This window comes from Paraburkholderia piptadeniae, assembly GCF_900007165.1.
Lineage (GTDB): Bacteria > Pseudomonadota > Gammaproteobacteria > Burkholderiales > Burkholderiaceae > Paraburkholderia > Paraburkholderia piptadeniae.
Genome location: NZ_CYGY02000001.1, coordinates 1 through 57,551, shown reverse-complemented (window position 1 = coordinate 57,551; position 57,551 = coordinate 1). Strand labels below are relative to the sequence as shown.

Below are 57,551 nucleotides of genomic sequence, written 5' to 3'. Positions count from 1 at the left end.
GGCGTACCGTCCGCTGCGGATTTCATTGATGAGCGTCTGCGCCAGTTGCAGATAACGAGGCTGCTGATTCAGCAAAGGTGTCATACGGGAAAGCGGCGGAGCCCGCGGCGAAAGCGATGCTGTCATTGCACCACAGCCTGCCGGCGCAGCCAAGCGATCGTGTCGTCCGCGAATCCGGCCTCGCGCAGCACCTCGTCGGTGTGCTCACCCATGCGCGGCGCGGCACGCGTCGGCAAGGCCGCGTCGATGCGCACGGGCGAGGCCACGCCCTTGATCGACCCGTGCTCGGGGTGCTCGAACTCCACCACGCGCGCCTGCTCGGCCACGAACGGATTGTCGAGCGCCTGCGCAACGTCGTAGACGGGCGCAGCCGGCACCTTGCCTGCGAAGCGCTCCATCCACGTCGAAGTGTCGGCCGTCATCAGCACGTCGTCCAGTTCACGGCGCACGCGGTTGCGATGTTTCAGGCGCGCCGCGTAGTTGCACAGTTCCGGGTCATCGATCCATTCGGGCTTGCCGACCACGTTCGCGAGCACGCCCCAGAATTTCTCCTTGTTGCACATGAGGAAGATCCAGCCGTCGCGCGTGCGGTACAGCTCGCTCGGCGTGAGCGACGGGTGGCTCGAACGCGGCTCGCGTTTCGTCGTATGGCCGCCGTTGAGATACCACGTCGCCACGTAAGCAAGGTTGTGGAGCGCGACATCGAAGAGGCTCACGTCCACGTCGCGGCCGCGCCCGCTCTGGCGCGCCTCGACGATGCCCGCAAGCAGCGCCATCGCCGCCGTCGTGCCCGTCATCAGGTCGATGATCGAGAGGCCGAAGCGCGCGGGCGGCCCGTCCGGCTCGCCGGTCAGCGAGAGATAACCCGCTTCGGCCTGCATCAGATAGTCGTAACCCGGCCACGCCTTGCGCGAACCCGTGCGCCCGTATGCCGAGAGATGCGCGCAGACGATGGCCGGGTTGGCTCGCGAAAGCGCCGCGTAATCGAGCCCGAGACTTGCGGGCAGATCGCCGCGCAGATTGTCGAACACCGCATCGGCCTTCTCCACCAGTTTGAGCAACACCTCCTTGCCTTCGCTGCTCTTGAGGTCCAGTGCGATGCTGCGCTTGTTGCGGTTGAAGGCCTCATAAAAGTGGCTGTCTGCCGGGCCGAAATAATGCGGCCCGACCGCGCGGCCCACGTCGCCGCCGTCCTTCGCGTTCTCGATCTTGATCACGTCCGCGCCGAGATCCGCGAGATGCTGTGTGGCGAACGGGCCCGCACCGTACTGCTCCACCGCGACGATTCGCACTCCCTCAAGCGGCAGGCTCATACGGGGCTCCTTGCAATCAGTTGCTTCGCGATGATGATGCGCTGCAGCTCGTTGGTGCCTTCGCCGATCACGAGCAGCGGCGCGTCGCGATACAGCCGCTCGATCTCGAACTCCTTCGAATAGCCGTACGCGCCGTGTATCCGCATCGCTTCCGTGCTGTTCTCGACACCCGCCTCCGTGGCGAAGTATTTCGCCATGCCGGCTTCCATGTCACAGCGTTCGCCGCGATCGTAGGCCTGCGCCGCAGCGTCGACGAGCAGGCGCGCCGCATGAACGCGTGTAGCCATTTCGCCGAGCTTCAACTGAATGGCCTGATGCTCGCAGATCGGCTTGCCGAAGGTCTTGCGCATCTGGCTGTACGCGACGGAAGCATCGAGCGCCGCGACCGCGATGCCGAGCCCGCGCGCCGCCACGTTGATGCGGCCCAGTTCGAGCCCGCCAAGAATCTGCTGCAGGCCACGGCCTTCCACACCTCCGATCAAACGGTCGGCCGGCACACGGTAGCCGTCGAAATTGAGCTCGCAGGTGTCAATGCCCTTGTAGCCGAGCTTCTCCAGCTTGCGACTCACGTCGAAGCCCGGCCCCTTCTCCGCGATCAGCAGGCTCATGCCCTTGTGCCTCGGCTGTGCGGCAGGATCAGTCTTCACGAGCAGCACGAGGCAGTTGCCGTAGAGGCTGTTGGTGATCCAGGTCTTCGCGCCGTTCACAACATAGTGATCGCCTTCGCGCCGGGCCGTCGTGCGGATTGCCTGCAGGTCGGTGCCGCAATCGGGCTCGGTCAGGCCGATGCCGCCGCGCAGTTCGCCCGTGGCGAAACGCGGCAGGAATTGCGCCTTCTGTTCTTCCGTGCCGTTGCGCTGCACGATCATCGCCATGATCAGATGCGAATTGACGATGCCGCTCAGTGACATCCACACCGCCGACATGCGCTCGACGATGCGCGCATAAGTTCGCGCCGAGAGGCCGAGGCCGCCGTATTCAGGAGCGATCAGGCAACCGAACAAGCCCATTTCCTTCATCTGCTCGACGATCTCGGCCGGATATTCGTCGGCCTTTTCGAGTGCGTGCACATAGGGTTTGACCTCGGTCTTGAGGAAGCGGTCCAGCATATCGAGAATCAGCGCATCGTCCTCGGCCTGTTCCACTATGTTGTCGTCCACTTGAGACATGTAACTTTCTCCGAACTGCGAATTGAATGGATTTCTACGCGACGATTCAGACGGCCTCGCCAAGCACTGCATGCCAGGCGCCGGCCGGCAACCTGTCGAGCGCGAGCACGGCTTCACGGATCTTCTCAACGCGATGCTCTGGCAAGGCACGGCATGCATTCGCACGATACTTCGCGACGATCTCCTCGTTGCTGAGCGGCCGGTCGGCGCTGCCACGATGAATCGCCTCGCGGTGCGAAAGAGTTTCGCCGCTCGCCAGTTCCAGGCACACTTCGCCGGTGTAGTGGCGCGGGAACGTGCTGTCGGGATCGATTTCGTATTCGACCTTGGCGGCCAGTGCGAGCACGGCGTCGTCGCGCAGCGCTGCGGCCTCCAGTTCGTCGAGCGTGAAGCGCCCTTTCACCAGCGCGCTCGCCGTGACATACGGCACGCTGAATTGAGCGTCGTACGCGTTGGCTGGGCGGCGCTTGTTCGCCACCGGCTCGCACACCACCTTCACGACGCCCTCGGGCACTTTCACACGAATACGCCCAATGCGGTCGACCAGTTCAGCGAACTTATAGCCGCGCCGCTGCCATTCGTGATGCAGCGCGGTCCCAGCATCGGCGAACGCGTGCGTGAAATGGCAGGCCGGCACGGGCTTGATGGCGACTTCCTCGATCTCCCACTTCTCGCCGAGCCCGGCCGTCGCGAGTGAGAGGTCGGCGTTGCCGCGCTGCTCACCAAGGTAGCTGGAGAACAGCCCGAAGCGCCCTTCATAAGGCGCCGATGCGCCGACATAGCCACGCGACGCAAGCGCCGCCGCCGTATAGGCCGATTGGGCCGCCCAGCCAGGATGCATGCGCTTGGTCCACGCGCCATCCTGCAGGAATTCAAGGCTTCCGCTCGCCATCGAAAGCGCAATGCCCTGGGCCATCTGCGCCTGTTGGCGCGTCAGGCCAAGCAGGCGCGAAGCCGCCAGCGCACAGCCGAAAATGCCGACCACGCCGGTCGGATGGAAGCCGACCTGATGAAAGCCGCTTTTCGCCACCGAGCCGATGCGCGTGGCGGCTTCCATGCCGGCGATATAGGCGGCGAGCGCTTGCGCGCCGTCGAGCGGCCGGCCATCGGTCACGCCGAATACGCACGGCAGGAGGCTCGCGGTCGCATGAATCACGCCGCGCGAATGCGTGTCGTCGAAGTCGAGGCCGTGTGCGAGCACGCCGTTCATCACCATCGCGTCGCGTGCGGTGAGCACGCGGCCGTAGCCGATCACGGTGGCATCGCCCTTGCCGAGCACCGAAAGTCCGTCCAGCGTCACGCCCGCGAAATCGGTGGCGTGTGCGGCATACGCGAGACCGATCGCATCGAGCAGCAAATGCTTGGCGCGCTCGCGCACGGCGACGGGTGCGGCTTCGAGCTTCAGTTCGAGCGCGAATTGCGCAAGCTCGCCCGAGATACCACCTGCCGCCGTGCTCGCTTCCCGATCGTCCTTGCGTAGAGCCTGAGTGCTCATATCGTCTCCAATGGTTGCGCCGGCCGCCGTCGCGGCACCGGCTGGGTGAGTTCAACGATCCGCGTGCGCCGCGGTCATGCCCGTGACGTCCTCTTCGACCACCGTGCCGATCTCCTCGAGCGACTGGCCGCTCGTCTCCACGCGCAGCACCAGCAGCGCGACGATCAAGAGGCTCAGAATGCCAATCACCATGGTGAGCACGCCCGTGACGCCGAAGTTCTGGAACAGAGCGACCGCCACATACGGCGTGCACATCGAAGCAGCGCGGCCGCACACGCCCGCGAAACCCGTGCCGCGCAGCCGGAACGCCGTAGGGAACAACTCGGGGATATAGCCGTAGAGACCGAGCGTCACAAAGGTATAGATCGACGTGACTAGCGCGAAACCTGTGACCGAGATCGCGACGGGATCGCGCATCTGCGGATAGAGAAAGCCGAGGACGATGGTCGCCAGCGAAAACACGATCAAGCCGCGCTGCCGCCCAAGCCGGTCACCGACCAGATAGCCGACTACCGCACCGCCGGGCGCGCCGAACGCCATCAGCGTGACAAAGCCGAGCGACTGCACTACCGTCAGCCCCTGCTTGACGAAGAACGTGGGCAGCCAGGCAACGAAGCCATACACCGAGACATTGACCGCCACGCACACCAGCGCCGCCACCAGCGTGCGGCCTACCACTGGCCGCGAGAACAGCACCGAGAGCGGCAGATGGCGCGGCGTGACGGCTTGCGTGCCGAGCACGGGCGGCAGCTTGCCGGTTTCGCGCTCGATCTGCGCCTCGATTTCAGCGAGCGTAGCTTCCGCTTCGGCAACGCGCCCCACCGACTCCAGCCAGCGTGGCGATTCCGGCATGCGTTTGCGCATGATCCAGATTGCGATCGCACCTGCGCCGGCAATCGCAAACATCCAGCGCCAGCCGAGGTTCGGAATCACCAGATAGCCGACGCTCGTGGCGATCAGAAGACCTGAGTTGATCAGGAGGCCCATGAGCGAGATCCAGCGTCCGCGATACGCGGGTGGCACGAATTCGCAAAGTGTGCCTGCGGCAACCACAAGCTCGGCGCCAAGTCCGATGCCCATCAGAAAGCGCAATACGATCAGCGTTTCGATGTTCGGCGCAAAGCACGCGAGCAGCGACGCAATGCCGAACACCGCGAGATTAATCTGATACGAATAGCGGCGGCCGAAGCGGTCGCCCACCCAGCCGGCCAGGGCCGAACCGATCAGCATGCCGAAGAACGTGGCCGAGATGAATGCGGCATTGCTCGCGAGCGTCGAGAAGCCCGACTTCACCGTTGCAGCGAGCACGCCCGCCGCGAGGTACACGTCGAAGGCATCGAGCAGCGCGCCGCCGCTGATCAGGCCGAGAATCCTCCAGTGAAAGCGCGCTAGCGGCAGCCGGTCTAGCCGGGCCCCTGCGTTGACAGACGAAACGTTCATGCGGTTGTCTCCTGAACGATGCGGCATCCGCCAGACTGCGCTAGCGTGATTCGATGCCGAATGTCACTATAAAATTAGTTATCCTGCATGTTGCTTTTAATGAAAAATTATCGTCCTGCTTCAGACGGCTCGTGGGTGAGAAAGTATGGAAGGCAAGTGCCAGCCGGTACGCCGCTGCAACTGGTGGGCGAGGCGCAACAACACGTCCTCGCTCCACGCGCGCCCGATGAGCTGTACGCCAACCGGCATGCCATTGCCGCTCTTGCCGGCGGGCACACTCATACCAGGCAAGCCGAGATAGTTGATGCCGCGCGTCCAGTATGAGAAGTCGCCGAAACGTCGCTCGATTTCGCCGGCGTCGCCTTCGAGCGTCTCCTCGATCGTCGGCACTGCATAGGGCAGCGCCGGCAGCAGCAAGGCATGGGCACCGCCGAGGTGGCGCTCGACGAACTGCGCCATAGAGCGCGCGCGCAACCGCAATGCGTCGACATAGCGCGTGGCGGGATACAGTAGGCCGCGTTCGAGACGGCGAAGCACCTGCTCGCCATAGCCGCCTCGGCACTCGCGCAGCCATTTGGCGTGAATGGAGGCCGCTTCCGCGCCGAGCACCAGCGTCGCGAGCGCGCCCGCTTCGCGCAGGTCAGGCATTTCCACCTTGCGGATCGTCGCGCCGCAAGACGCAAGCGCATCGGCAACGCGCAATACCGCCGCGCGCACTTCGTCCGAGACGGGTGCACCGTCGTCGAAAGCGGGCACGGCGATGATGTCGTCGCGCGTCAATGGCCGCTCTATCGAGCGTTCAAAATCCCGTGTGCCGGTCGCGAGGCAGTGCGGGTCTGTGGCATCGGCATCCCAGATCGCCTGGAGCATCGAGGCGGCGTCCTGCGCCGTGCGTGCGAGGACGCCTACACAATCGAGACTCGGCGAAAGCGGCATCACACCTTGCATCGAGATCGCGTGCTGCGTTGGCTTCATCCCCGTAACGCCGTTCACAGCCGCAGGAATGCGCACCGAGCCGCCCGTATCGGAAGCTAGCGCGCCCGCCACCAGGCCGAGCGCTACCGCAATGCCGCTACCACTCGACGATCCGCCGCTCACATGCGCGTCGGACCATGCATTGCGGCCATGACCCAGATGCGCATTGAAGCCGGTGGGGCTCATCGCGAACTCGGCCATGTGCAAGGCGCCGAGATCGATTGCGCCCGCCGCGTCGAGTCGCCGTAGCACCGTGGCCGTATGTGAGGCGCGATGGCCCGCGAGAATACGGCTGCCGCATTCGCTCAATTCGCCGGCGCGGAAGAACATGTCCTTGTGCGCGAGCGGCGCGCCCTGCAAACGGCGGGCATGCACGCCCTCGGCGCGTTGCCGGTCGACTGCGCGCGCTTGCGATAATGCGGCCTCTTCGCGCAGCCGCACGAAACCACCTCGCTGACCCGCTCGTTCCGCTTCGCGCAGCGCGGCTGCCGTGCGGTGCTCGCATGTTTGCGTCGACAGCGGGAATGTCTCAGCGCTCATGACCCGGCTCCAGGTTTTGCAAAGTGTGCGTGAACGCGTCGGCTTCGAGCCAGTCGAGCGATTGCGCCGCATCGGCAACCGCCCGCACGGTTGCGCGCGCTGCCTCGACCAGCGAACCGGCAGGGCCGGAACTCAGCGCCGCGGAGCCAAACTGCTCCACCCACGCGTGAGCCCCGACATTGAAATCCGCGCGACTTTCATTCGACATGCCCATCTCCCCCTGCAATCAATGCCGTCCGGCGAGAAAAGCCGCAGCGCCCTGGCGCTGCGCACAAGGTGATTCGAGTACGGCGCGCCGCGCACCGTGAAGGCCGCGCAAATCAGTCGCCGACGCCGTGACCACGCTTCGGAATCAACGCACTGCGCACGAAATCCATCACCTGCACGCCGTTCTGGTTGAACGCGCGTGTATGCACGGTGACGATCCCCTGAGTTGGACGCGAACGCGACTCGCGTTTCTCTAGCACTTCGGACTCCGCATAGAGCGTATCGCCGCAAAACACAGGAGCCGTGAGATTGATCTCCTTCCAGCCAAGATTGGCAATCGCCTTGCCGCTCACGTCGTTGACCGTCATGCCGAGCACGATGGCCACGGTCAGACCACTATTGACGAGCAGTTGGCCGAACTCGCTCTTCGCGGCATGGGCGGCATCGCAATGCATTGGATGGAAGTTCATCGTCAGCAGCGAAAAATGAATGTTGTCGGCCTCGGTGATCGTGCGTCCGGGCCGGTGTTCGTAGATGTCGCCGATTTCGAAGTCTTCCAGATAGCGCCCGTAGCTGGCGCGGATGCGGCGAGTTTCGCCAACCTGCTCTCGTTTCACGTCCATTGCCTGCGTCTCCAGTTTCGATCGACTTTGTTCGGTGATTGTCACTTTGTACGGACAAAGTATTGAGCGAAGAGAATTTGCTGTCAAGGTACAGATTCGGGGATCTCGGCCAGGGTTTATGCCAAGGTGCGGCGGGAACGGAAGTTGGGAGAGGCACCGCTGAGAAGGCAAACCGCGCGATACGCTACGTTACTACCGTAATCCGGGTTGTGATGCAATTCGGATGCGTCGGTCTGTTGCGCTCGAGTTTTTGACGAGTGCGAGCCGATGCGTAGGCTGAAAGACATTGACGGATTGTTCAACGGCCGCCACTTTGATCGCGAAGGGCGTTGTCACGTTGAGGTGTTCGCGACGCAATGACTCAGAGGTAGCCCGCGCTTTCAGAAAGCGGACGTAGCTTGGGTAAGCTCTGTGAAATGACGCCACGCGACAAGCGCGCCGTGAGCTGTTTGCGATAGAGCGACACGCGTAGCAAGTGTCCCTTGAGCGCGCAGTGCTGACGGATCGGACCATTTTTCATCACGCGATCTTACTCGACCATCTCGGCAACGTCAGCGCCCACATACGGGATGCAAGATCCTATTCGGTCAACTTCGCTGAAGGAGTAAATCCGGCGGCCCGTAGTTCCGTGACAACCGTCCGGGTAACCCACATCTTGCGCTCATAGTTCATCTTGCTCGACAAGGCAGCGACCGAGATCGCCGCGTATCCGTCCTCTCCGACGTCAAAGCTTACGCCCACACCTGACACGCCTTCGTGCACGAGCCCGTCTGTGGCCGAGAATCCCTGTTTCCGCGTCTTTTCGACAAGATCGCGTAGTCGGGGCAGCGTCAGTCCGGAGGGCCTGAATTCCTCTTCATGCCTCCTGTATATGGCTTCGATCGAAGCATCGTCCTCCCGCGACAGGAGCGTAACGCCGGCAGATCCCACGCCTAGCACACGCATGCCGCCCACCTGAAGCACCAGGGTTCGCACTGGCGAACGCCCTTCCTCATAGTGCAGGCAATGTGCGTAGTCGCCATTGCGCACAACCAGAAACACCGTGTCCTCGGTGATATGGGCCAGTCGTTTCATCATGGGTCGGCACGCTTCGAGCAGCGGCGCCCGCTTCATGGATGCCAATCCGATCTGCATGGCTTGCATGCCAAGCCGATACCTCTTGCTGCCATCACCTCGCTCGACAAACCCCGAGAGTTCCAGCGTTTTCAATAATCGATTGGCGGTGATGCGGTCGATCTCTGCGGCCTTGGCTAGATCCGTCACCGTGGCGCCGTCCGGATGCAGGCCTGCCACACGGCGAAGCAAATCCAGTGCACGCGAAACAGATTGCGTTCCCTGTACCGCAGATGGTTTATCAGTTGGTGCATCCGTCATGGTTTCCCCTAGTCACGTTCACAGTACGAACGTTTGCGATGGTTCTCATTGTGAACGTTTTCTGTTCGCGATGGAATAGTTTTTCTTACTCAACCACCCCACGACTTTCACATGGCACACAATCCCCATCAAGTAGCTACGCTTTCGGATCAAGAGTGGACGGAAGGTCTTCGCCAAGCTCTGCCGGCGGCAAATCTCCCGACGCTCCTGATGGTCCTGATCCATCTGACGGGCGACCGCAAGTGGCTCGACGAACGCTATCAGTGTTCGCGCATTCGCGGGTTGGACGAAAACGACTCGGGCGGCCTGCCGGAAGAACTTCAAGCCGAAATTCGCGAAGCTGCGTGGAACGCGTTGCTGAAGTGGAAGGTTGATGGTCAGGTCAAGCTCGCGGGTCCCGATTGGGACACGCTGGTGCAGATGCTGCAACTCGGCGTCGGCGAAGCGATTCCGGCATCGTACGGCCCGATGATCAGCGCGTGGCTCGGCCTCGACGAAGACATGGTCATCGACCAGAAAGGCCGCTTCAACGTGCCTGAAGACTTCAAGGTCGTCATCATCGGCGCGGGTGTCGCCGGTCTGTGCGCAGCGATCCGTCTCCAGGGCGCCGGCATTCCGTTCACCGTGATCGAAAAGAACAACGAAGTAGGCGGCACGTGGTACGAAAACCATTATCCGGGTTGCGGCGTCGATACACCGAATCACATCTATTCGTACTCTTTCGCCAAGGGCGACTGGTCGAAGTACTTCGCGTTGCAGCAAGAAATCCAGACGTACTTCGAAGGCGTTGCTGACCGCTTCAACCTGCGTCAGCACATCCGTTTCGAATCGCGCGTCGAAGCAGCACGCTACGACGAAAAGTCGATGCGTTGGACCGTTGATGTTTCGAGCAAGGGCGAAAACCACAGCCTCGAAGCGGACGTCCTGATCAGCGCAGTCGGCCTGCTGAATGTGCCGAAGATGCCAATCATCCCGGGCTTGGACAAGTTCGAAGGTCTGGCCTTCCACACGACGCAATGGCCGGAAAACATCAAACTGGAAGGCAAGCGTGTTGCCGTGATCGGCACCGGCGCGACCTCGATGCAGATCGTGCCGGAAATCGCTCCCCGCTGCGGCCATCTGACCGTATTCCAGCGTTCCAGGCAGTGGGCCGCACCGTTCGAGCAATTCCGTAAAGCTGTCCCGCAAGACAAGCGTTTCATGTTGGCGCATGTTCCGTTCTATCAGGAATGGTATCGCCAGCGTCTGGCCTACATCTTCAACGACCGTATCCACGGTTCGTTGCAGATCGACCCGCAATGGCCGCATCCGGAGCGTTCGATCAACAAGACGAACGAGCGTCATCGCACCTACTTCATCGACTACATCAAGGAACAGCTCGGCGACCGTCAAGACCTTCTCGACGCTTGCGTGCCCGACTACCCGCCGTTCGGCAAGCGCATGCTGATGGACAACGGCTGGTACCGCACCATGACGTGTCCGAACGTCTCGCTGGTCCAGGGCGGCGTCGTCGAAGTGCAAGGCAACAAGGTGATCGACAGCAACGGTAATGCACATGAAGTCGATATCCTCATCGTCGCAACTGGCTTCGATGCAGTCAACATGCTCGCGTCGTTCAACCTCGTCGGCCGTGGCGGCCGCAGCATCCGGGAAGTGTGGGCTGACAAGGGTGCCGAAGCCTATCTGGGCGTTGCAGCACCGGGCTTCCCGAACTTCTTCATGCTGGCAGGCCCGAACACGGCGCTCGGCCACGGCGGTTCGGTTGTCGCCCTGCTGGAAACGCAAGTCAGCTATGTCCTGAACATCATGCGTCAGGCAATGGAACGTGCAGGCAAGGATCTGCGTTTCGAATTCGAAGTGGACAAGCAACGCCACGATGAATTCAACGTTCGCGTTCAGGAAGCTCACAGCCGCATGATCTGGTCGCACACCGGCATGACCAATTGGTATCGCAATGTCCAAGGCCGCATCATCGCCACTACGCCGTTCCGTAACGACGACTACTGGCACATGACGCGCCGTGCGGATTTCTCCGACTACGCGTTCAAGACCGCGGTCGCCGAAACGGAGGAAGCGTAAATGACCGCGACGACTCAACGTCAGCCCGGTCCATACATGCTGAGCGGCCTTCGTATCCTCGACCTGGGTACGATGGTCGCGGGCCCGGTCGCGTGCACGCTGTTCGGCGACTTCGGTGCCGACGTCATCAAGGTCGAGGTCCCGGAGCGGGGTGACACGGTTCGCGATCTCGGCCCTTTCGTCGAAGGCGAATGCCTGTATTGGGAAGTCGAGAACCGCAACAAGCGTTCGATCACGCTCAACCTGCGCGAAAAAGAAGGCCAGGAAATCCTGTATCGCCTCGTCAAGGAAGCCGACGCGGTGGTTGAGAACTTCCGCCCCGGCACGCTCGAAAAGTGGAACTGCGATCTCGAGACGCTGAAGAAGCACAACCCGAAGCTAATCATGCTGCGTGTCTCGGGCTTCGGTCAGACGGGCCCATACTCGGAACGCGCAGGTTACGACCGCATTGCTCTGGCATTCGGCGGCCTGATGGGCATCACCGGTTATCCGGACCGCCCGCCGGTCCGTATCGGCACCTCGACGGCGGACTATCAGACCGCGATCCTGGGCGCGTTTAGCCTGATGATGGCGCTCTACAATCGCGACGTACTAGGTGGCCCGGGCCAGGAAATCGACCTGGCAATGTACGAATCCGTTATTCGCTTCACCGAAGTGCTGGTGCCCGAATACGATCGATTGGGCGTCGTGCGTAAGCCGCGTGGTAACAAGCACTTCGCTGCGGCTCCAGGCGAACACTTCGAGACCAGTGACGGTCGCTTCGTGATTCTCACCTGCTCCGCTGAGGCTGGTTTCCAGCGTCTGTGCGTGGCGATGGAACGTCTGGACATGCTCGAAGATCCGCGTTTCAAAACTCACCCGTTGCGTTGGCAGCATATCGACGAACTGAACAATCTCGTCGGTGACTGGATCAAGTCGCTGCCGGTGCCGGAACTGACCGCAAAACTCGATGAAGCGAAGTGCGCCTACGCGTTCATTCTCAGCATCGACGACATCATGAAGGACCCGCACTACCAGGCTCGCGAGACCATCGTGCCGGTCGAGAATCCGCGAATCGGGCCGGTACGTATGGCAGGCGTTGTTCCGCGTATTCCGGGTGCTCCGCAGAAGCCGATCGATCCGGCACCGACTATCGGCCAGCACAATGCGGACGTGTACGGCGATCTTCTGGGCATGCGCGAGAGCGAGCGCGAGCAACTCAAGCAGACGGGCATCATCTGATGAACAGCACTCTTGACAGAGCGGCTGTCTTCGGTGGTGGGGGCGTCGTTGGTATCGCGTGGTCCGCCGGCATCGTCTATGGTCTCGAAAAGACCGGTGCCCGGATATCGAATGCTGACGTGCTGGTCGGAACCTCGGCAGGTTCCGTCATCGCGACGCAAATCGCGTGTGGCGCCAAAGCTTTCGATATGTTCATGCAGCAGCGGCATCCGACGCCCGATTCCGGGGAGCAGTTTAGGCCGTATTCGCAGGAAGAAGCTGATGCTGCCAACTGCAAGCTGATGGAAAAGGTGAACGGTGATCTGGTTGCCGCTCGCAAACGCATTGGCGCGTTCGCACGACGAAGTGAAACACCCACAGTGGAAGCCCGTCGCGCGATCATTGCCTCCCGCCTGTCAAGCACTGAGTGGCCGGATCGAACGCTGCGTCTGATCGCTGTCGATACCGACAGCGGCGTGCCGCGTGTGTTCGATTCAGCAAGTGGTTGCGCACTCATCGATGCAGTGGCAGCGAGTTGCGCAGTGCCCGGAGTATGGCCTCCCGTTCCGATCGAAGACGCGTATTACATGGACGGCGGTATTGCTTCGATGACGAATGCCTGGGTGGCGGAAGCATCGAGCCGGGTTCTGGTGCTTGCACCTCTCGGCTACTCCGATAGCAATCCCGTCAGCGGCCATTTGCGTGCAGAAGTCGCTGCAATCGAAGCACGTGGTGCAAGTGCGCGAGTTATTGTGCCTGACACTGCATCGCTTCTGGCATTCGGCAACAACGTGCTCGATCCTGCACGTCGTGGACCTGCGGCTGAAGCAGGGTATGAACAGGGCACTGCGCTCGCGAAAGATATCGCGACGTGGTGGTCGGAATAACGGGATTCATGGAAGGAGACAAATAGAAATGTCGCAAAACGAAGCCTTTTCCCCGGCCCGCGTCGTTGACCGGATGATCATCCAGCACGTGATGGCTCAGTGGTGTCACGCGGTGGACCGACTCGACCGCCAGGGCATGCTCGCCGTCTTCCACGACGGGGCAACGGACAGCCACGGTCCGTATATCGGCCCGGTCGAAGGCCTCGTTGATTGGGTGCTCGAACGTCACAAGGCCATTCCCTTCAGCAGCCACTTCATCGGCAACATGCTGATCGATTTCGCCAGCGAAGACGTGGCGATCGTCGAAACGTATGTGCGAACGATCCAGCAATATCCACCGGAAGCGAAGGCTCAGATCGCACAGTTCACCGGCGGTGCATCGGGCGCCGAAGGTTCGTACGTCGATGTGTTCACGTCGTCGCGCTATCTCGACCGCTTCGAGCGTCGTGACGGCCAGTGGAGGATCGCGGAGCGTACGCTGATCCAGGACTGGAAGCGTCTCGATGAAGTGAAGGTCATGGCGCTACAACCGAAGAAAGGCTGGATCTTGGGCAAGCGTGATGGCAACGACGAATCGCAGATTGTTCGTCGTCAGTTCGGTCTCGATGCAGCGGTATAGCGCGATAACTTGGGCCACGGTGATTACCGTGGCCCAATATCTTATAAAAAGGAGACGTTTTTTATGAAAATGAACCGCAGACAATTTTCAGCAGCGGTGGCCCTGTGTGGTCTCGCCATGACCGCCCCGAAGTTCGCTCAAGCGAATGACGATAAGTGGCCCTCGCAACCGATTCAAGTGATGGTGCCCTTCCCTGCCGGCGGTACGACCGATATTCTCGGTCGCATGGTTGCGCAGCAGCTGACCCAACGCCTCGGTGCCCAGGCAATCGTCAATAACGTGCCCGGCGCCACCGGCATCATCGGCATGGGGCAAGTAGCGAGGGCCAAGCCTGACGGCTACAACCTGCTGATCGCATCCATTGGCACGGTCGTGACTAACCAGTTCACGTATCCGAACCTGCCGTACGATCCGAAGAACCTCATTCCCGTTATCAAGTTGGCAGATATTCCGAATGTCGTGATGGTGCGACCGGATCTGCCGGTCAACACGGTGCAAGACCTGGCCGAATTGCTGCGCAAAAATCCGGGCAAGATGAAGTTCGGTAGCCCTGGCTTGGGTGCCAGCGGGCACATCTCGGGCGAACTGTTCGTTCAACAGGCGCATGCCAAGGCAATCCACGTGCCGTACCGTGGTGCGGCCCCGATGCTGGTCGATCTGATGGGCGGCCGGGTCGATTTCGTAATCGACCAGATCTCGGGCGGTATCGAGTTCATCAAGAGCGGGAAGCTCAAGGCGTTGGCGGTTACCTCGCGTAACCGCTCGCCCCTGCTGCCGAATCTGCCGACGATGATGGAGTCGGGTTTCCCGAACTACGAAATGGCACCGTGGTACTGCGTGTACACGACGAAGGGCACGCCCCGCCCGGTCGTCGAGAAGATAAACGAGACGCTCAACGCCATGCTTCATGATCCCGACGTCATCGCAAAGCTGTCTGCCCTCGGGGTTGCCCCGGCCGGTGGCACTCCGGAAGATCTCGGACGACAGGCCGACCGTGATTACGCAGTTATCGAGCGACTGTCGAAGACGATCAACCTGCGTGCGACGAATTAAAATCATCTAAATAAAAGAACGTAGGCCGTGTGCGCGTTCTTTTCCATGATCTTTTTCCTGGCTTGATAAAACAGGCCGGGCAAAACCTGAAATAAACCAGGAGCAAAACTAATGTACCCCCTCGCCAAAACAGCAGCCGTGGTTCTTGGCGCTCTCGTCGCCTTTTCGACGGGTGCCCGTGCAGAAGACTATCCGTCACACCCGGTCCATGTGATCGTCGGTTATACGCCGGGCGGCGCATCGGATATTGTCGGCCGTCTGATCGCCAGTGGCCTCAGCCAACTCGATAAACAGAACTTCATCGTCGAAAACAAACCGGGAGCCGGCGGCATGCTCGGGATGGCATACGTCGCGAATGCGACTCCCGATGGCTACGTGATCGGCGTATCGGTCTCGGGCACGATGGTTACCGGCCCGCACCTGCAAAAGAACGTCCCGTATGATCCGCTCAACTCGTTTGCCCCGATCGGCATGATTGCGAAAGCCCCGATGGTCATGCTGTCGTCGCCGGAGTTCAAGGACCCCACCGTCAAGAACATCATCTCGCAAGCGAAGGCACAACCCGGCCGGATCAAGTCGGGTCAAGGTGCAAAGGCGTTCGAACTGGCACAGCGTCTCTTCAACGCGAAAGCCGGTGTCGATATCGGCGTCGTTTCCTATCGCGGCGGTGCCCCCGCGGCTATTGACGTGATGGCAGGCCGCGTGACTCTGATGGTTGACACGATCGGCGCACAACTCGGCAGCATCCAGGGCGGCAAGCTGGTACCGGTCGCCGTGCTGGACAGCAAGCGCTCCTCCCTGCTCCCGAACGTTCCAACCGTTGCCGAAGCTGGCGTGCCCGGTTACGAAGCGGCTGGTTGGCTCGGCCTCGTCGCCCCGAAGGGCACGCCCCCGCAAATCGTGGCTGCTCTGAACAAGCAACTCGCGCAGGTTCTCGCACAACCGGACGTCGCGAAGAAACTCCAGTCCCTGGGCTATGAGCCGAATCCGAGTGCGACCCCGCAGGCCTTCGACCAGGCTATCCACACCGAATACGCGAAGTGGGGCAAGGTCGTGACGGACGCGGGCATTCAGCCCGAGTAGGCGATCGACTGCTGTACAGAGGCGCATATTCCTGGCGGGGTGTGCCCTTCTTCCTAAAAGTCTTTGTCTTCCCGAAGCACAATAATTATGAATATTCCCAATAGCGTTTTTGTCATCACGGGCGGTGCCTCGGGCTTGGGTGCCGCAGTGGCACGTACGGTAGTCGCCAGGGGCGGCAAGGTAATGCTCCTGGATATCCGTGAAGAGCCGCTCACCGCATTTGCGAACGAATTGGGTGCCAATGCTGCTTTCGCCGTTGTCGATGTCACCAATGACGTCCAATGCCAAACAGCAATCGCTGCCACAAGTTCGACGTTCGGTCGCATCGATGCACTGGTGAACTGTGCCGGTATCGAACTCGGTGCCCGCGTCGTGGGTCGCGAAGGTCCGCATGATCTCGAAAAGTTCTCGCGCACGATCGCTGTCAATCTGATCGGCTCGTTCAACATGATCCGTCTTGCCGCTGACGCAATGTCGAAGCAGAAACCGCTGGAAGGTGGCGAGCGTGGCGTGATCATCAACACGGCCTCTATCGCGGCATTTGACGGCCAGATCGGACAGGCAGCTTACGCAGCATCCAAGAGCGGCATCGTCGGTATGACGCTCCCGATCGCACGTGAGCTTGCCCGCTTTGGCATCCGCGTGATGACGATCGCCCCCGGCATCTTCAAAACGCCGATGGTCTCCGGAATGAGCGCCGAAGTGCAGGCCTCTCTGGCGTCAAACGTTCCGTTCCCTCCGCGATTCGGTGAACCGGAGGAATTCGCTTCGCTCGTTTGTCATGTCGTCGAAAACATGATGCTGAATGGCGAAGTGATCCGTCTCGACGGTGCCGTTCGTATGGCAGCACGCTAATCCAAACAAGGAATCCAAGATGATGAATGCGGACCCGGTTGTAATCGTCAGTGCGGCCCGTACCCCCATGGGCGGCTTCCAGGGTGTCTTCGCATCCGTGACGACGACGGAACTCGGCGGCGCCGCGATTCGTGCAGCGGTTGAACGCGCTGGACTGGCCGCAGATCAGGTCGATGAAGTGTTCATGGGCTGTGTGCTTCCGGCAGGCCTGGGTCAGGCTCCCGCCCGTCAAGCTACCCTGACGGCAGGCCTTCCCGTCTCGACGGGTGCCACGACCGTCAACAAGATGTGTGGCTCCGGCATGAAGGCTGTCATGCTGGCCCACGATCTGCTTCTTGCAGGCCAGGGCAACGTCATGGTTGCCGGCGGCATGGAAAGCATGAGCAACGCGCCCTACCTGCTCCCGAAGGCCCGGCCGGGCATGCGCATGGGCCATGGCCAGGTGCTCGATCACATGTTCCTCGATGGCCTTGAAGACGCGTACGACAAGGGCCGTCTGATGGGCACGTTCGCCGAAGACTGTGCGTCGGCATTCGGGTTCACCCGCGAAGCCCAAGACGCGTTCGCAATCGAATCGCTGACCCGTGCACAGCAGGCCATCGCCAATGGCAAGTTTGAAGCAGAAATCACTCCCCTCGAGGTCAACGTTGGTAAGGCACAGAAGGTCGTCTCGATCGATGAGCAGCCTGGCAAAGCACGCCTGGACAAGATCCCGGGGCTCAAACCGGCGTTTCGTGCCGATGGTACGGTTACGGCAGCGAATTCGTCGTCGATTTCCGATGGCGCGGCAGCACTGCTGCTGATGCGTCGTTCTGAGGCCGGGATACGCGGCCTCCAGCCGCTCGCGACGATCGTGAGCCACACGACACACTCGCACCAGCCGCATCTGTTCCCGACCGCTCCTACGGGCGCTCTGCGCCTCCTGTCGGAAAAGACCGGCTGGAACCTGGCCGACGTCGATCTGTTCGAGATCAACGAAGCCTTCGCAGTCGTGGCCATGGCAACGATGAAGAGCCTCGATCTTCCGCACCACGAGGTCAACGTGAACGGCGGTGCCTGCGCCCTGGGCCATCCGATCGGCGCCTCCGGCGCACGTATTCTGGTCACATTGCTGCATGCACTGCGTGAACGCCAACTGAAACGCGGTATCGCCAGCATCTGCCTGGCGGGCGGCGAGGCCACGGCGGTCGCGCTCCAGATCGACTGATCTGCCAGGAGCGCCTCCAAAAGCAAAGCCCGGTAGACATAAATCTACCGGGCTTTTTCCATGTAGGGTTGACTTGTAAGAGCAACGAGCGGATGGCCTCGATCAACGCCAGCGGTTGATCCGTCATGATGTGGTGCTCGGAGTCAGGAATCGCGATTACCCCACGGCAGGCCGGTGAGGTTTTTGACCCTGCTTGCCCTTTCCGCCGTTAAAACAATGTTGTTTCGTGCCCGTAATCGGAAAGAAGCCCGATGCCGTCAGAGGGCCAGGAGCGAGAACCAACCGATATCAGCGGCCTGCGCCCATGCCTGACGGTCAATCTCCGTACCGTTGGGATATTGCCTGAGCGACAACATCCCCTTCGAATAACGCTGGAATCAAATGCTCACGAATTGCTGTTTATGCAGCAGCGGCAGCAGATTGACGATTCCGAATCTTCCCGCGAGCCCAAAAATAGAGTTGCAAGACGATCAACAACGCGGATATGGCCATGAACACCGCACTGATTGGGGTTGCCACGAAAATCGACAAACTACCATCCGAGATCAGCATTGCCCGGCGGAAATTCTCTTCGATCATCGGTCCTAAAACGTAACCCAACAGAATTGGACTAACGGGAAACTTCAAGGCAATCAGAATTGCCCCCATGATCCCGAATACGGCGACTTCACCGACTTGGAACAGGCTGTTATGGGTCGTATAGACGCCGACGCAAATGAAGAACATCGCCAATGGGAACAGATATTTGTACGGCACCCGCAGCAGCTTCACCCATACGCCGATCATCGGTACGTTCAGGAGAATCAGGAGGACGTTACCGATCCAGAACGACGCAATGAGACCCCAAAACAGATCAGGGTGCTCGGTAATCAGTTGAGGGCCCGGCTGAATACCTTGAATCAGCAGAGCGCCCAAGATCAGAGCCATCACCGCGTCACCCGGAATACCCAACGACATCGTCGGAATAAAATCGACCTGGGTCTTCGAGTGCGAGGAAGCTTCCGGGCTTGCCACCCCTGCAATATTGCCGTGACCGAACGATTCAGGATTTTTCGATATTTTCTTTTCCAGTACGTAGGAAAGGAAAGTCGTAATCGTTGGGCCCGTGCCCGGCATTGCCCCGAAAACCGTCCCTACCAGCGTGCCACGAACCATCGGCCAGAATGCCTGCTTCAACTCAGCCCTGGTCGGTCGCATTTCCTTCATGGAGACTTCCATGTTGGAACCGACAGCGTCCATCTTGTTCACGTTGAGCATGAATTCAGCCACGCCGAACAGACCAAGCGCCAAGGCGACCAGTTCGATGTTGTCGGCGAGATCCGGCAGACCGAAGGTAAAGCGCTGCACACCGGAGTTGACGTCTGTGCCCACCAGGCCAAAGATCAGGCCCAGGACGGTCATTGCCACTCCCTTCAACGGTGCCCCACGGGACATCGTGCCACCGGCGATCAGGCCCACCAGCATGATCGCAAACAGTTCGGCGGGACCGAACTTGAACGCGATCTTGACCAGCACCGGCGAGGCGAAAATCATCACCAGGATACCGAACGAGGCGGCGAAGAACGACGAAATCATCGTAATGCCGAGCGCTGTTCCGCCCCTGCCTTTCTTTGTCAGTGGATACCCATCCAGACAGGTCACCGCGTGCGGCGGATGGCACGGCAGGTTGAGCAGAATGGCACCGATTGCACCGCCATATTGTGAACCGTAGAAGATGCCGGAAAGCATGAGAATTGCCGAGACCGGCGACATGACGTAAGTAAGCGGCAGCAACATCGATATGGCCGACAGCGCACCCATACCGGGAAGCACACCGATAAGGTTACCGACCAAAACACCGAAGAATGACCAAATCAGGTTGTGCCATTCGAAGGCGACCCCGAAGCCGTGCCACAAATCCATTACTGATTGTTCGATCATTTTCTTAGTGGCCCCACGTAAAAAGCGGCAGTTGAATCTTCAAGAGCCACCAGAACACGATGACACCAAATATCGTCGTCCCCAACGACAGCAGAAGCACGCGTCCGATTGTATTTTCCCGATCACCCAAGGCAGAGATAAAAACGACTGCGAAGACTGCTGGGATAAAACCAAAGAATTCACCGAGCACCACGAAAGCAACAACGCTCAGGATGATGCAAATCCAACCGCGCCATTCTGCGGTGAATTCGGGATGCGATTCGGCTTCATTAGTCTCAGCCGATTCACGTTTTGCCCCCGCGGCAATAGAAATGCCAAGAATGGCTAAAATGGCCCCCAATGAAACTGGGACAAACCCGGGACCCATCGATCTCATGCTTCCGATTTCGTAAGTGCGGCCGATCATGACGACGATCAGGCCAAGCAGGAGCATCAAACCGCCACCGTAGTAGTCCCGATTGAATGCTGTTTTCAACTTTTTCAAATCTCCTCCAGTTATCCAAAGATATCCATCGAGATCAACAGCAGCGAAATGCCTTTCTGCAGATTTGCATCGGAATCCGTATGAATCAAGCAGAAGATCCAGTTCGCCCACTGTGCAAATGACGTCCAGGTTTTCTGGCCGTTGACGATGTACTTGTCGCCCTTGCAATACCCTGTATATCGAATATGGGGCACCGATCTCAGCGTCTACTACTGCGCACAATTCAATCAGCGTTCGGATTGCTTGATGTCCCAATCTGCCCGCACAGATAGCGTTCATCTGGTGAACGTCTTATGAGTAACATCTGGCGAACGATTATAAGATAGCGGGGCAAGCCTTGACGCTCAGTAATAACCCCACTGGGCGCTGTCACGTTGCCGAGATGGTCGAGTGAGATCGCGTGATGAAAAATGCAAAATCGCTTTACCACGGTCTCGCTTCCGGCGGCGGTCATCGGTTCCGCGGTACGTCGGTATTTCAGGTTTCGGTTGAGCCTGCGCGATATCGAGGAACTGTTGTTCGAGCGCGGGGTTATCGTCGGTTACAAAACGGTTCGACGCTGGTGCGGGTTCGCGCGCCGTGTGAAAGCGACAAGGCCAGCGCCCGGGTGAACAACCGGGCCGAAAACAGTCATCAGCCCACACGGGAACGCAAGCGTCGGATACGCGGTTTCCGGGTTCCTCAACGCACCCAAGCATTCCTGTCGAGCTTCGGTCCGATCCGTCAGCACTTCGCGCTCAAGCGACACCTGCTACGCGCCTCGCTCTATCGCAAACAGCTCGCCGCTCCGTTGTCGCGTTCGAACTCAGTCGGCCCACGCACGTTCACGTCCTGAAGACGGCGACGGCCTCGCGCAGTGCCCGCGCCTGTTCGGCCATCGCTTGCGCAGCCGCCGACGCCTCTTCAACGAGCGCCGCGTTCTGCTGCGTGACTTCGTCCATCTGCGTGACAGCGATATTGACCTGTTCGATGCCCGTGCTCTGCTCGTTCGAAGCCGCCGAAATTTCCGCGATGATTGCGCTCACCTGCTGCACCGAATCGACGATCTCGCGAATGATGCGGCCCGCGTCGCGTACGAGTTCCGAGCCAGCCGCGACGCGGCTCGCCGACTGCCCGATGAGCGCTTTCACGTCCTTCGCGGCTGTCGCGCTGCGTTGTGCGAGCCCGCGTACTTCGCCTGCCACCACCGCAAAGCCGCGGCCTTCTTCCCCTGCGCGCGCCGCCTCGACGGCGGCGTTGAGCGCGAGGATGTTGGTCTGGAACGCAATGCCCTCGATGACCGCGATGATGTCGCCAACTTTCGCCGAACTCTCCGAGATGCCCTCCATCGTTTCGACCACCTGCTGCATCACGTCGCCGCCATGCGCTGCCTTACCCGACGCCTTGTCAGCGAGCGCCGTCGCGTGCGACGCATTGCCCGCGTTCTGACGCACAGTGCCCGTCAGTTCCTGCATGCTGGCGGCCGTCTCTTCGAGCGATGCCGCCTGTTCTTCCGTCCGCTGCGACAGGCTCATATTGCCCGCTGCAATTTCCGAACTGGCCATCGCGACACCGTCGGCATTCGCCCGCACCTTGCCGACCACGCGAGACAGGCTCGCCTGCATCTCGCCGAGCGCCGTCACGAGCGCGCCGATTTCGTCGGTGCCTCGTGCCGCAAGGGCCGTCGTCAGATTGCCTCCGGCGACGCTGCGCGCCACCTGGACCGCGCCCTTGAGTGGCCCGGTAATCGAGCGGCTGAACAGGAACGCGCCGCCCAGCCCCGTCACGAACGCGACCAGCATTAGCACGACACTGATCAGACCGGCTCGACGCGAATCGTCCGCGGCCTGTTGCGACATCGCCGCCATCCTGGCCGCGATGCGCTGCACCGCTTCACCGAGCAGACGTGCCGGTTCACGATCGACTCCGCTAACGGCCTTGTCACCTGCGGTCGGCTCGAAGCCTGCCGTCCTGAACGCTTCCAGCCCTTTGCGATAGCCGTCGCCCATGCTCGCGTGTGCAGTCGCGAACTGCTCGATCAACCCGCGCGCGCCAGCGTCGTCGAGCGATGCGAGCAACGCACTGCACTGCCTGTCGACGAGCTGTTGCTGCTTCTGGAACGCCGTCCAGTGCCTGTCGAAATTCACCGGGTCCTTGCCACGCAACAGGACGTCCTTCCATTCCTGTACCTGCAGCTTGAAGTTGACAAGGATGTCCGACGCAATCCGTTCATTGGCGACATGCACGCGAACCAGCGTGTCATATTCATCGATCGCATGGTGCATCGCGTAGAGGCCATACATCGCGCCGGCAAACATCAGGGATAAGGCTGCTGCAAAAGCGAGCGGAAGCTTGAGCGTGAGTTTCATCGTGGAGGTCAGTAGTTGCAACGGGCCAAGGAAAAAGGACATTGCGAGCGCGTGATTGAGGCTCCCTTTGAGGCTCTGCCTACAGGCTACCGGCATTTCCCACGTCAAAGAATTTCCTTCCGAATGCATTCACGCATTCGTAGAGCGACTTTGAATTTGGGACGCTGGGATTTGACGAGGTGAGGCCATCAACAACCGGCCGATGTCTTCCCATCCGGCAGTACGGCCGGCCTGTCGAGCTGGTTCTGGTCGCTTCCCACCACATGTCCGAGGGTCTGGGCAACAGGCATGCGTTCCGTCGTCATATCGTCCTCTCTGAGGAATCAGGTCAGAACGTTTCCCAGGATTCGGTGCTCTGCTCGTCCTGTTTGACCATTTCGGTTGCGACCGCCGGCTGCGCCGCAGGAGGCGGTGCGGAACGCACGGGTGCTTTGGGTGCAGGCATGGCCGGTTTGCGCGGAGCGGTACTGGCGGTCCCCGCGAAAATCGCATGTGCAGTCGAAACCTTGAACACGGACACTGCGTCGCGCAGACCGCGCGCCTGCTCGGCCATTGACTGGGCTGCCGCCGACGCCTGTTCGACCAGCGCCGCATTTTGTTGCGTGACCTGGTCCATCTGGACCACCGCCGAGTTCACCTGCTCGATGCCCTTGTGCTGCTCGTTCGACGCGGCGGCGATTTCGCCCATCAGATCCGTCACGCGACGCACGGCGGACACCACCTCGTTGATCGTCCGACCTGCCTCGTCCACCTGCTTCGTACCACTCGTCACGCGATCCACCGACTCGTTGATCAGATCCTTGATCTCCTTCGCGGCCGTCGCCGCACGTTGCGCGAGGCTGCGCACCTCGCCGGCAACCACGGCGAAACCCCGGCCCTGCTCGCCAGCGCGCGCCGCTTCGACCGCCGCATTCAGCGCCAGAATGTTCGTCTGGAACGCGATACCTTCGATCGTGTTGATGATGTCGGCGACCTTCGCAGAACTGTCCGAGATCTCGCGCATCGTGTGAACCACGCGCCCCACCACCTCGCCGCCGCGCGCTGCGATTTCGGATGCGTTGGCCGCGAGCATATTGCCCTGCTTCGCGCTTTCGGTGTTCTGACGCACCGTGGCGGTCAGTTCTTCCATGCTCGCGGCCGTTTCTTCGAGCGAAGCAGCCTGCTCTTCCGTGCGCGAACTCAGATCGATGTTGCCTGCCGCGATCTGCCCGGAAGCGGTGGAGATGGTCTCCGCACCCGTGTGAATCCGGGAAACCATGTCGACCAGGCTGCTGTTCATCGTTTTCAGGGCTTGCAGCAGTTGGCCGACCTCGTCGGCGGTATGCGCTTCAATCCGGCTGGTGAGATCGCCCTTCGATACGGCTTGTGCGATCCTCACGGCTTCGTTGAGCGGGCGGGTAATGGAACGCGTGACCCAGACGCCAAAGCCAGCGCCCAGCAAGATTGCCAGTATCCCCAGACCGATCATGAGGTTACGAGTCGAATCGATTTCGTCGTGTGTCTGTCCCCCCTTGTTTGAGACAAGCGTTGCCTGCCAATCCACCAGCTTTTCGATGGCTTGCAAGGCGAGGTCGAGACGCGGCAACGTTTCAGTCAGGACAACCTGGCGAGCCTCTTCCTCTTTGCCTTCCCGCACTAACTGCCCTACCTTGGAAAACGACGCCACATACTGTTCACGATCCTGCTTGAACTGGCTCAACAGGGCTTTGCCCTCGGGGGTAGAAACCAGCGTGTCGAGCGTCTGAATGTTTCGGTTAATCGATTCCTTGTTGTCTGCAATCCTTCTGAATATCTCCTCTCGCTGATTTTGTCCGTTCGTGACGATCAGTTCCATGGTGCGGCGTGCATTGGATCGCATCGTCCCGTCGATGGCGTTAGCCGCCTGCGCCTTGACCCAGTCGGATTTGATCAGTTGGTCGTTCAGATCGCTGACCTTGGCCATACGCGATAAGCTGACGACGATCAGGACCAGCATCAATAACAGCACCAGGCCGAAACCCAGGCCGAGCCGGCTGCCAATCTTCAGGTTTGTCATTCGCATTTCCACACCTCCGTTTTGTTTGTATTGAAGAAGCGCGTCGTGCGATCCGGATGCCCGAACGGGGGCGCTAGCGCCGTACTTCCGTTAGGGCTATCGGCAGTTGTAAGAAAAACATTAGAAATATGTAAGCAAACAGACCGAAGAGTTGCACTAGCAGGCTGTTGAAACACCCTCCGCATCGGTCATCCGGGCGGCAGAGGAAAACGTTAAAACAACGAATCCAACGAATCGAACAAGACTGCGGTTGAAGCGATGCGCTGAGCCGACAGCTATACCGAGTCGAGGCACTGTCACGTTGACTTGTTCGCGACGCAATGGCGGAGAGGTGGCCCGTGCTCTCAGAAAGCGGACGAACCTTGGGTAAGCTCAGTGAAGTGACGCGATGCGACAAAGCGCGCGGCGAGCTGTTTGCGATAAAGCGAGGCGCGTAGCAAATGTCTCTTGAGCGCGAAGTGCGGCCGGATTGGGCCGAAGCTCGAGAGGAATGCTTGGGTGCGTTGATGAACCCGGCAACCGCGCATCCGACGCTCGCGTTCCCGTGTGGGGCTGATGACTGTTTTCGGAGCGGTTGTTCACCTGAGCGCTGGCTTTGACGAAGACATGCTTGACGTTCGTCAGCTCGGCGATTTCGGCATTCGCGGCCGGATAGCTGCGTAGTTGGTCGGTCACAATCTTTCTTCGCCGCGATAGCCGTCATCCGGTCAGTCAACGCTTCATCGTCGCCATTGCGGAGTGATTCGTAGCGAGAGAAACGAGCGATCGCACTACTACCGGTTCCTGAGTTCAGCGAGCAGTGCCCGCGCCGCACGCACATCGGTTAGTCCGCTTCCCTCACTCATGGCTTCACAGGCAGGCTGCAGCACGGCGCAGGCAATGTCGAGGTCGCCCGTTGATGCCAGCTGGCGTGCAAGGCTGATCGCAGCACGAAGACCCGGAAAGCACGCGCCCTGCCTTTGTGCAACCACGACCGCTTCGCGGATGAACGCGAGCCCTTCTTCGCATCGCGCACTCCACTGGGCTGCGAGCAATTCGCCTTTGAGCCGCAGCATCTCGGAGAGCTGGAAACGCCCGCCATGCTCTTCAACAGCCGCGAGCGCCCGGTCGATCTCGACGAGCCCCGCCTCCCGTTTGCCGGCTCGGCCAAGCGCTTCACCAAGCAGCGCGTTGAAGTACGGCAAGCCCATTTCCGCACCCGTTGCGCTGATTGCCGCGATGCCCTCACGCATCCGTTCGATGCCTTCGTCGAGGTCGCCGGATTGCGCCAATGTCCAGCCCAGTTGAAATGTCCCCTGTGACAGCAGCAAGGGCAACGCGTATTCCTCGCACACCGCGATCTCCCGTGCTGCCCACTGCCGCGCCAATTCCGGCTCGCCACGCAGGATGTGCGCGAAGCTGCGCGTCCAGTACGCGAGAGCCGTCGTCAGCGGATGATCGAGTTCGCGCGCAAGTTCGAGCGTCTCGTCCGAAATCGACAGCGACTTGTCCGGGTAGCCGCGCAGGCACTGCACGAGCGCGGTGAAGCACCGGCAGCACACGCCCGGATCATGCCCGGAGTACTTGAATGTCAGCGCATGGTCCCGCTCGCGCTCGTACAGTGCGATCCCCTTTGCACAATGGAACCCGGCCGCCGCGTATTCCCCCATGAAAAAGCTGTTCGTCCAGAACAGATGATGCGTTTCTATGTGCATCGCGTGGTCACGCGAGTCCGCCGTCAGCGCGGCGCATCGGTTGCCGAGTTCACGGGCGATTTCCGATTCGCCCCGGATCATCCGGTATTGTCCTTCGCCTCGCAATACGGTAAACAACTCGCTCTCGTCACCTAGCTCCTCGCATAGCAAACGGGCCTGCGTATACGCGTCGAGCACTTCTTTGGCAGCCCAGCCCTTTGCCGCCATCATCGTCACGCCCAGCACCTTTTGATAATCGAGTTCATGCCTGAGCAACGCTGGCGTACGAGGTAACGTCCGGATGATGTCGAGTCCCCGGTTCAGGTACTCGAGCGCCTGCTTGTACGCGGATCGCTGAAGCGCCTTGCACGCCGAGCGGTACAGATAATCAACAGCCTTCTCCCACAGCTCGCCCGCAAGCGCGTGATGCGCGAGGCGCTCGACATGCTCGTCGAGACGTTGCGCATGAAGTCGCTCGATCACCTCCACGAGTTGCACATGCACCGATCGCCGCCGCTCTTTGAGCACGCTTGCATAAGCGACACGATGCGTAAGCGCATGCTTGAACGTGTACTGCTGATGCGGCAGCAAGCGCGTCTGATAGAGGAATTCCGCCGCCTGCAGCTCTCCCAGCAGATCGAGCAGCCGTTCGCGTTCGAGTTGGGCCACCGGCTGCAGAAGATCGACCGCGAACTCCTGCCCGATCACAGCTGCCATCTGCAACAAGGCCTTTTGCTGCGCGGACAGTCGATCGATCCGCGATGCAAGGACGGCATGCACGGTCGATGGGATCTCGAACGTGTCGATGGTTCGAACCATCTGGTAGGCACCCGTCTGACCGACCAGCGCACCGGCATCGATCAGTGCGCGGACCGACTCCTCGAGGAAGAGAGGCGTGCGGCCCGTGCGCTCGATCAGCCGTTTGCGAAGCGCCAATACCCCGACGTCGTCGCCGAGCAGCGAGCGCAGCAGCAGGTCCGCGCTTTCGGCGGCAAGACTGTCCACATGAAGCTGCGAGAAATAGCTCTTGCCGAACCACGCGTGCCGGTATTCGGGCCGATGAGTGACGAGCAGCAACACGCGCGCGGCACCAATGCAATCGACGAGATGATCGAGCACAGCTTGCGTGCCATCGTCGTTCCAGTGCAGGTCCTCGACGACGACGACCAGCGGATGGTTCTCGCTTGCACGGATCACGAGAGAAGCGATGGCTTCGAGCGTGCGCTTGCGTTTTTGCGGCGGACTCGCCGTCTCCCACTGCGGATCGTCGGCCGGCAAGTCCAGCAGCGCAGCCAGCGCGGGACGCATCACCGCGAGTTCCGGTTCGACGGCCCCGATGCCCTGGCGCAGCCTGTCAGCCGCTTCAGTCAGCGTGTCGCGCTCGCCGATGCCGAACCACGTCCGCAGCAGCCCGGCGACTGGAAGGTAGATTGCGCTATTGTCGTGCGAACTCGTACCCGTTTCGAGTGTCGTCCATCCGGACGCGCGTGCAGCGCTGATGAACTCATGCACGAGACGGGACTTGCCCACCCCGGCTTCCCCGACGATCGCGCACACCTGCCCAGCGCCCCGTGCGGCACGCTCGAGCAGCCCGTGCAAACTGGCCATTTCCGTATCGCGGCCGACAAACCGCGAAAGACCGCGTGCCGCGCGGGCGTCCCAACGAAGCCGCAGCCCGGACCTGGCGCGCAGTATGAAAATCTTGACGGACTGCGCCGCGCCTGGAAGCACTCGGGCGCGACGATCCGCGAGTTCGATGAATCCTTCGGCGCACCGCACGGTGTCCGCGCTCACGCCGATCTCATCGACGGACAGGACGGAATCGATCAGGTTCGCCAGTTGCGGTACGACGCCTAGCGCGTCGTAGTGCTGCGCCCGGTCACTCCCGATCGTCCGCACGACTGCGTCGCCCGAATGGATGCCAATCCGCACGTCGAGAGGCCGTCCGACGACGGTCGACATCGCTTCGCGCATCGCGAGCGCGGCATAGCACGCCCGCACCGCGTGGTCCTCCTGCGACACGGGCGCCCCGAACAGCGCCGTCACTCCATCGCTTCGAAGCTGCGTCGTGAGACCGCCAAACCGGTGGACGGCGTCGACCATTGTCTTCAGCACAGCGTCGACCCGTTCCAATGCGAACTCGGCGTCCGTGTCGCCAGTCGGCTCGCGCACGCGCGTGCAGAGCACGCTCAACTGTTTGCGTTCCGCCGGCGATATCGCCGCATTGCCGGCTTCATGCGCGTCGTGCGACGCCGCGTCAGGCAGCCCGGCCTGTCCCCCGGCAATTACACGTGACACGGCGGGCACCCTGTACCCGTCCTGCTGGATGTCGGCAGCGAGACGTTGGGTCCCTTCCGTGGGAACCATGCCGAGTTCGGCATTGAGCACGCGGACGCATTCCTGATATTGACGCACGGCAGCATCCCGGCGCCCCGCTCTCGCATACAGCCTCATGAGCGCCGCGTGCGCCCACTCCAACAATGGGTCCAATGCCAGTATTCTGCTTGCCGCCGCTATTGCGTGACCGGATGCACCCGATTGCTCATAAAGGCTCACGAGTTCAGCGAACACTTCCACTGCGCGCTCATGAAACCAGCGGCGCTCGACGGTCATCCACTTTTCGAACGGCTCTTCACGCAGACCAAAGCCATCGAGCAGCGTGCCACGATAAAGCGCGACAGCCTTTGCCAGTGAATCTGCAGACCGCTCGCCCGAGAAGTGCGTGAATTGCAACGCGTCGACTTCGACAAGATGAGCGTCGAGCCATATTGCGTCCGGCTCCGTCTTCAACAGCGGCGCGGCGTGCGACAACATCCGGCGCAGGCTCGACAGCGTCTGCCGCAAGCTCGCTCTCGCCTGCTCCTCCGCGCTGCGTTCCCAGAACACGCTTGCCAGTTGCTCGCGCGAACGCAGCATGCCCGGCGACAAGGCGAGGTAGGCCAGGATCGCCTTGCTCTTCTTCGTCGGGAAGTCCAGCGGCAAACGCTCCCCAGCAAGGCGGATGTGCAAGCCTCCAAGGACTTCGATCGTAAGCCGGGTCATAACGTGCGAAAGACGAAGCGTTGCCTACAAACAGTTTACTTCGCGGCGCACGACATTCACGCATCTCGCCTGGACTTTGCGCGGCCCATCCCTTCTTCATTCGATTTTTTTGACGGCGATTTTACGCGGCCCCGCGCGCTGTTCACGGTTCGATGACGTCCGGCAACGATAGTTGGATCGTGGCGATGCGGCTCGGCCAAGGTGGCTGACACATTCGAACGGGACATCCCGACGGCATCGGCACGGTGAGTATCGACGAATCGCAATTGAAGGAGATGTTTCAATGGAAATCACCACTGATGTCAACGAGCTCGACGCCAACCGCTACGCAAAATGTATTGCCGCATCGAAACGCGTCCGCTGGGACATCGACCGCGATGTGATTCGCGGCCGATCTTTCGATTTCACGCGGAAATTTTTGCCGGATGCGTTATCGAAGGTCGATTCCCTCGTCTTTCTTGGCCCCGACGAACAGCGCATGCTCAGTCAGATTCAGGGCCGCACGTATGCAAACATGTTCGGCCTCGTCGAACGCTTCATCGCGGCCAAGGTACTGGAGATGAGCGGACCGTACCGCCTTGGCGACCAGAACGCCCTCGAAGCGCTCGTCCGGTTCAGCGATGAAGAAATCAAACATCAGGAACTGTTTCGCCGCATCGAACGCATGTGCGCCGAAGGCATGCCGGCCGGCTATGCGTTCTTGCCGGAAGCCAATAGCGTGGCCTCGTTTGTCCTTTCGAAATCCACCTGGGCCGTACTCGCGCTGACCTGTCACATCGAGCTCTTCGTGCTCGCGCACTATCGCGGCAGCATCGACGGCGACTCGAATTCATCCGAACTGTGGAAGGACGTCTTTCTCTACCATTGGCGCGAGGAATCACAGCACGCAATCCTCGACGAACTCGAATGGCAACGCGAAGACGCCCGACTTTCGCCAGAAGAGCGCGACAAGGCAGTCGACGATCTGATCGAACTGGTCGCTGCCGTCGACGGCATGCTGCAAACGCAGGCTCGCGCAGACGCCGACTACTTTGCAATGATCTGCGGACGGTCTCTGCCGATGGCCGAAAAAGAGTCCGTGCATGCAGGTTTGCTCGGCGCGTACAGGTGGCAGTACATCATTTCCGGTGTGCAGGAACCGCGCTTCAGTCATGCGCTCGGCAGCATGATTACCCGGAACCAGGCGTCCCGGATCGAAACTGCGATGACGCCGATCATGAGTTAGCGCGCGCGACGGGCCGCTGCGGAAAAGCGCCGCGAACGTCGGGAAAACGTCCTTTTGGCGCGATTTCCGGCGGTCTCACGGTGCTGAACCGCCCGCAGCAAGACTTTGCCACCCTTGGCAATTCGCGCGGTCCGTCGAATCGCAACCGCTTGATCGTTGCGGCGCAGTGCGGACCGGGCCCATTCGAAGCATCCACCCGTGGTTAAAACCGCCTTACGATCCCCCGTGCACCTGTTGCACCCATTCGCGATGATCGCTCATGCGTTCGACCAGAAGGTCGATAAGCGTGCGGACCTTGGCCGAAACGTAGCGCCTATGCGGATAAATCGCGTTAATCGCGAATTCCGTAAGCTTGTACTCCTCGAATAGCCGAATCAGCGTTCCGCCAGCGATATCGTCGGCGACAAGGAAACTCGGGGCCACCAGTATTCCGATTCCATCAAGGGCGAGCGATCGCAACAACTCCGCGCTGGTGGTGGTCAGGTTGCCGCCTACGCTGACCGTCAAGGTTTCTCCTGAAGGCGCCTCGAACCGCCATTCGTTACCCGAAGGAAAGAACTGGTACTGAAGGCAATTGCGCCCGGCCAGCTCGGACGGGTGCCGGGGCGCGCCGTGGCGTGCGAGGTACGACGGCGAACAGCAAATGACCTGGCGCCACGGTGTCAGGCTTCTGATGATCAGCCCGGAATCCGGCGGCGTCACCGTACGCAAGGCCAGGTCGTAACCGTCCTCGATGAGATCGACCGCACGCTCACCCGTCACAAGCTCCAGGCTGACCGAGGGATACAAGGTCAGGTACTCGGAAAGAATCGGAGCGAGGAAACGCACGAGATGCGTATTGACATGCAGCCGTAATTTGCCGCGCGGGCTCGTCTGCATCGTTTCGACGATACGGTCCGCGTCGTCGAGTTCGCTCAGGATCTGACTGGAGCGTTCGTAATACAGGCGGCCGATTTCCGTGAGCTTCACCTGGCGCGTCGTGCGGTTGAAGAGCCGCACGCCAAGCCGGACCTCCAATGACTGCACGTGTCGGCTGATCATATTCGCCGACAGGTCGAGGCGACGGCCGGCGGCAGAGAAGCTGCCGCATTCCACGACCTGGCAAAACGCCGTCAAGCTCGTCAGGCGATCCATCGATTATCTCTCCGTGGTTCAAGGTTCTTCTCGTTTACTGGTGATTATCACACGGTAGCTACCTGTTCATACTGCAATCAACAGGGAACGACGGTGTCCTGTCCGCGTACGACGCCGCGAGGCAGAGAAGACCCGGCTGATTTGAAACGGAGACGACGATGCAACTGCAAAATGAACGGCCATTGGCCTTTTTCCCGCGACAGGACGGCTCGCGGGTTCCGTACAAGGTATTCAGCGACGAGGAGATCTACGCGCTCGAGCAGGAGCGCATCTACCGCGGCCCGACCTGGAACTTCCTGGGCTTCGAAGTCGAGATTCCTAACCCGGGAGACTTCAAGAGCACCTTCGTCGGCGATACCCCTGTAGTCATGACGCGCGCAGAAGACGGCACGCTCGCCGCGTGGGTGAACCGCTGCGCTCACCGTGGCGCGATCGTATGCCGGCTCAAGCGCGGCAACGCGCTCTCACACAGTTGTGTGTATCACCAGTGGAGCTACGGAACGAAGGGCAACCTCCAGGGCGTGCCCTTCCGACGCGGCAAGAAGGACGCGACGGGCATGCCGAAGGACTTCGACCCGAAGCAGCACAGTCTTCGTCAATTGAGAGTCGAGAGCTACCGGGGCCTGGTTTTCGCAACGTTCAGCGACACCGTCGCGCCGTTCGCAGAGCACGTCGGGCCGGCGATGCGCCACTATATCGACCGGCTGTTCCACAAGCCGATCGTCTATCTCGGCTGCACGCGACAGTACTCGGACAGCAACTGGAAGCTCTATACGGAGAACGTCAAGGACCCCTACCACGCTAGTCTTTTGCATCTCTTCACCGCGACGTTCAGCATTTTCCGCGTCGGAATGAAGGCGCATTGCGCAGCCGATGACGTCGATGGACTGCACAGCATCATCTTCGTTGGCCGCAATGAGGAAGAAGCGAACTCCGACGTCTACAAGGAACAAAAGATTCGCTCGTACGACGAAGGCTTCCAGCTCGAAGAGCCTTCCATCCTGGCCCTGGAAAAGGAATTCGACGAACCTGCCAGCACGGCGATCCAGTCGATCTTCCCGCAGCTGATCCTGCAGCAGATACACAACACGCTATGCGCGCGGCAGCTACTGCCGAAAGGCCCGAACCACTACGAGCTGGTCTTTCATTATTTCGGCTACGAGGACGATACGCCCGAGCTGCGCGCGCTGCGCATCAAGCAGGCGAATCTCGTCGGTCCCGCGGGCTACGTGTCGATGGAGGATACCGAGGCAACCGAACTCGTTCAGCGCGGCACGGCACGCGATGGCGACGAAAACTCGGTCATCGAGATGGCGCGATCCGCTCCTGACGAGCAAGGCACCATGATCACCGAAAACCTGATCCGGAAGTTCTGGGTCGGCTACCAGAAACTCATGGGATTCGAGCCAGCCGTTTGCCTGGTTACGGAGTAACACAATGGAAGAGATCAATACCAGACTGCGACTCACTACTCTTCAGGATAACTACATTTCTGCGATCGACAACGACAAGCTCGAAGAATGGGCCGCCTTCTTCACGGAAGATGGCTTCTACGAAATCGTCTCGAAGGAGAATGTCGAGCAAGGGCTGCCCGCGCCCGTCATCCATTGCGACAGCGCCAGGATGATACGCGACCGCGTGCTCTCGCTGCGCAACGCGAACATCTACGAAAGGCCGTCGTATCGGCACTTCCTGTCCGGCATGCAATGGCAGCCATGCGAAGACGGCTGGACCATGACCACCAATTACCTGGTCGTCAACACGGTACAGGACGGATCGACCAGCATCTATCAGGCCGGGCGCTATATCGACCATGTGGTGAACACGCCCGACGGACTGCGCTTCAGGAAAAAGCGCTGCGTCTTCGACACGCTGAGAGTGCAAACGCTCCTCGCCTATCCGATCTGAGAGGAAACCAAAATGGCTGAATGGATAGATGCCGCAGCGGCATCCGACGTGGCCGAGGGCGAAGTGCTCGGCGTCGCCATCCGCGAAACGCCGATCGCCCTTTTTCGACTGGCCGACGAGGTGTATGCGCTGCGCGACCTGTGCTCGCATGGCCACGCGCGCCTGTCCGAAGGTTTCGTCGAGGGCGATTGCGTCGAATGTCCGTTGCACCAGGGACTCGTCGGCATCCGCGACGGCTCCGCGTGTTCGGCGCCCATCACGGAACCCGTACAGAGCTTTCCCACCCGAATCGTCGGCGACCGCGTCGAAGTATCGCTCTGAGGAGACCCCACATGTCGAGCGAAGACGATACCTTCATCATCGTGGGCGGCGGTCAGGCAGGCGCCTGGCTCGCGCGGACGCTGCGCGCCGAGGGATTCCAGGGGCGTGTCGTACTGATCAGCGAGGAGCGCCACTGGCCGTACGAGCGCCCGCCTCTCTCGAAGGGATTCCAGGACGGCACGTCGGCGCCCGACAGTTTTACCCTGTTGACGGCGCAGTTTGCGATAGCCGAACGCATCGAGTTCTGGCCGGCCACACAGGTCTCGCGAATAGACCGCTCGAAGCGCACCGTGACCTGCTCCGACGAACGCTCGCTGAACTACACGAAGCTTTTTCTCGTCACGGGCGGCCGCCCAAAAATGCTGCCGGGGATGCAGGCGGAATGTCCTGCGCGCATGCATGTCCTGCGAACGCAGGACGATGCGTTGCGGCTGCGTGCCGCGCTGAAGGAATCGCGGCATCTGCTCGTTATCGGGGGCGGCTGGATCGGACTTGAAGCCGCGGCAACGGCACGACTTTCCGGCGTCAGCGTCACGATACTGGAAGCCGGTTCACGATTGTGCGCGCGCACGGTGCCGACGATCGTCTCGGACTATCTGCTGGCAATGCATCAGAGGAACGGCGTAACCGTGAAGACCTCCGCCGCGCTTTCCACGCTGCGGGTCGGCGAATCGGGCGTCGTCGCGCAACTCGCAGGCGGGGAAACGGTCGCGGCGGATCACGTGCTGGTGGGCATCGGCATCAGCCCCAACACCGGGATCGCAGCAGCCTGTGGCATTGAAGTTCGCAATGGCATTGTGGTGGACAAGCAGGGACGGACCTCCGATCCCGACATCTTCGCTGCGGGCGACGTTGCCCTGCATCCGAGCGACTTCGCTGGCGAGGAAATCCGCCTCGAAAGCTGGGCAAACGCGCAGAGCCAGGCGATCTGCGCCGCACGGGCAGCGCTCGGCAAGGACGACCTGCACACAGAGATTCCCTGGTTCTGGTCCGACCAATACGCGACCAATCTGCAGTGCCTGGGACTGCCGCACCGCGCCGCCCACGCGGTGGCGCGTGGTGATCCGCAGGCCGGGAACGGATGTTGGCTATTCCAGACGCCTTGCGGCCGGTTAGCCGGGGCCACCGCGATCAACGCGCCAAGGGAGATGCGGATGCTGCGCAAGGCATTCGCCCAAGGATGCATGCCCGATCTCGTTGCATGGGCGGATAACGCGCGCCCATTGACGAGCCTGCCGATGATTCCGCTGTCGGAAACGCCGACCGAAAAAGACATGCAATGGGCAGCCGTTTGAGCGACACCGATAAGGCGAAAGACCTCGACGGCATTCCATATCGCTGTGCCTTTCGGTCCATCTGCGGATGTGGCCATAAACAGCCAATAGCAAACAAGGAGGAGACCCGGTTATGTCCACCGTTCACACTATCGACGTCCAGGCCTATGTCGACGGGCAAAAAATATCACCGTTGCAGTCGGCCGTGGTGGCGCTTTGCTTCGCCGTAGTCGCCATAGACGGCTTCGATACGGCGGCCGTCGGATTCATCGCGCCGGCCTTGCGCACCGAATGGAGACTTGCCCCGGCCCAGCTCGCGCCGCTCTTCGCAGCTGGATTGCTTGGCCTGATGATCGGTGCGATGGTCTTTGGACCCATCGCAGACAGGATAGGCCGCAAGCCCGTGCTGTTGCTGACGACGGCATTCTTCGCGGTCGCGAGCCTGCTTTCGACAACCGCCCCGGACATCCACTCACTGACGTTCTGGCGCCTTGTCACGGGTATCGGCCTTGGCGGCGCCATGCCGACGGCCACGACGCTGACGGCGGAATACTGCCCCAGCAGGACCCGATCTCTGACGGTCACGGTCATGTTCTGCGGCTTCACCCTCGGCGGGATGCTGGGCGGTCTGGCCGCGGCCGGGTTGGCAGGAGCTCACAGATGGAAGGCGGTTTTGATGCTCGGCGGACTCCTTCCACTTGTGCTTCTCGTCTTCCTTGCCTGGTTCCTGCCCGAATCGCCCCGCTACCTGGCAATGAAGGGGGGACACGACGGACGTGTGGCCGCGATTCTGTCGCGGATTCGACCTGCACCGGAACTGTTGAACGCGCATTTCCTCCGCCCACAAGTGTCCGCGGGCTCGCCCGTGGGCAAGCTGTTCGCCCCGAGGCTCGCACGCGGCACCATCCTCCTGTGGCTTACCTTTTTCATGAGCCTGCTCGTCTTCTATCTGCTCACGAGCTGGCTGCCCACGCTTTTGACGGGCGCGGGCCAAAGCTTGAGAACCGCAGCACTCGTGGGCGTCGTGCTACCGCTCGGCAGCACGGTAGGAGCAGTTGTCATCGGATACGGAATGGACAAGGCGGACCCGCATCGGGTGCTGGCCGCCAGCTATGTCCTTGGCGCGGTCTCGATAGCGGCGTTGGGCTTTGCCGCGCCCTTCCCACTGCTTCTGGTACTGACCGTGCTCGGCGCTGGAATAGGATCGGGCGGCGCCCTCATCGGGGTCAACGCGCTTACTGCGTCGTTCTATCCCACAGCTAACCGCGCTACGGGGGTGAGCTGGGCGAATGCGATAGGGCGCACGGGGTCGATCTTCGGTTCGGCCATAGGCGGCTATCTCCTTGGCCGGGGCTGGTCCATGCATGCGGTATTCACCGTCGCAGCGCTGCCCGCGTTGATTGCTGCAATCACGATCTCGGGAAAACGCCGGGCCGGCATGAACGGTTCCGCTCTGTCCGAGCCGCAACAGGCGTGATCGGTCACTGCGGCACAAAAGCTCTGCAAGCATACTTTGATGCGGACTGCTCATTGCGGACCACGGCTAACGGACTTCACTGCCACCCAAAACGGTTCATCATCGATTGATCCGGATCGAACAACTCAGAGGGATAGATCGGCGAAACCGCAAGAACAGGACGCCGGTGGACATCACACTTCGAATGCACATCCATCGCGAATCGTCCACCTCGTCCTGATCCTGACTTCGGTTTATGTCGAGTCGTCGCGGCCAATATCATCTCGACATGTTGTTTGGCTTCCACTATTCGAAGTTCTCGCGCCGTCGGGAGACTCTGTGCAGCTGAGGCAGGTGCTTTATCGATGCGCCGACAAGTTGGACCGTAGATCGGGACGATGCGGTGACTACCCACGCAACGAACAGATAGTCGGACATTCGTGCGAGAGCGTCTGGCTACTCGCTCCACCCTGCGCTGAGCGGCGTGATCGAGCTGCTCTGAAAATCCAGCGATGCAATCTCGAAGCCGACCTTGAAATCGCGGATGTGCTTCTCCATCCATGCCGACGCATCCTGAGCGTCTCCCGCCGACAGTGCCTGGAAGATCTGCTTGTGCGCCTTCAAAAGGCGGGCGCCCGACTCCGGAACGCGCGACAGCACGGCTTCGAATGCGGGATAGAAAAGACGCGCCATCGGTTCGCGCGTCAGCAGCAGCACGCGGTTGTGCACGCCGCGTGCAATCAGCGCATGGAACTCGACGTCCAGTTGCGCGAGCGCGCTCGGGTCCGATAACGACTGCTCCGTAGCCACGATGTTCGCGCGCAGCGCCTCGAGATCGTCACCGTTCAGATGCGACACCGACAGCCCGGCTGTCTTCGGCTCGAGCACCATCGCCGTTTCCCAAAGCTCGAAAAACGTCACGCCCTGCAAGCGAAGAGCACGTTCGATATGCTCGCCCACCACGCTCGTCGTCGGCTTCGCGACGACGAGCCGCTTCGCGTTCACACGTTGCAGCATGCCCGTCTCTTCGAGCAATCGGGTGCCTTCACGGACCGTCGATCGATTCACGCCGAACTGTTCGCATAGAACAGCTTCCGTCGGCATCGGGTCTCCGGGCCTCAGCTCGCCGGCCATGATGCGCTTCGCGATGGTTTGCGCAATCACGCGATAGCTCGGTGCAAAGCCTGTCTTTTCGGTTGTCGCGTCGCCCGCCATGCCGCCTCCTGATCTACAACGACTCTTCGTTTCTTACGCCACGATAATATCAGACATTATAATACAGATGGCTTGACGGCATGGGAGCGTTCGATGCGCCTGCCCTACTTGTCGCGGAAGGCCGCTTGACGTTTTTCCAGGAACGCGGCAACGCCTTCGCCGAAGTCCCTCAGCCGCACGGCGACTCGAATCGCGTCGATCTCGTCCGCGCAGGGTTCACCGGGAGGCGTCCGCCGCGCGCTCGTCAGCGCTTTGCGCACTAGCTCTTGGGCGGCAAGACTATGGCGCGTGAATTCGCCCAGCACCTCGAATGCCTCGCTCCGTTCAGCGCATCTCATCTGGCGAGTGCCAAGACCGGCACGCATGGATTCATTTGCATCGAGACTGCGGCCGGAAGTCAGCATATCCAGCGCAACGTCCTCTCGAACGAGTTCGGACAAGGTATGAATCCCGCCATAGGTGGGAACGACTCCGAGCTTGATCTCGGGCAACCCGAGACTTGCTTGCGGCGACAACAGCCGAACAGAGCACGACAGCGCGAGTTCCAGCCCGCCTCCGAGAGCATATCCGCACACATGAGCGAACGTGAGCAGTCCGTGTGTGCGCAATGTACCGAGTATGCGCTGGGCCTTCGCGTTCCTCGCATCCATCTGGTCCGGCGAAAGTCTGGCAATCTCGTTCAGGTCGGTGCCTACGCTAAACGCCTTTTGGATTGAACTGCAGATCAAAATCGCTCTGGCGTCGGAGTGCGATGCGTCGTCGAGCGCCTTTTCCAGTCCGTCGAACATCTCGCTTGTGAGTGCATTCAATGCCTCAGCGCGATTGAGTTCGATGACATAGACTGCGCCTTCTCTGGAAACACGGATCTTCGGTTCAGTCATGACGGAATCTCACGAATTCATCCAGGGCCATGCGGTCAGTCACAAGTTGATTGGCAGGCTCGTCGAGATCCGCATAACCCATCGCCATGCCGCACACCACCATCTCGCTCTGCGGAAGCTGGAGATAGTCTGCGATCACGCGGTGATACCTGGCGAAAGCCTGCTGCGGGCAAGTGTCGAGCCCCGCACCCCGCGCAGCGATCATGATGCTTTGCAGGAACATGCCGTAATCGAGCCAACTACCTATTTCCAGATCGCGATCGATGACGAAGATAAGACCCACCGGCGCGCCGAAAAACTCATAGTTGCGCGCATGCTGTTTCGCCATCCCATCCTTGTCGCCTTTCGCGATGCCGAGCAGGCCGTACAGGTCGTAACCTACTTTGCGTCGGCGGCCGAGGTATGGCTCGCGCCAGGTTTTCGGATAGTAGTCGTATTCGCCGACGTGCAGTCCGGGTTCCTGTCCGTCCGCTCGCAGGACATGCTCGACCAGTTCATCCCGCGACCGGCCGGTGAGCACGTGCACGCGCCAAGGCTGAGTGTTGGTGCCGCTGGGTGCGCGCGCAGCCAACTCCAGGATGCGCACTACCAGCGCGTGTTCCACGGGTCGTGGCAAGAAGCCACGCACGCTGCGGCGGGTCAGCAGCGCTTGCTCTACATCAACGGACATCAAGTCCATCATCGTCTCGCTCCATAATATCGGACATTACGTCATATCCGAGTGCGCACTTCGGTCCGCTTCTCATCGGGCATTTGCCGTTCGAATAGCGGATGCTTCAGCGAATTCACGCCGTGGCGTATACCACCGCCGGGTCATGAATTTCAATGACGCTGTTCATCGAGCCTCGCCAATTTGGCCTATTTTCCTGAACCCTTTTCGATGGCGCGCTGCTCGAGCGATTGCTCGCGGTTGGCGCAGCACTTTACCGACGAACCTCCGCTTCGCCCGAGTCGGATTCAGATGCCAGGGTAAACATCAGTCATCTGCACACGCCAACACACCTATACTTTGTCAGACATTATTGCGCTTGGCAATCGAAGCGCGTTGCGAAGCAACCCGCTCCTTGCGCACTTCCTGACATGCGGAACCCGTGTCCGCTTAACCGGCCTATGCGTCCGCCCGAAACCATGGATGACACCGCTCTCCTGCCAAGATCCGCCCTGCTCCTGTCGGCCTTCGATGGTCCGCAGCCCGACTGGATGGCTGCCGCGAAGTACCTGAGCGCGCGCGGCATCGAACTCGATCTGGGCTTCACTCCGCGTCGTTTCGCAACCGGTCATGCCAACCTCAACTTTCTTGTCAGGTGCGGTGAACACTGGGCTGTGTTGCGCCGCCCGCCGAACGGCCCGTTGCCTGCCGGGGCGCACGACATGGCACGAGAACATAAGGTGCTCAGCCGGCTGCACGAGCAGTTTCCGCTGGCGCCGAGGAGCCTCGCGTATTGCGCTGACGAGTCGGTGCTCGGCGCACCGTTCCTTCTCGTCGAGTATCGCGACGGCATCGTGATCTCAGGCTCGAAGCCTGCTCATGTGCATCTGGATCGCGAGCGCGGTGCGCAACTCTCCCGGCAGATGATCCGCGTGCTCACCGAGCTTCACAGGGTCGATCCGCGTGCTGTGGGTCTCGACGGCCTTGGACGTCCCGATGGCTTTCTTCAGCGCGCGGTCAAAGGTTGGGGGCAGAGAGCGGCGCAAGCGTGGGGCGCGAACCGGCCGCCCGAGGCGGAAGCCGTGCTCGCGTGGCTGACAACGCACATTCCAGCCGCACGCGAAACCAGCCTCCTTCACTGCGATTTCAAGCTCGATAATTTCATCGTCGATCCCGACACGCTCGAACCCGTAGCGCTCGTGGACTGGGACATGTCGACTCGCGGCGATCCCCTCTTCGATCTCGCCACGCTGCTGAGCTACTGGGCCGACGCGAACGACCCCGAAGTCATGCATGACCTCGACCAGATGCCAACAGCGCAACCCGGTTTCGCAAGCCGCGATGACGCGTTGCAGGCCTACGCCATCGCAACGAGGCGAGACGTGAGCCAGTTCCTGTTCCATCGCGTCTTGTGCCTGCTGAAGCTGGCAGTCGTGTTTGCACAGTTGCACAAGCGGTGGGACCCGGTAGATCCGGGCACGAACAAGTACGCGAGATTCGAAAAGCTTTCCCTCGAACTGCTGAAGTACTGCGACTCGGTTCGTCAGGGACATTTGCACTGAATCACATGATCGGAGCCTCAAATGATCGACGTTGCTTTGGCGGTTGAACACCTGTCGGCGGAAATCAATGCAGCGATGCCAAGAATCGAAGGCAACTATGCGACGGTATCGAAGCAGTTCGAATGGAGAATTCCCGAGCATTTCAACTATGCGGTGGATGTCATCGATGTCTGGGCGCGTAATCCTCAACTGCTCGCCTTGATCGCGGTGGATGCGGATGGCCGGGAACGCCGCTATACCTATGCCGACGTCTCCGCGATCACCAAGGGGCTCGCAGCCGGCCTTCAGAAACAGGGCGTGCGCAAAGGCGACCGGGTTCTCATCGTTCTGCCGAGAATTGCCGAGTGGCAACTCGCGATGATCGCGTGCATTCGCCTTGGAGCTGTCGTCATACCCTGCATCGAGATGCTGACGCAAAAAGATCTTGCTTACCGGATCGGTCATTCCGAAGCGCGCGCGGTCATCACGACTGCAGCGAATGTGGAGAAGCTGCATCCAGTCTCCGATGCTTTGGTGCGGATTTCGGTGGATGCGCCGGAACATTGGCTCGATTTCTGGCGCCTCGCAAAAACCGACGACGGTACATTGAACACACCTGCCATTGCTGCCGACGATCCCGCGATCATGTACTACACATCGGGGTCGACGGGAATGCCGAAGGGCGTTCTGCATGCTTCGAGAGCGCTCTATGCATGGCGTGTGTCCGCATGGTACTGGCATGGGCTTCGGCCTGGTGATGTCATGTGGTGCACCGCCGATACGGGATGGAGCAAGGCAGGCACGGCCATCTTATGGGCACCATGGAGTACGGGCTGCACCGTGTTCTTCTATAACGGACCGTTCGATCCGTCAAAGCGGCTGGAACTGATAAGCCGATACAGGATCTCCGTGTTCTGCGCGGCAGCCACCGAGTTTCGCCATCTCGTCGCTCAGGATCTTCCCTCCTTCAAGGCTCCCGCACTGCGGCTGACGGTATCGTCCGGCGAAGCGGTCAACCCGGATGTGATCGTTCAGTGGGAGAAAGCAACCGGCTGCCGCTTGCTGGAAGCCTATGGGCAAACCGAAACGATCATGACGGTGGCGAATCAGGTTGGAGAAGAAAGGCGCGCCGGCGCGATGGGGCGTGCACTTCCCGGCTGCACGCTCGGCGTTCTGTCGGCGGAACGCACACGCCGCCTCGCCGGAGAAGTCGGCGAACTGGCGCTGCGTTTGCCGAATCCGCAACTGATGTTGGGCTACTACAAAGACCGGGATCGCACGGCTGCGGGCAGCGTGGAAGTCGATGGAGAACGTTGGTGGCTCACCGGCGATCTTGGGCGGCTCGACGAAGACGGCTTTGTCTACTATGAAGGCCGTGTGGACGACATCATCAGTTCGGCGGGCTATCGCATTGGACCGTTCGAGGTTGAAAGCGCCCTTCAGGAGCATCCGGGCGTGCTCGAGTGCGCAGTCGTCGCTTCGCCGGACCCGGAGCGCGGAGAAATCGTCAAGGCATACGTCGTGCTCAAAAACGGCGTGAATGCGTCGGCGCTGCTCGTGACCGAACTTCAGGACCATGTGAAGCGCACCACAGCACCGTACAAGTATCCGAGGCGAATCGAATTCGTAGACGATCTTCCAAAGACATCGACTGGAAAACTCCTTCGCAGATTGCTGCGCGACCGCGAGTTCGGCCGGCCGTAAATATCAAAAGCGGTAAATCCTCATTGTGGCGTACCCCGACGAAAGCACAGGTCGCGGTGCGCCTTTTTCAACCTTCGCGAGACAAACAATGATCGACGTCGATAAAACGGACGGCGGCGCTGTATGGATTCTGACGCTCAATCGCCCACCCGCTAATGCCCTCAACCTCCAGGTCCTGAGCCAGTTGCGGGAGATCATCGAAGAAGCCGATCGTGACCGGAGTATTCGCTCAATCGTCATCACGGGGCACGGGCCGAAGTTCTTTTGCGCAGGTGCAGACCTCAATGCATTTGCCAGTGCGGACATGGCCAACGCATGGCAAGCCGCAAAGGCCTTTAGCGATACGTTCAGTGCGCTACAGCACGCGCGGCCGGTCGTAGTCGCGGCTATCAATGGCTATGCGATGGGAGGCGGCCTCGAATGCGCGCTGTCGTGCGACATACGGGTTGCCGAAGACCATGCTCAGCTTGCTCTGCCTGAAGCATCGGTTGGACTGCTGCCAAGCGGCATGGGTACGCAAACGCTCCCATGGCTCGTGGGAGAAGGCTGGGCCAAGCGGCTGATCTTGACGGGTGAACGCATCTCCGCCGAAACGGCAGCACGAATCGGCTTGATCGAAGAAAAGGTTCCAACCGGCAAATCCGTGGAATGTGCTCTGGAACTGGCGCACAAGGTGCGCGGACAGAGCCCGGACGCCGTGCACGCCTGCAAGCAACTCATCTCGCTTGCGCGTAATGGCGTGTCCCGCCCGGCTGCATTAACCGTCGAGCGCGATAGATTCGTGCAGTTGTTCACACATGAAAACCAGTGGGAAGGCGTGAATGCCTTCCTTGAGAAAAGAAGGCCCGTGTGGACCTGAATCCGATTGATTATCCAGTAACAGTTGCTGTCGACAAAGGAGGCGATGTGGAAGTTGAAGGTAAGGTTTTCGTGGTAACGGGCGCAGCATCCGGTCTCGGATCAGCCGTCGCTCTCCACTTGTTGCAGAGCGGCGCATCTGTTGCTCTGGCTGATCTCGACGAGCGGACGGCTGCGGATCGGGTCGAGCGATACAAGGATCGCGCGATTGCGATCAAAACGGATGTGACGGATTCAGACGCGGTCACGCGCTTGTTCGAGACAGTGCGAGACCGGTTCGGCCCCGTGTCCGGCGCCGTCAACTGCGCGGGCATTGCGCCCGCGGAGCGCATTCTCGGCCGAAGCGGCCCGCACAAGCTGGAAAGCTTTGCAAAGGTCATACAGATCAATCTGGTGGGAACCTTCAACGTCATGCGGATCGCCGCTGCCGCGATGGCCGGGCAAGCCCCCAATGCATTCGGTGAAAGAGGTGTCATCGTCAATACCGCGTCGATCGCGGCATACGACGGGCAAATTGGACAAAGCGCCTACGCGGCCTCAAAGGCTGGCGTGGCCGCCCTGACACTGCCGGCGGCGCGGGAACTGGCCAGCGTCGGCATTCGCGTCGTCTGCGTCGCGCCGGGCATCTTCGAGACGCCTATGCTGCAGGGCTTGCCACAGGAAGTGCAGGATGCGCTGGGACGCAGCGTCCCATTTCCTCCCCGGCTCGGCCGGCCCGACGAATTCGCGTCGCTCGTCAGCGAGGTCATCCGCAATGGATACATCAACGGTGAGGTGATCCGGCTGGATGGGGCGTTGCGCATGGCGCCGCGTTAGGGCTTCGAAGGGTTGATTTCCTTCCAGACACACCGACGTTTTACTTGCATCAACTTGTAAACGGAGCTTTGACGTTGTCTTGACATCGCTACGTCAAAGCTCCGATCTCCAGACATAACTACACAGAAGCATGCCTCTTTACGAGATGCTTCGGCACACTGACGAGCAGCAAGATCCCGCCAATCGCGAGTACCGCGCTAATCAAATAAAGTCCGCCGACCAGACTACCTGTCGCAGTCTTGATCCAGCCAATAACGAAGGGACTGAGGAAGCCGCCCGTCAGCGCTATGCTGTTGATCAAGGCAATGGACCCCGCTGCGCCTGGAGAGCCCGCGAAGTACTCGGACGGCATCGTCCAGAAAAGCGAAATCGTGGCGAAAATTGTCGTCGCAGCTATGGCGAGAAGTGTGCACGCACAGAACAACGTGTTCGGTACAAACGGAATAGCGGCTAGCGCAGCGCCACCTACGATCGCGGAGAGCGCAGTGTGCCATCGGCGTTCGCCACTCCGGTCGGAGCTTTTACACAACAGCACCATGCCGACTGCACTGACTGCAAACGGAATTGCTGAATACAGACCAATCGAAAGATTGTCCTTGAGGCCCGCATTCTTCAACATCGAAGGAAGCCAGAAGCTCAGCGCGTAGGTTCCGCAAATGAACGTGAAGTAACTAAGCGCCATCAGATAGAGACGGACGTCGCCAAAATCGGCGATGCGCGGCGCGTGGCCAGACCGCGTAACGTCAATCTCCGACGCAATCTCCATTTCCAGGTAGCGCCGTTCATCAGATGACAACCATTTTGCGCGAGATATATCGTCGTCGAGAAGACAGTATGCGATCACCCCAAGAAGAATCGCCGGCGCCGCCTGGAGCACGAACATCCACTGCCATCCGTGCATGCCGGTCAGACCATCGAAATGTGTCAAGACCCAACCGGACGCGGGCCCACCGATGAGTCCAGCGATAGGAATGCCCGAAAAAAACACGCCCAATGCTTTGCCCTGACGGCGCTTCGGAAACCAGCAGCTGATGTAGTAGATGACTCCCGGGGCAAATCCGGCCTCGCAAGCCCCAAGCAGGAATCGACAGACATAAAACTGCATCGGCGTGGATACGAGAGCCATGCAACATCCGACGAGACCCCACAACAGCATGATCCGGCTGAGCGTCTTCTTTGCGCCTATCCGCTTCATGAAAACGTTGCTGGGTATTTCAAAAAACATATAGCCGATGAAGAAGACACCTGCCCCCATGCCGTATATGGCATCGCTAAACCCGAGGGTGTCCTGCATCTGAAACTTGGCAAAACCAATGTTGATCCGATCAAGGTACGAAACTACGTAGCAGACGAGCAGAAACGGCACGATCCGGAGGCTGACTTTTCTGGCCACCGTGTCTTCAAAGATACCTTCCACTAGCGCGCCACTGCTCATTTCGGCTTTTGCCTGAACTGGCTGCATCGCATATCTCCCGCGACTATCGTATGAGTCGCATGCGTTTCAATAACTTCGAACAACGTTCATTTAACCATTTGCCTTCCTATTCCAATCACTATTTTCGATAAGGAATCCTCCTTATTCAGGTTATTTTTTTCTGACGTGCAGAGACCACCCGCGGCTCAATTCCTAGATGATTTTTTCCTCCCGCATACGGGATATTTCATCCTCGGTGTATCCCAGCCGGAACAACACTTCCTCGTTGTGCTCGCCAAGCAACGGTGGCGACATTCGGTGAGACGCGGGCGTTCTTGAGAATTTGACGGGAAACCCCAACTGAGGAATCGTCCCCTCAACCGGGTGATCACAGGTATAGAGAAGCTCGCGCGCTTTCATTTGCGGGTGAGCGAATGCCTCCGCCATCGTATTGACGGGCGCCGCCGGAATATCCGCATTCTCCAGGCGCGCAGCCCATTCGTGTACGGGCGCGCTTCGGAATATGTCGCGCAGCACCGCGAACTGGCGCGCTGCGGATTCACCCACTGGCCACTGATCGTCTTTCCATTCCGGATGCCCGATCAGATCGCAGAATGCCGTCCAGAAGTGCGACTCGATAATGCCGAGCGAGATATGACGACGATCGGCGCATTCGTAGACGTTGTAGCACGGCGCAGCGCCCAGAAACGGCCGCTCGCCGCCGCGAGGCTCGATGCCTGCAAACAATGCATCGGCCGCGTGGTAGGCCAGCCAGGTGACCAACCCGTCCGTCATCGAGACGTCGAGGTATTGCCCTTCCCCGCTTCGTACACGCGCAAGCAGCGCGGAGAGAATCGCATAGACGGCCATCAGCGAACCGCCGCCCACGTCGGCGATGCTCAGTCCAGGCACGATCGGACCGGTTGCGGGCGTACCGAACAGTTGCAGCGTGCCCGTCAGCGCAAGGTAGTTCACATCGTGCCCGGAGCTCTCGCGAAGCGGCCCTGTCTGCCCGAAGCCTGAAATCGAACACATCACGAGACGCGGGTTGATCTCGCTCAACGTCGAATAGCCAATGCCGAGCCTGTCCATCACGCCAGGTCGAAATCCTTCCACGACGACGTCCGCATGCTTGACGAGACGGCGAAAAATTTCCTTGCCTTCTTCGGACTTCAGATTGACCGTCAGGCTACGCTTGTTGCGGTTCAACAGCAGAAACGAACCCGACTCCTTCCGCTTGATTGGCGCAAATGCGCGATTGTAGTCACCCGTTCCGGGTTGCTCGATCTTCAGGACGTCCGCGCCAAGATCGGCCAACAGCATCGTGCAGGTTGCGCCGGGCAACAGCCTCGTCAGATCGAGAACCGATACGCCGTCCAGTGCGGCGAACGTCTGCTTGGTGGTCATGCGCAGCTCCATCCGCCGTCGACCATCAACGTGTGTCCCGTGATAAACGATGCCGACGAAGAAGCGAGGAATAGCGCAGCCCCCGCAACCTCGTCGAGTTTTCCAAACCTGTTCATCGGCGTGCGCGCGAGCAGTTTGGGACCAAGATGCGCATGTCCGGTGATTTTCGCCGTCAGGTCGGTTTCGATAAAGCCGTAACCGATTCCGTTCACCCGCACGCCCTTCTCCGCCCAGTCGGCCGCAAGCGCGCGCGTGATCTGTTCGACGCCACCTTTGCTCGCGCAGTACGGCACCTGCCGCTTGAGCGCGACTCGCCCCGCAATCGAAGAGATATTGATCACACTTCCGCGACTCGATAGCAGTTGTCCACTGAATGCCTTGCAGGCAAAGAACACGCCGTCCAGATTGGTTCGCACGATCTCGTTCCATTGGTCGATCGTGGTGTCTTCGAGCGATGCGTAATACGGATCGACACCGGCATTGTTGACGAGCACATCGATACCGCCCATCCGCGCGGTCGCTTCGGAGGCGAACGATTCGAGCGAATCGAACGATGTCACATCGAGGGCATGTCCCCAGCAGTTTCCGCCCACTGCCTTGGCGACACTGACCGCTTGCTCCGCGGAGCGGCCCGTAATCGCAACCGTCGCATCATGGCTGGCGAATGCTTCTGCAATTGCACGTCCGATACCGCGCGTACTGCCTGTCACGACAACACGCAGCCCCTTGACCGAAAACAGGCTCTCCATTCACTTCTCCAGTTTGGTCTTCAGAATTTTTCGCGCCATCGACCATCGATGCACTTCAGACGGGCCGTCGTAAATCCGGAATGCCCGCAATTCGCGAAAGATTTGCGCGACGATGGTGTCCGCCGTCAGACCGAGCCCGCCCAGAATTTGAACGCACCGGTCAGCCACCCGATACAACGCTTCCGACACGATGACCTTCGCGCGGCTCGACTCGAAGCCGCCCGCCTCACCCCGGTCTAGCGTCGCTGCGGCGTCGAGCGTGACGAGCCGCGCCGTATGAAGGTCCATGTCGTTGTCCGCCAGCTGGAAGCCGATGCCCTCGTGTTCACCGATCGGCTTGCCGAACGCAGTGCGGCGCGACGCGTACGCCACGGCGATGTCGTGCGCCCGCTGAGCGGCTCCGAGCCAACGCATGCAGTGCGTAAGACGCGCGGGCGCGAGTCTCACCTGTGCATATCTGAAGCCCTGGCCCACTTCGCCCAGCACGTCGTCGCGCGTCAGGTGAAGGTCGTCGATGCGAACTTCAGCGTGTCCTTCCGTAAACGACGAATCGAGCGAATCGATCAATCTCACCATCTGCACGGCCGGATGCGGCAAAGGTACAAGGAACATGGTCGCGCCGCGATCGACTCCCGCGACCACGGTTCGCGCCATCAGGATCATGAATCCGGCGCCGTAGCCGCCCGTAATGAGCCACTTGGTCCCTCGTGCAACGAACGATTCGCCATCGCCTTGCGCGACGGTTTGCAACAGCGAGGGATCGGCCCCCGCGCCGGGCGATGGCTCCGTCATCGCAAAGCACGAGCGCACCGCGCCTCGCGTCAGCGGCTCGAGAAAGCGCACCTTCTGCGTCCGGGACGCCACCTGTTCGAGCAGATGCATATTGCCTTCATCTGGCGCCGCGCAATGAAGCGCAATCGGACCGAGCGGCGAATACCCCGCTGCTTCGAATACCGCGACTCGCTGAACGTGCGTCAGCGCCATCCCGCCATATTCGCGGGCCACTTGAGGTGCGAGCAATCCGGCATCGCGGGCAAGCTCATTCAGCTCCCTTCGAAGGTCGTCACTGGGACCGTGATGCGTGTTGCGAGGGTCGGTTTCGAATGGAATGACCCGCTCTTCTACGAAAGCGCGCACGCGATCGAATAGCGCACGGCTGTGTGCATTAGTGAGGCAATACGGGGAGGACATATTCAGGGGCCTCTCGACAGATGAAGTGTTGGCGGCGCATCGGAGATGCACAAGCAAACTCATTGTCGGACATTATTTTCGACTGTCGTATAAGTAGAAACCCAGGATTTGCCTCGTGATACACGCTGGGCGCCTCCACACATGGCTAGCAAAAGGGAGATTTCTCGCATATTTCGGCCGAATCGTCGCATAAGTTTCCCGGTGGCAGGTCACCATGCGCCTGATGCGATATTTCTCTTGCACCTCATAATATCCGACATTATTCTTGAGCCGTCGGCGCACAACCGTGCAATGAACGCGCCACCACACCCCAACTCCCGAGAGGACAGCGAGATTGCCATGCCGAAAAAATCCGTCTCAATCGTGGCCAGCGGTCACACGCGCTTTGGAAAGCTCAAGGAGCACACGCTCGAAGATCTGATTGTCGAAGCGACGCGCGATGCGCTCGAAGATGCCAACGTTCCCGCTTCGGAAGTCGACGCTGTGTTTCTCGGCCACTTCAGTTCGGGCCTTGTGTCCGACGGATTCGCCGCGTCACTCGTCTTCGAAGCCGATCCCGGTCTGCGCTTCAAACCCGCGACTCGCTGCGAAAACGCATGCGCATCGGGTTCCGCAGCGATACACGCTGGAATCAACGCCATTCGCGCAGGCGAAGCCGACCTTGTGCTCGTGGTCGGCGCGGAAAAGATGACATCGAATTCGACCGCCGAGGTCACCGCCGCACTCGCGAAAGCAGGCTATCAACATGCCCCTGTCGAAGCCGCGCTCAGCTTTCCGCAACTGTTCGCATTGGCAACGCAGCAGTATCAGCAGCGCTATGGCGATCCGCTGCCTGCAATGGCCGCCATCGCTGCGAAGAACCACGCCAACGCGCTGCAAAATCCTTTGGCGCAAATGCACAAAGCGATGTCAGTTGAACAGTGCAATACGGTATCCGAGGATAATCCGTTGATTGCGCCGCCTTTGCGCCTGACCGACTGTTCACTGGTTTCCGATGGCGCGGCGGCGCTCGTGCTTGCATCCAGTGACCGTGCGAAAGACTTTCCCCGCAGGGTTACTATCGAATCCGCGACACACGTGAATGACTTCCTGCCGTTCAGCAAACGCGACATGCTGGCATTCGAAGGCCCCACGCTGGCCATACGCAATGCGCTCACCGAGGCGGGCATAGGTCTCGCCGACGTGGACTTCGCCGAAGTCCACGATTGCTTTACGATCGCAGAGCTGCTCATCTACGAAGCAATGGGCCTCGCACCGCGCGGAGAGGGACATCGCGTGATCGACGAAGGACGGGTCGAGGCAGGCGGCGTGTTGCCGGTGAACCTGTCTGGCGGACTGAAAGCGAAAGGTCACCCCATCGGCGCGACAGGCGTTTCGATGCACGCGTTGGCGTTCAGGCAACTCATCGGTGACGCCATGGGCATCGCAGTGGAACGGCCGGAATTCGGCCTGCTCTTCAACATGGGCGGCATGGCGGTAGCCAATTACGCAACTGTGCTAAAGGCGCAGAGTGCCTGAGTGTTTCGCCTGAATGCCATTGTGCGAGCCTTCCATCTTCCGATGGGCTCGCACCAGGAGCAAATCAGATTCAAAGCATATGCGAATTTAAAGCCGTTGTTCTTTGAAGCTCCTATGCACTTCAAGCGCACTACGTTCAACCCAGTTGTGCTGAAGAAGTCCATCTTCGCGAACATGCAACACGGCTGTGCCCGTCATATCGATTTGCGACTGGCAGGGTTCCGATCCCATGAAGCCATTGTTCTTGCCCGTCACGCGCCAGCGGCTCACCACCCGGTCGCCCGCTTCGTTCTGAAATGTTTCGATGACCTCGAACCTGAAGTCATCGATGCTCGCGAGAAACGCGGCGACCCACTTCTTGAACTCTTTGCGCGAACGGATTACAACCCCGCCCGACGTGATGGCGAAATCTTCCGCAACCAGTTCATCCACTGCATCGGGGTTGTGCGACTGCCAGACCTGCCGCCAGAAGTTCTCGACAATCTCGACTGAATTACGATCGACCATCTTCCTGCTCCACAAAAACAATGACGTTGATACCGCCCGGTATTCCGGACTCCCACTCCAATTCCGGGCACTCGGATTCATTATGTGAAGTTGCGAACAAGAAGACAAACGACTAATCTTAATTCCATCTAGCAGATTATCGAATGGAAGGACGCATGACGCTGGATCTGGATTTGCTTCGCGCCTTCGTCGCGGTAGCCGAGTCGGGCAGCTTTACAGCCGCTGCTCATGTCGTCGGACGTTCGCAATCCGCCGTCAGCCAGAAGGTATTGCGACTCGAGGATGCCTTGAACGTGCGCGTCTTCGAACGCACCAGCCGCTCGCTGAAGTTGACACACGAAGGCGAACGCGTGCTCGCTGCAGGACGGCGGCTCCTCGCGCAGTACGACGCATTCATACGGGAGCTTCAAGAGCCTCCACAACCCACGCGCTTACGGCTAGGAGTTTCCGAAAACCTCGTGCAGTCGCAACTGCCTCTCATCCTGGCGCGGTTTGGCCAGCGCTTTCCGTCTGTACAACTCGACTTGACCGCGGGTTCGAGCCAGGACCTCATCGACGGTCATGAAGCCGGTCTTCTCGACGTGGTGTTTGCCAGGCGCAAACGCGAAGGATCGCCTCATCGCGGGCGCGTGATATGGCGCGAACCGCTCGTCTGGCTGGCCGCGAAAAGCTATCGAAGCGACCCCACCCGTCCCGCGCCCCTGATCATGATGCCGCCGCCTTGCGCATATCGGGAAGTGATGACGGAGACACTGGATGCAGCTCGCCGCGAATGGTCGGTCGCGTGCACGGCCAGCAATCTGCTCGGCGTGCAGGCCGCAGTGGTGGGCGGATTGGGTGTCACCGCGCTGGGCAAGTCTTTCTTGCAAAACGGTATGAAGATCCTGCCGACGTCCGCACAATGGCCGGCGTTGCCCGCATCCGAAGTCGCCGTAATCGGCGAAGACCCCGCGAAACAGTTCATCGTGGAGCCGCTTGTTTCCATGTTCGTCGAGGTACTGACTGCAGGTTCGTCGATGACACTGGATACAGAGGTTGAATCGGAATAGAACGGCTCTTTGGAAAACACATTTGCCCGCAGTACGAGTAATGCGGAAGCCGGCTTCGCGCAAAGCCCCGGCGCGCCGGGAACATCGCTTGATCCAGGCATCGCGCTGCTAGCTGCCATTCATACTTTGCGCTTCGACCTCTGTGCATCGGTCCGCATAATCTGTGAACCGGGATTCGCGCATCTGACGAATCAGGCCATTCAGAGGAAACACGATGGGCTCCACAATCACCGAGAAAATCATTGCCCGCGCTGCGGGTCTAGGTTCGGTCGCGCCGGGCGATGAAGTCATGGTCAAGCCCGACTTCGTGCTTGCGTATGACTTCCCCGGCTACACGAATGTGTATTTCAGGCAGTTGAAACAGGACCTCGGGATCAAACGCATCGCCGAACCCGAGCGGTTCGGAATCTTCATCGATCACATGGTTCCTGTCGCCTCAGCAGAAGAGGAAGCGTTCCACATCGAGACCCGGCAGTGGACCGCTGAAAACCGGGTTTCGCTCTTCGAAAGAAAAGGTATCGGACACCAGGTAGCGGCAGAGGTCGGCTATGCCGTGCCTGGCGCGCTCGTCGTTCACTTCGATCCGCACGTCAGCCAGTTGGGCACGTTCGGGACTTTGGCGCTCGGCATTCACCGGAACATGCTGGAAGCCTATTCACGCGAACGCATTGCGCTACGCGTGCCGCACACAGTCCGTATCGACCTCAAGGGTAGGCTCAATCCCGGCGTGATGGCGCGAGACGTGTTTCATCACATCGTCCGACAGGTGGGCTCCGGAGGCTGCCGATTCAAGGTCATGGAACTCTCGGGGCCGGGACTCGATTCGATTTCGATCGAAGGACTTCAAACCATTACTGGACTCGCCATGTTCACAGGCGCTATTTCGGCCATCGTCAATCCGGACGAGGAGCGTCTGCGCTATGCGCTTGCAAGAGCAAAGAAGTCGGTCGAACCGGTCTACAGCGATCCGGATGCCGGCTACTCGGCCGTTCACGAAATCGATCTGGCTGCGATCGAGCCGGTCGTCGTCGCGCCGCCGAGTCCCGCCAACACGCGCGATCTGCGTGACTTTATCGGTCTGCGCGTCCATGCGGGATATCTGGGCTCGTGCGCATCCGGGCGACTGGAAGACCTGAGAGCGGCGGCGGCTGTTTTGCGCGGCAGGCACGTTGCGGAGGGTTTCAGCCTGAACATCGTCCCGACTTCGCAGCAGATCATGCTGGAGGCCTCGCGCGAAGGCACCCTCTCTACGCTCGTCGAAGCGGGCGCCTTCGTATCCTCGCCCAGCTGCGACTATTGCTACGGCCGCATTGGAACGATAGCCGCGGGGCAACGAGCCGTCTCCACAGGCACGCTCAATGTTCCGGGACGCATGGGCAGCGCCGATGCGGAAATCTATCTCTGCAATGCGGGCGCCGTCGCGGCCGCTGCGATCGAGGGCCGTATTGCCGATCCCCGTCAATATTTGTGAGAGCGAACATGAATCTGAAGAACCTTCGAGGCCGCGTGGCGTTCGTGTTTTCCGACGACGATTACGACGTAGACCAGATCGTCGGCGTGAAGAACATCCGGATTCAGGACCCGGACGAACTGCGTCGGATCGTGATGAAATCGATCGACCCCGACTTCGTTTCGACTGTGCAACCGGGCGATATCCTGATCGGCGGACGCAACTTCGGCTATGGCCACCCGCACTATCCGCCAATGACAGCGATGCGAGACCTCGGCATCTCGTGCGTAATTGCCGAGTCTTTTTCGCCCGGCTACTGGTGGGGTGAAATGGCGGAGGGATTTCCGCAGATCACCTGTCCCGGCATTCTCGAACTGATCCGACGATGGGATCATATCGAAGTCGTATGGACCGAAAACGTCGTCATGAATCTGACCACGGGGCGCTCGCTGCCATTCGAGCCGCTCAGCCACTCCGAGGGCAAGATGCTCAGTTCCGGGGGCCTCGTCAAATATCTCCAGTCGCTATCCTCTAACCCTCTGCTTTGACGAATCGAACGATGACAACACTCTCACCTGTTCCGCGACCCGGCGAAGCCTCGGCTGCACTCAGAAACTCCGTGAATGAAAACCGCGCCCTCGTCATTCCCGGCGCCTATGACGCATTCAGTGCAAAGCTCGTCGAAAGCGCAGGATTCGATGCGGTCTATGTCGGCAGCTATGCGACGGCCGCCGCCGTGTATGGCATGCCTGATGTAGGCAGCCTCACCCTCGATCAGCTCGCCGATCACGCTCGAAAAGTCGCGTCCGCCGTTTCCGTGCCTGTGATTGCGGACGCCGAAGGCGGCTTCTTCGAACCGGGCAATATCTGGCGGACCGTTCGCGAGTTCGAACGCGCCGGAGTCGCGGCCATTCACATCGAAGATCACGCGGGCGGCAAACATACCAATCTGCCGCAACACCTCATTCCCCTCGATCAGATGCTCGCCAGGATACGCGCCGCCCTTGATGCTCGCAGCTCTCCGGAATTCATCATCATGGCGAGAACCGATGCGATGTGGGCAACTCACGACGAGCGCGAAGCCATTCGCCGCGTAAAGGCGTTCGCGGAGATCGGCATCGAATACATTTTCACCAATGGAGCGACGCCCGAAACGCTGCGTCGAATCCGCCAGATGGTGCCTGCGAAGTACGTGACGATCAATCATCCGGCGGTGCGCGACCGGAGCGAATGGAACGGCGCTGCCGATATCGTTCTCGACTACGGGTTCTGCCTGCAGGCGGTGGCAAAGTCGCTGACGACTGCGTTGGCGACCTACCGGGCGTCGTCGAGCATGGACAGCACCGATGCTTACCTCGAACCTGCTCACGTGTTAGAAGCACGGCTGGGATACGACGCCTTTACCGAACGCGCGAACCGATATTCCTGACGCAAAGATCTCCCGCGTTGCACGCATCCCCGATGGACCACCCTCTTCGTAACTATCGGGGATTGAAATAACCGGCCGACATCACGCGATTCAGACCACGAGCGACCGCGTTCCGGCATCCAGCAATACAGACGTCCCAGCAATCTTCGTCGCGAACGCGGCGCTGCGCTCGCAGTCCAGGAGCAGCTTTCTCTCTGCGGCAAGCGCGTGTGGCAATTCGGTTCTCAGGAATTCCACCCATGTCTTAATCTTTGCATCGGTGAATTTCCGCGATGCGTACAGCGCGTAAATATTGATCGATTGAACCGTATATTCGGGCAGGACCCGGATGATCTTTCCAGCCCGGATATCGTCGATTGCAGCATAGAGCGGCAACGCGCCGATTCCCGCACCGCTTTTGATCGCGACCGCAAGCGTCTCGGCCGTATTCGTCTGGATCGCACTGCGCACTGGAAACACAACTTTGCGCCCCGCCCCTTCGAGTGTCCACTCGTGTCCGGGATACAGCGCCGAATGCAACGCGAGACAATTGTGTCCGGACAGGTCTTCAGGGCAGCGAGGCAGTCCATGCTCGCCCAGATACGCAGGTGCCGCGCAGAGCACGCTAAACGACGTGCCGAGCAGCCGCGAAACGAGACCAGAATCGGGCAGTGTCTGCGCTGCCACGATCGCCACATCGCTATGACCATCGAAAAGATCGGGCACGTTTTGCGAGGCGGTCAACTCGACTGTCACATCAGGGTTGGCTTCCCTGTACTTCAGAATGGCCGGCAAGACCATGTGCCCGGCGAGGCCGATGCAGCTGAAGACTTTCAGCGCCCCTTCCGGCCGGTTGTTGGCGCCGCTCGCCTCGTCCTCTGCGGAATCCACTTCCGCGAGAATGCCGACGACGCGCTTCAGATAGCGCTCGCCCGCATCAGTCAGCGCAAGGCTTCGCGTCGAGCGATGCAGCAGACGCGTACGAATCCGATCCTCGAGCTCGGAGACAGCACGGGACACAACGCCCGCAGTCAGATCCATCGACTGTGCCGCGACAGTAAAACTCCCTGCCTCAGCAACCCGGGCAAATATTCGCATAGTCCGCACCGTGTCCATCTTGCAACCTGCCTCCATTCACATCGCTTCAATCTGCATCGACAAAAAGTGCTGTAGCGGCGCATTGCCTGCAGCGCATTCGACATATTTGACAGAATCGTCAAAGTTTAATGTAGCACACAAACGCTCTTATTCAAGTGCTCATCGGGCAACCATAAGCAGCGCAGCTTGAAGCAATTCGTTTTATTCGTTTGTTTATGCCGTCGCAGCGTTTCATACTTGACCTGACGCATCGAGCTATCAGGCATTCACCGTATGTTTCGCATCCCGCACCGATTCAATCATTTCCTCTTCAGTGGGATTCAAAGCGCAATGACGTGTGCAGTGGCTTCAGCCGTATCGAGTGTGCCGTTCTATTCGGAGAAAACGTTCTTCGATCACTGGATCAGGTCCTATCTTCTCTCGTGGATGGTCATGCTTCCGCTTGCACTCGTCGCCGCGCCTTTGATACGCAGGATCGTCGGCCTTCTCACCGCCTCGACACGGCATTGAGTCTGCAACACGAACATCACCTGTGCGCCACATGCGCAGCCTGCATACCACACGATAGAGAGAGCTCTCCGAATGAGAACAGAGACGGCTCAGTTGCTTGCCGACAATTTCGCCTTCCTGGAAGGACCGCGCTGGTACAGTGGCCATCTGTGGGTTTCCGACATCACCGACATGATGCTTTATCGGATCACAGCGGCAGGCGAGCGCGAAGTCGTGTGCGACGTCCCGCACCGTCCTTCAGGGATCGGCTTTCTGCGAGACGGTTCTCCTGTCATCGTGTCGATGGTCGATCGCAAGCTGATGCGTATCGTCGATGGCAAGCTGGTACTGCATGCGGACCTGTCCACACTCGCTCCTGCCGATCTGAACGATCTCGTCGTGGATGGTCTCGGGCGGATCTATGTCGGCAACTTTGGCTATGATCTTTTCGGCGGCGCGGAGAAGAGGCCCGCCGATCTTTTTGTCGTCGAACCCGACGGCGTGGCGCGCGTCGCCGCGAGCGGTTTCGATTTCCCTAACGGCATGGTTCTCAAAGACGGCGGCAGAACACTCGTGATTGCCGAATCATGGTCGAATCAGCTTACCGCTTTCGATCGGGACGAAAACGGCAATCTGTCGGCGCGTCGTGTGCGGATTCAACCGGTCGA

General features: G+C 60.2%; 49 protein-coding genes and 4 pseudogenes (1 of these 53 running past the window's edge). 26 read left to right on the top strand and 27 right to left on the bottom strand.

All coding sequences use genetic code 11. From position 1 onward, the window contains the following. From BN2476_RS00255 to BN2476_RS00220, 10 genes and pseudogenes are all read right to left on the bottom strand, one after another. Window positions 1–84, bottom strand: partial view of a GntR family transcriptional regulator gene (locus BN2476_RS00255; RefSeq protein WP_087732156.1) — the 5' portion only. The gene continues 660 nt to the left of window position 1, outside the view; 84 of the gene's 744 nt are visible here — the first part of the coding sequence; it begins with the start codon at window positions 82–84; the stop codon falls past the left edge of the window. A 38-nt stretch (window positions 85–122) separates the two neighbouring features. After that, complete coding sequence (locus BN2476_RS00250; protein WP_087732155.1) at window positions 123–1,313, bottom strand: CaiB/BaiF CoA transferase family protein; 1,191 nt, start codon at window positions 1,311–1,313, stop codon at window positions 123–125. Further along, window positions 1,310–2,482 (bottom strand): acyl-CoA dehydrogenase family protein, encoded by a 1,173-nt coding sequence (locus BN2476_RS00245; protein ID WP_087732154.1) that lies wholly within the window; start codon window positions 2,480–2,482, stop codon window positions 1,310–1,312. The genes BN2476_RS00250 and BN2476_RS00245 overlap by 4 nt, the downstream gene beginning before the upstream one ends. Before the next feature lie 46 nt (window positions 2,483–2,528). After that, entirely contained in the window at window positions 2,529–3,977 is a 1,449-nt protein-coding gene (locus BN2476_RS00240) for an MmgE/PrpD family protein (RefSeq protein WP_087732153.1), read from the bottom strand. A 51-nt stretch (window positions 3,978–4,028) separates the two neighbouring features. Beyond that, window positions 4,029–5,417, bottom strand: coding sequence for an MFS transporter (locus tag BN2476_RS00235; RefSeq protein WP_087732174.1), 1,389 nt, complete (start codon window positions 5,415–5,417; stop codon window positions 4,029–4,031). 120 nt (window positions 5,418–5,537) lie between these two features. Continuing rightward, the gene (locus BN2476_RS00230; RefSeq protein WP_160111657.1) at window positions 5,538–6,932 is read right to left on the bottom strand and encodes an amidase; all 1,395 of its coding nucleotides are present in this window, start codon (window positions 6,930–6,932) and stop codon (window positions 5,538–5,540) included. Then, a complete protein-coding gene (locus BN2476_RS45240; RefSeq protein ID WP_143810876.1) occupies window positions 6,922–7,140 on the bottom strand; it encodes a hypothetical protein in 219 nt (72 codons plus the stop codon). The genes BN2476_RS00230 and BN2476_RS45240 overlap by 11 nt, the downstream gene beginning before the upstream one ends. Window positions 7,141–7,252: 112 nt before the next feature. Beyond that, window positions 7,253–7,762, bottom strand: coding sequence for a MaoC family dehydratase (locus BN2476_RS00225; protein ID WP_087732151.1), 510 nt, complete (start codon window positions 7,760–7,762; stop codon window positions 7,253–7,255). Between the two features lie 380 nt (window positions 7,763–8,142). Next, window positions 8,143–8,273 (bottom strand): annotated as a pseudogene (locus BN2476_RS47910) (IS6 family transposase); the annotation flags it as partial. Between the two features lie 68 nt (window positions 8,274–8,341). Next, window positions 8,342–9,136: an IclR family transcriptional regulator gene (locus tag BN2476_RS00220; RefSeq protein WP_087732150.1), complete on the bottom strand. Its 795-nt coding sequence runs from the start codon at window positions 9,134–9,136 to the stop codon at window positions 8,342–8,344. 210 nt (window positions 9,137–9,346) lie between these two features. Between BN2476_RS00220 and BN2476_RS00215 the strand changes: the two genes are divergently transcribed. The 8 genes from BN2476_RS00215 (at window position 9,347) to BN2476_RS00180 (ending at window position 18,119) form a co-directional block, all read left to right on the top strand. Next, window positions 9,347–11,215, top strand: coding sequence for a flavin-containing monooxygenase (locus BN2476_RS00215; protein ID WP_235850645.1), 1,869 nt, complete (start codon window positions 9,347–9,349; stop codon window positions 11,213–11,215). Next, window positions 11,216–12,436 (top strand): CaiB/BaiF CoA transferase family protein, encoded by a 1,221-nt coding sequence (locus tag BN2476_RS00210; RefSeq protein ID WP_087732148.1) that lies wholly within the window; start codon window positions 11,216–11,218, stop codon window positions 12,434–12,436. After that, window positions 12,436–13,302, top strand: a complete 867-nt coding sequence (locus tag BN2476_RS00205; protein ID WP_087732147.1) for a patatin-like phospholipase family protein — start codon at window positions 12,436–12,438, stop codon at window positions 13,300–13,302. The genes BN2476_RS00210 and BN2476_RS00205 overlap by 1 nt, the downstream gene beginning before the upstream one ends. After that, window positions 13,226–13,921: a nuclear transport factor 2 family protein gene (locus tag BN2476_RS00200; RefSeq protein ID WP_235850644.1), complete on the top strand. Its 696-nt coding sequence runs from the start codon at window positions 13,226–13,228 to the stop codon at window positions 13,919–13,921. The genes BN2476_RS00205 and BN2476_RS00200 overlap by 77 nt, the downstream gene beginning before the upstream one ends. Before the next feature lie 63 nt (window positions 13,922–13,984). Then, window positions 13,985–14,974 (top strand): Bug family tripartite tricarboxylate transporter substrate binding protein, encoded by a 990-nt coding sequence (locus tag BN2476_RS00195; RefSeq protein ID WP_087732145.1) that lies wholly within the window; start codon window positions 13,985–13,987, stop codon window positions 14,972–14,974. A 111-nt stretch (window positions 14,975–15,085) separates the two neighbouring features. After that, complete coding sequence (locus BN2476_RS00190; protein ID WP_087732144.1) at window positions 15,086–16,057, top strand: Bug family tripartite tricarboxylate transporter substrate binding protein; 972 nt, start codon at window positions 15,086–15,088, stop codon at window positions 16,055–16,057. Between the two features lie 87 nt (window positions 16,058–16,144). Continuing rightward, on the top strand, window positions 16,145–16,912 hold the full coding sequence (locus BN2476_RS00185; protein ID WP_087732143.1) for a 3-hydroxyacyl-CoA dehydrogenase: 768 nt from the start codon (window positions 16,145–16,147) through the stop codon (window positions 16,910–16,912). 19 nt (window positions 16,913–16,931) lie between these two features. Continuing rightward, window positions 16,932–18,119, top strand: coding sequence for an acetyl-CoA C-acyltransferase (locus tag BN2476_RS00180; RefSeq protein WP_087732142.1), 1,188 nt, complete (start codon window positions 16,932–16,934; stop codon window positions 18,117–18,119). A 399-nt stretch (window positions 18,120–18,518) separates the two neighbouring features. On the opposite strand, the gene BN2476_RS00175 is transcribed toward BN2476_RS00180, so the two are convergent. From BN2476_RS00175 to BN2476_RS49440, 3 genes and pseudogenes are all read right to left on the bottom strand, one after another. After that, the gene (locus tag BN2476_RS00175; protein ID WP_087732141.1) at window positions 18,519–20,039 is read right to left on the bottom strand and encodes a tripartite tricarboxylate transporter permease; all 1,521 of its coding nucleotides are present in this window, start codon (window positions 20,037–20,039) and stop codon (window positions 18,519–18,521) included. A gap of 4 nt (window positions 20,040–20,043) precedes the next feature. Continuing rightward, a complete protein-coding gene (locus tag BN2476_RS00170; protein WP_087732140.1) occupies window positions 20,044–20,472 on the bottom strand; it encodes a tripartite tricarboxylate transporter TctB family protein in 429 nt (142 codons plus the stop codon). 77 nt (window positions 20,473–20,549) lie between these two features. Beyond that, a pseudogene (locus BN2476_RS49440) lies at window positions 20,550–20,687 on the bottom strand (pimeloyl-CoA dehydrogenase large subunit); the annotation flags it as partial. Window positions 20,688–20,926: 239 nt separating this feature from the next. Between BN2476_RS49440 and BN2476_RS00160 the strand changes: the two are divergent. Further along, window positions 20,927–21,358, top strand: a pseudogene (locus tag BN2476_RS00160) (transposase family protein). Here the strand turns inward: BN2476_RS00160 and BN2476_RS00155 are convergent. From BN2476_RS00155 to BN2476_RS00140, 4 genes and pseudogenes are all read right to left on the bottom strand, one after another. Continuing rightward, entirely contained in the window at window positions 21,348–22,871 is a 1,524-nt protein-coding gene (locus BN2476_RS00155; protein WP_087732138.1) for a methyl-accepting chemotaxis protein, read from the bottom strand. The pseudogene BN2476_RS00160 and the gene BN2476_RS00155 overlap by 11 nt on opposite strands. Before the next feature lie 328 nt (window positions 22,872–23,199). Further along, the gene (locus tag BN2476_RS00150) at window positions 23,200–24,906 is read right to left on the bottom strand and encodes a methyl-accepting chemotaxis protein (RefSeq protein ID WP_328590267.1); all 1,707 of its coding nucleotides are present in this window, start codon (window positions 24,904–24,906) and stop codon (window positions 23,200–23,202) included. Window positions 24,907–25,250: 344 nt separating this feature from the next. Further along, a pseudogene (locus BN2476_RS00145) lies at window positions 25,251–25,590 on the bottom strand (DDE-type integrase/transposase/recombinase); the annotation flags it as partial. A gap of 89 nt (window positions 25,591–25,679) precedes the next feature. After that, window positions 25,680–29,621, bottom strand: a complete 3,942-nt coding sequence (locus BN2476_RS00140) for an AfsR/SARP family transcriptional regulator (RefSeq protein ID WP_087732136.1) — start codon at window positions 29,619–29,621, stop codon at window positions 25,680–25,682. Between the two features lie 283 nt (window positions 29,622–29,904). Here BN2476_RS00140 and BN2476_RS00135 point away from each other — a divergent pair, with 283 nt between their 5' ends. Then, entirely contained in the window at window positions 29,905–30,846 is a 942-nt protein-coding gene (locus tag BN2476_RS00135; RefSeq protein WP_087732135.1) for a hypothetical protein, read from the top strand. Window positions 30,847–31,059: 213 nt separating this feature from the next. Here the strand turns inward: BN2476_RS00135 and BN2476_RS00130 are convergent, their stop codons facing one another. Then, window positions 31,060–31,980, bottom strand: a complete 921-nt coding sequence (locus BN2476_RS00130; RefSeq protein ID WP_087732134.1) for a LysR family transcriptional regulator — start codon at window positions 31,978–31,980, stop codon at window positions 31,060–31,062. Window positions 31,981–32,138: 158 nt separating this feature from the next. On the opposite strand from BN2476_RS00130, the gene andAc reads away from it, so the two are divergent. From andAc to BN2476_RS00105, 5 genes are all read left to right on the top strand, one after another. Then, the gene (gene andAc, locus BN2476_RS00125) at window positions 32,139–33,413 is read left to right on the top strand and encodes an anthranilate 1,2-dioxygenase large subunit AndAc (protein WP_087732133.1); all 1,275 of its coding nucleotides are present in this window, start codon (window positions 32,139–32,141) and stop codon (window positions 33,411–33,413) included. A gap of 4 nt (window positions 33,414–33,417) precedes the next feature. Then, window positions 33,418–33,888 (top strand): anthranilate 1,2-dioxygenase small subunit AndAd, encoded by a 471-nt coding sequence (gene andAd / locus BN2476_RS00120; RefSeq protein WP_087732132.1) that lies wholly within the window; start codon window positions 33,418–33,420, stop codon window positions 33,886–33,888. A 12-nt stretch (window positions 33,889–33,900) separates the two neighbouring features. After that, entirely contained in the window at window positions 33,901–34,209 is a 309-nt protein-coding gene (locus tag BN2476_RS00115) for a non-heme iron oxygenase ferredoxin subunit (protein WP_087732131.1), read from the top strand. Beyond that, window positions 34,131–35,504, top strand: coding sequence for an NAD(P)/FAD-dependent oxidoreductase (locus BN2476_RS00110; RefSeq protein WP_160111655.1), 1,374 nt, complete (start codon window positions 34,131–34,133; stop codon window positions 35,502–35,504). The genes BN2476_RS00115 and BN2476_RS00110 overlap by 79 nt, the downstream gene beginning before the upstream one ends. Window positions 35,505–35,616: 112 nt before the next feature. Beyond that, the gene (locus tag BN2476_RS00105) at window positions 35,617–36,960 is read left to right on the top strand and encodes an MFS transporter (protein WP_087732129.1); all 1,344 of its coding nucleotides are present in this window, start codon (window positions 35,617–35,619) and stop codon (window positions 36,958–36,960) included. Window positions 36,961–37,395: 435 nt separating this feature from the next. Here BN2476_RS00105 and BN2476_RS00100 read toward each other — a convergent pair whose 3' ends face one another. The 3 genes from BN2476_RS00100 to BN2476_RS00090 all read right to left on the bottom strand — a co-directional run bounded on the left by BN2476_RS00100 (window position 37,396) and on the right by BN2476_RS00090 (window position 39,717). Next, window positions 37,396–38,154 carry a FadR/GntR family transcriptional regulator gene (locus BN2476_RS00100; RefSeq protein ID WP_087732128.1) on the bottom strand — a complete coding sequence of 253 codons (759 nt, stop codon included), beginning with the start codon at window positions 38,152–38,154 and terminating at the stop codon, window positions 37,396–37,398. 104 nt (window positions 38,155–38,258) lie between these two features. Beyond that, window positions 38,259–39,035: an enoyl-CoA hydratase/isomerase family protein gene (locus BN2476_RS00095; protein WP_087732127.1), complete on the bottom strand. Its 777-nt coding sequence runs from the start codon at window positions 39,033–39,035 to the stop codon at window positions 38,259–38,261. Beyond that, window positions 39,028–39,717: a nitroreductase gene (locus tag BN2476_RS00090; protein WP_438942847.1), complete on the bottom strand. Its 690-nt coding sequence runs from the start codon at window positions 39,715–39,717 to the stop codon at window positions 39,028–39,030. Before BN2476_RS00090 ends, BN2476_RS00095 begins: the two co-directional genes overlap by 8 nt. Before the next feature lie 446 nt (window positions 39,718–40,163). Between BN2476_RS00090 and BN2476_RS00085 the strand changes: the two genes are divergently transcribed. The 4 genes from BN2476_RS00085 (at window position 40,164) to BN2476_RS00070 (ending at window position 44,603) form a co-directional block, all read left to right on the top strand. Next, entirely contained in the window at window positions 40,164–41,246 is a 1,083-nt protein-coding gene (locus BN2476_RS00085) for a phosphotransferase family protein (protein ID WP_160111654.1), read from the top strand. Window positions 41,247–41,267: 21 nt separating this feature from the next. Further along, a complete protein-coding gene (locus BN2476_RS00080) occupies window positions 41,268–42,929 on the top strand; it encodes an acetate--CoA ligase (protein WP_218274490.1) in 1,662 nt (553 codons plus the stop codon). 88 nt (window positions 42,930–43,017) lie between these two features. Then, window positions 43,018–43,788, top strand: coding sequence for an enoyl-CoA hydratase (locus tag BN2476_RS00075; protein WP_087732124.1), 771 nt, complete (start codon window positions 43,018–43,020; stop codon window positions 43,786–43,788). A gap of 47 nt (window positions 43,789–43,835) precedes the next feature. Then, a complete protein-coding gene (locus BN2476_RS00070; RefSeq protein ID WP_087732123.1) occupies window positions 43,836–44,603 on the top strand; it encodes an SDR family NAD(P)-dependent oxidoreductase in 768 nt (255 codons plus the stop codon). 118 nt (window positions 44,604–44,721) lie between these two features. Here the strand turns inward: BN2476_RS00070 and BN2476_RS00065 are convergent, their stop codons facing one another. The 4 genes from BN2476_RS00065 to BN2476_RS00050 form a co-directional block, all read right to left on the bottom strand. After that, window positions 44,722–46,065: an MFS transporter gene (locus BN2476_RS00065; protein ID WP_235850642.1), complete on the bottom strand. Its 1,344-nt coding sequence runs from the start codon at window positions 46,063–46,065 to the stop codon at window positions 44,722–44,724. Window positions 46,066–46,230: 165 nt separating this feature from the next. Then, window positions 46,231–47,424, bottom strand: a complete 1,194-nt coding sequence (locus tag BN2476_RS00060; protein ID WP_087732171.1) for a CaiB/BaiF CoA transferase family protein — start codon at window positions 47,422–47,424, stop codon at window positions 46,231–46,233. Further along, on the bottom strand, window positions 47,421–48,173 hold the full coding sequence (locus tag BN2476_RS00055) for an SDR family NAD(P)-dependent oxidoreductase (RefSeq protein ID WP_087732122.1): 753 nt from the start codon (window positions 48,171–48,173) through the stop codon (window positions 47,421–47,423). Before BN2476_RS00055 ends, BN2476_RS00060 begins: the two co-directional genes overlap by 4 nt. Beyond that, window positions 48,174–49,364, bottom strand: coding sequence for an acyl-CoA dehydrogenase family protein (locus BN2476_RS00050; protein ID WP_087732121.1), 1,191 nt, complete (start codon window positions 49,362–49,364; stop codon window positions 48,174–48,176). 339 nt (window positions 49,365–49,703) lie between these two features. On the opposite strand from BN2476_RS00050, the gene BN2476_RS00045 reads away from it, so the two are divergent. Then, complete coding sequence (locus BN2476_RS00045) at window positions 49,704–50,882, top strand: acetyl-CoA acetyltransferase (protein WP_087732120.1); 1,179 nt, start codon at window positions 49,704–49,706, stop codon at window positions 50,880–50,882. Between the two features lie 87 nt (window positions 50,883–50,969). Here BN2476_RS00045 and BN2476_RS00040 read toward each other — a convergent pair whose 3' ends face one another. Continuing rightward, window positions 50,970–51,389 (bottom strand): ester cyclase, encoded by a 420-nt coding sequence (locus tag BN2476_RS00040; protein ID WP_087732119.1) that lies wholly within the window; start codon window positions 51,387–51,389, stop codon window positions 50,970–50,972. Between the two features lie 155 nt (window positions 51,390–51,544). Between BN2476_RS00040 and BN2476_RS00035 the strand changes: the two genes are divergently transcribed. The 4 genes from BN2476_RS00035 (at window position 51,545) to BN2476_RS00020 (ending at window position 55,317) form a co-directional block, all read left to right on the top strand. After that, window positions 51,545–52,438 carry a LysR family transcriptional regulator gene (locus BN2476_RS00035; protein ID WP_087732170.1) on the top strand — a complete coding sequence of 298 codons (894 nt, stop codon included), beginning with the start codon at window positions 51,545–51,547 and terminating at the stop codon, window positions 52,436–52,438. A gap of 214 nt (window positions 52,439–52,652) precedes the next feature. Continuing rightward, a complete protein-coding gene (locus tag BN2476_RS00030) occupies window positions 52,653–53,909 on the top strand; it encodes a 3-isopropylmalate dehydratase large subunit (protein WP_087732118.1) in 1,257 nt (418 codons plus the stop codon). Between the two features lie 8 nt (window positions 53,910–53,917). Further along, a complete protein-coding gene (locus tag BN2476_RS00025; RefSeq protein ID WP_087732117.1) occupies window positions 53,918–54,436 on the top strand; it encodes a 3-isopropylmalate dehydratase small subunit in 519 nt (172 codons plus the stop codon). Between the two features lie 11 nt (window positions 54,437–54,447). Next, on the top strand, window positions 54,448–55,317 hold the full coding sequence (locus BN2476_RS00020; protein ID WP_087732116.1) for an isocitrate lyase/PEP mutase family protein: 870 nt from the start codon (window positions 54,448–54,450) through the stop codon (window positions 55,315–55,317). 90 nt (window positions 55,318–55,407) lie between these two features. Here the strand turns inward: BN2476_RS00020 and BN2476_RS00015 are convergent, their stop codons facing one another. Further along, a complete protein-coding gene (locus BN2476_RS00015; protein ID WP_087732115.1) occupies window positions 55,408–56,412 on the bottom strand; it encodes a LysR family transcriptional regulator in 1,005 nt (334 codons plus the stop codon). A 255-nt stretch (window positions 56,413–56,667) separates the two neighbouring features. On the opposite strand from BN2476_RS00015, the gene BN2476_RS00010 reads away from it, so the two are divergent. Then, window positions 56,668–56,904, top strand: a complete 237-nt coding sequence (locus tag BN2476_RS00010; protein WP_087732114.1) for a DUF2798 domain-containing protein — start codon at window positions 56,668–56,670, stop codon at window positions 56,902–56,904. 72 nt (window positions 56,905–56,976) lie between these two features. Further along, on the top strand, window positions 56,977–57,551 hold a 575-nt coding region (locus BN2476_RS00005; RefSeq protein ID WP_143810874.1), incomplete at its 3' end, for an SMP-30/gluconolactonase/LRE family protein.

What these genes read in the sequence shown, in the direction of transcription:
- BN2476_RS00030 (WP_087732118.1), top strand. Translation starts at nt 52,653, where the DNA reads ATGGGCTCCACAATCACCGAGAAAATCATTGCCCGCGCTGCGGGTCTA.
- BN2476_RS00215 (WP_235850645.1), top strand. Translation starts at nt 9,347, where the DNA reads ATGGTCCTGATCCATCTGACGGGCGACCGCAAGTGGCTCGACGAACGC.
- BN2476_RS00170 (WP_087732140.1), bottom strand. Translation starts at nt 20,472, where the DNA reads ATGCTCCTGCTTGGCCTGATCGTCGTCATGATCGGCCGCACTTACGAA.
- BN2476_RS00190 (WP_087732144.1), top strand. Translation starts at nt 15,086, where the DNA reads ATGTACCCCCTCGCCAAAACAGCAGCCGTGGTTCTTGGCGCTCTCGTC.
- BN2476_RS00045 (WP_087732120.1), top strand. Translation starts at nt 49,704, where the DNA reads ATGCCGAAAAAATCCGTCTCAATCGTGGCCAGCGGTCACACGCGCTTT.
- BN2476_RS00210 (WP_087732148.1), top strand. Translation starts at nt 11,216, where the DNA reads ATGACCGCGACGACTCAACGTCAGCCCGGTCCATACATGCTGAGCGGC.
- BN2476_RS00130 (WP_087732134.1), bottom strand. Translation starts at nt 31,980, where the DNA reads ATGGATCGCCTGACGAGCTTGACGGCGTTTTGCCAGGTCGTGGAATGC.
- BN2476_RS00100 (WP_087732128.1), bottom strand. Translation starts at nt 38,154, where the DNA reads ATGGCGGGCGACGCGACAACCGAAAAGACAGGCTTTGCACCGAGCTAT.
- BN2476_RS00180 (WP_087732142.1), top strand. Translation starts at nt 16,932, where the DNA reads ATGATGAATGCGGACCCGGTTGTAATCGTCAGTGCGGCCCGTACCCCC.
- BN2476_RS00220 (WP_087732150.1), bottom strand. Translation starts at nt 9,136, where the DNA reads ATGACGGATGCACCAACTGATAAACCATCTGCGGTACAGGGAACGCAA.
- BN2476_RS00095 (WP_087732127.1), bottom strand. Translation starts at nt 39,035, where the DNA reads ATGACTGAACCGAAGATCCGTGTTTCCAGAGAAGGCGCAGTCTATGTC.
- BN2476_RS00245 (WP_087732154.1), bottom strand. Translation starts at nt 2,482, where the DNA reads ATGTCTCAAGTGGACGACAACATAGTGGAACAGGCCGAGGACGATGCG.
- BN2476_RS00185 (WP_087732143.1), top strand. Translation starts at nt 16,145, where the DNA reads ATGAATATTCCCAATAGCGTTTTTGTCATCACGGGCGGTGCCTCGGGC.
- BN2476_RS00175 (WP_087732141.1), bottom strand. Translation starts at nt 20,039, where the DNA reads ATGATCGAACAATCAGTAATGGATTTGTGGCACGGCTTCGGGGTCGCC.
- BN2476_RS00230 (WP_160111657.1), bottom strand. Translation starts at nt 6,932, where the DNA reads ATGAGCGCTGAGACATTCCCGCTGTCGACGCAAACATGCGAGCACCGC.
- andAd (WP_087732132.1), top strand. Translation starts at nt 33,418, where the DNA reads ATGGAAGAGATCAATACCAGACTGCGACTCACTACTCTTCAGGATAAC.
- BN2476_RS00225 (WP_087732151.1), bottom strand. Translation starts at nt 7,762, where the DNA reads ATGGACGTGAAACGAGAGCAGGTTGGCGAAACTCGCCGCATCCGCGCC.
- BN2476_RS00075 (WP_087732124.1), top strand. Translation starts at nt 43,018, where the DNA reads ATGATCGACGTCGATAAAACGGACGGCGGCGCTGTATGGATTCTGACG.
- BN2476_RS00135 (WP_087732135.1), top strand. Translation starts at nt 29,905, where the DNA reads ATGGAAATCACCACTGATGTCAACGAGCTCGACGCCAACCGCTACGCA.
- BN2476_RS00015 (WP_087732115.1), bottom strand. Translation starts at nt 56,412, where the DNA reads ATGGACACGGTGCGGACTATGCGAATATTTGCCCGGGTTGCTGAGGCA.
- BN2476_RS00065 (WP_235850642.1), bottom strand. Translation starts at nt 46,065, where the DNA reads ATGCAGCCAGTTCAGGCAAAAGCCGAAATGAGCAGTGGCGCGCTAGTG.
- BN2476_RS00140 (WP_087732136.1), bottom strand. Translation starts at nt 29,621, where the DNA reads ATGACCCGGCTTACGATCGAAGTCCTTGGAGGCTTGCACATCCGCCTT.
- BN2476_RS45240 (WP_143810876.1), bottom strand. Translation starts at nt 7,140, where the DNA reads ATGTCGAATGAAAGTCGCGCGGATTTCAATGTCGGGGCTCACGCGTGG.
- BN2476_RS00025 (WP_087732117.1), top strand. Translation starts at nt 53,918, where the DNA reads ATGAATCTGAAGAACCTTCGAGGCCGCGTGGCGTTCGTGTTTTCCGAC.
- BN2476_RS00250 (WP_087732155.1), bottom strand. Translation starts at nt 1,313, where the DNA reads ATGAGCCTGCCGCTTGAGGGAGTGCGAATCGTCGCGGTGGAGCAGTAC.
- BN2476_RS00085 (WP_160111654.1), top strand. Translation starts at nt 40,164, where the DNA reads ATGGATGACACCGCTCTCCTGCCAAGATCCGCCCTGCTCCTGTCGGCC.
- BN2476_RS00205 (WP_087732147.1), top strand. Translation starts at nt 12,436, where the DNA reads ATGAACAGCACTCTTGACAGAGCGGCTGTCTTCGGTGGTGGGGGCGTC.
- BN2476_RS00235 (WP_087732174.1), bottom strand. Translation starts at nt 5,417, where the DNA reads ATGAACGTTTCGTCTGTCAACGCAGGGGCCCGGCTAGACCGGCTGCCG.
- BN2476_RS00105 (WP_087732129.1), top strand. Translation starts at nt 35,617, where the DNA reads ATGTCCACCGTTCACACTATCGACGTCCAGGCCTATGTCGACGGGCAA.
- BN2476_RS00035 (WP_087732170.1), top strand. Translation starts at nt 51,545, where the DNA reads ATGACGCTGGATCTGGATTTGCTTCGCGCCTTCGTCGCGGTAGCCGAG.
- BN2476_RS00240 (WP_087732153.1), bottom strand. Translation starts at nt 3,977, where the DNA reads ATGAGCACTCAGGCTCTACGCAAGGACGATCGGGAAGCGAGCACGGCG.
- BN2476_RS00055 (WP_087732122.1), bottom strand. Translation starts at nt 48,173, where the DNA reads ATGGAGAGCCTGTTTTCGGTCAAGGGGCTGCGTGTTGTCGTGACAGGC.
- BN2476_RS00195 (WP_087732145.1), top strand. Translation starts at nt 13,985, where the DNA reads ATGAAAATGAACCGCAGACAATTTTCAGCAGCGGTGGCCCTGTGTGGT.
- BN2476_RS00020 (WP_087732116.1), top strand. Translation starts at nt 54,448, where the DNA reads ATGACAACACTCTCACCTGTTCCGCGACCCGGCGAAGCCTCGGCTGCA.
- BN2476_RS00010 (WP_087732114.1), top strand. Translation starts at nt 56,668, where the DNA reads ATGTTTCGCATCCCGCACCGATTCAATCATTTCCTCTTCAGTGGGATT.
- BN2476_RS00115 (WP_087732131.1), top strand. Translation starts at nt 33,901, where the DNA reads ATGGCTGAATGGATAGATGCCGCAGCGGCATCCGACGTGGCCGAGGGC.
- BN2476_RS00155 (WP_087732138.1), bottom strand. Translation starts at nt 22,871, where the DNA reads ATGAAACTCACGCTCAAGCTTCCGCTCGCTTTTGCAGCAGCCTTATCC.
- BN2476_RS00090 (WP_438942847.1), bottom strand. Translation starts at nt 39,717, where the DNA reads ATGATGGACTTGATGTCCGTTGATGTAGAGCAAGCGCTGCTGACCCGC.
- BN2476_RS00040 (WP_087732119.1), bottom strand. Translation starts at nt 51,389, where the DNA reads ATGGTCGATCGTAATTCAGTCGAGATTGTCGAGAACTTCTGGCGGCAG.
- BN2476_RS00080 (WP_218274490.1), top strand. Translation starts at nt 41,268, where the DNA reads ATGATCGACGTTGCTTTGGCGGTTGAACACCTGTCGGCGGAAATCAAT.
- BN2476_RS00060 (WP_087732171.1), bottom strand. Translation starts at nt 47,424, where the DNA reads ATGACCACCAAGCAGACGTTCGCCGCACTGGACGGCGTATCGGTTCTC.
- andAc (WP_087732133.1), top strand. Translation starts at nt 32,139, where the DNA reads ATGCAACTGCAAAATGAACGGCCATTGGCCTTTTTCCCGCGACAGGAC.
- BN2476_RS00050 (WP_087732121.1), bottom strand. Translation starts at nt 49,364, where the DNA reads ATGTCCTCCCCGTATTGCCTCACTAATGCACACAGCCGTGCGCTATTC.
- BN2476_RS00150 (WP_328590267.1), bottom strand. Translation starts at nt 24,906, where the DNA reads ATGACAAACCTGAAGATTGGCAGCCGGCTCGGCCTGGGTTTCGGCCTG.